Raw genomic sequence first — 57,671 nt, 5'->3', positions numbered from 1 at the left:
TTTTTCTCAAGAAAATATTCCATTTTTAAGTTTCTATCATTTAGCAAGAGCTTCTATTAATAAATTAGAAGAAACGGGGAATCTCCACGATTTCTGTCAAATTCTTGTGCAAGAAGTCCGAAAAGTCACAGGATTTGACCGAGTGATGTTATATAAATTTGATGATGATGGGCATGGTTCTGTCATTGCTGAAGAAAAATTAGAAACTATGGAATCTTATCTGGGTTTACATTATCCAGAGTCGGATATCCCTAGACCAGCAAGAAAATTATTTGCTTCTAATTGGATTAGGATCATTCCAGATACTCATGCTGAGTCTGTAGAAATTTTCCCTGCTATTAATCCCCTGAGTCAGCGTCGCCCAGATTTAACGAATTCTATTCTGAGAAGTCCCTATTCATGCCATATTGAATACTTGCATAATATGGGCGTTGGTGCTTCTTTGACTATTTCTTTAATTAAAGAAGGCAAACTTTGGGGATTAATTGCTTGTCATCACCAAACGCCTAAATACGTCTCTTATGAGATGCGGAAAGCTTGCGAATTCTTGGGAAGAGTGATATTTTCAGAACTTGCAGACCGAGAAGAAACTGAAGATTATGACTACAGGATGCGGCTGACGTATATCCAATCAGCATTGGTTGAATATATGTCCCAAGAAGAAAATTTTATTGATGGATTAGTTAAACATCAACCAAATTTACTAGATTTAACCAATGCCCAAGGTGCAGCAATCTGTTTTGGTGGTAATTATACTTTAATAGGTGAAACTCCCAAAGAAGAAGATTTGAATTTTTTAGTCCAATGGCTAAAAAATAATGTAGAAGAAGAAGTATTCTATACCGATTCTCTGCCACGTCTTTATCCAGATGCCCAAAACTTTAAAAATGTGGCTAGCGGTTTACTAGCAATTCCAATTTCTAAACAGAATTATGTGTTGTGGTTCCGCCCTGAAGTCATTCAAACTGTTAATTGGGGTGGTGATCCAAATCGGGCATTTGAGGTGAATACTTCCGACGGAAATACGCGCTTGTGTCCGCGTAAATCTTTTGAATTGTGGAAAGAAACGGTTCGCTTAACTTCTCTACGTTGGCAAGCTGTGGAAGTGAAAGCAGCATTGGAATTGCGCAAAGCAATCGTCAATATTGTACTGCGCCAAGCTGATGAATTAGCACAGTTGGCACATGATTTAGAACTTTCCAACGCGGAATTGAAAAAGTTTGCCTATGTTGCTTCCCATGATTTGCAAGAACCGCTGAATCAGGTAGCAAACTACGTGCAATTGCTGGAGATGCGCTATGAGCAATTACTCGACGAAGATGCAAAAGAGTTTATTACTTTTGCTGTCGAGGGAGTTAGCTTGATGCAGACGTTAATTGATGATGTGCTAGCATACTCGAAAGTAGATATGCAGGCAATAGAATTTGAACTGACGAATGTAGAAACAGCTTTAGAACGCGCTTTAACTAATTTGCGGAAACGCATCAGCGAAACAGGTGCCGTTATTACCCATGATCAGTTACCAACCATCATGGCTGATGGTACTCAGTTGATGCAATTGTTCCAAAATTTGATTGGGAATGCTATCAAGTTCCGCAGCGACAAAGCGCCAGAAATTCATATCGGTGCTTCTCGCTTAGAGGACGAATGGCTATTTTCAGTACGGGATAACGGTATTGGTATTGATCCACAGTTCCGCGATCGCATTTTTGTTATCTTTCAACGCCTGCATACGCGGGATGAGTACCCAGGTACTGGTATGGGACTAGCTATCTGTAAAAAAATTATCGAGTGTCATCGGGGACGTATCTGGGTAGAATCAAAACTTGGTGAGGGTGCAACATTCTACTTTACTATTCCCGTGGGAGGACGCGATCGTGAGCGCAGAAACGGACGAAAAGCACAGAACCATATTTTTGGTCGAAGATAATAAAGCCGATATCCGTCTCATTCAAGAAGCTTTGAAAAATAGCATGATACCGCACCAGGTAATTACTGTCAGGGATGGTATGGATGCTATGGCTTATTTGCGCCAAGAGGGCGAGTACGCTGATGCACCCCGCCCTGATTTGATCCTCTTAGATTTGAATCTCCCCAAAAAAGATGGTAGAGAAGTTCTGGCTGAAATTAAAACTGATCCCAAGCTGAAACGCATCCCTGTAGTCGTGCTGACAACTTCCCACAACGAGGAAGATATCTTCCATAGCTATGACTTGCATGTGAATTGCTACATCACCAAATCCCGCAACCTCAGTCAACTATTCCAAATCGTCAAAGGTATAGAAGACTTTTGGTTGTCTACTGTCACTTTGCCGTCAGAGTAAAAGAGATCGGGAATTGGAAGAAAGATAAAAGAGAAATTCTTCCTTGTCCCCCTTGTCTCCCATCTCCTTATCCCCTATCCCTTATACCCAATTCCCAAACCACACTATGATTGCAAGCTCAATCAAAATTTTATTGATTGAGGACAATTTGGCGGAAGCTAGATTGTTACAAGAGTTTCTGAAGCAAGCCCAGTCTCATGAATTTACTCTTCTCAACGTCAAGAGATTGGGAGATGCTTTGTCCTTACTCAGTAATTGTAATGAGATAAGCTGTGATTTTGATGTAATTCTGTTGGATTTGACTTTACCAGATAGTGAAGGATTAACCTCACTTCCACCGTTGATTAGCCAAGCTCCTACTGTACCAATTGTAGTATTAACAAATACCAACGATGATGAACTTGCCATAGAAGCAGTACGCCAGGGAGCGCAAGATTATCTAGTCAAGCGACAGGTGAATGTAGAAGTACTGATTCGTGCTTTAAGATATGCGATCGAGCGCAAGCATACTTTAGAATCATTACGCGCAATCAATCATGCCTTAGAAATGCGGGTAGAAGAAAGAACAGCAGAGTTAATCAAAGCCCAACAACTCAATCAGTTTAAATCCGAATTTGTTTCTATGCTTTCCCACGACATCCGCAATCCTTTAAATACCATTTTATTGGCGGCGGGTTTGCTACAAAACAGTGGTGACAAACTATCTACAGAAAAAAAGCTGAATCATTACAAACTTATTCGTTCTGCCATTAAAAATATGACACAACTATTGGATGAGGCTTCCCTATTGGGTAAAGCTGATTCCGGTAGACTTGAGCAGGAATTTACTTTACTGAATTTACAAGATTTTTGTCATCAATTAGTTGAAGATGCCCAATTAATTGCTGTCGATAAACATATTACAGTTGTATTTACAACTACTGGACAACCAACTGAAATATTGAGCGATGAGAATTTATTGCGGCATATTTTAGGAAATTTACTTAGTAATGCTATTAAATATTCGTATCCAGATAGTATTGTTTATTTTGAATTAAGGTTTAAAAATCAAACTGTAATTTTCAATATTAAAGATGAAGGTATTGGTATTCCTTTAGAAGATCAAAAACAACTTTTTCAACCCTTCTATCGTGCTAATAATGTTGGCTCAATTCCTGGTACTGGTTTGGGTTTGGCAATTGTGAAAAAGTGTCTGGAGGCGCATGGAGGCGATATTACAGTTAATAGTGAAGTGGGAGTGGGTACAACGTTTACGGTGACACTACCGTTGATTAAAGGTTAATCAGTACATACCTACTGACTAAAATCAAGTCTAATCGCTAGCATAATATTTTTAAATAACCAATAAGGGATTTCCAATAAATAAAAATAAACCGCAGAGAACACAGAGAAATGAGAAAGAGTTGGTGCGTCCGTCTGATGGAGATTTTTATTTGGAAGTTCCTTAGTTCGTTAACTAATAAATGATTACTGATTACATACTCTTTCAAACACGGCACGATAAACAGGTTCACCTTTTTTTTGAGTAGCTATTTCCCTTTCTGTAGAAACTGGGAGGGGATTTTCTGCTAACCATTCTCCCGAACCTTCTCTTTGAAAACTAGGATGAGCAGCAAAGCGATCGCACATTTCTATCGCGACAAATTCTACATCGGATTGTAAAAATACAATCCCCCCTGGAATTAGATAATCTGATAGTTCTGCAACTAATTCTGGTTGTACCACCCGCCGTTTCGCATGACGATTTTTAAACCAAGGATCGGGAAATTGAATACTGACACGTTGTAATGTTCCTGGGGGAAAAGTTGATAAAAGCGATCGCAAGGAATTATTGACGTTACAAAATAAATAGTACAAATTTTGCAGTTCTAACTCATCCCGAAGTCTATTTGCTTCATCTACTAAAGGTTGGCGAATTTCTAAACCCAGAAAATTCCAATTTGGTTCTATCTGGGCCATTTGCAATAAAAATCGTCCTCTTGCACAACCAATATCTAAGTGCAGTGGTTGGTTTGGCTTTGTATAAACTTTTTCCCAGTCTAGAGGATTAGCTGGTGTTTGATACTTTTGTGCTAGTGGGTTGACGTGCTGACGGACTCGAACGCGTACCAAAAAATGATTCTCCTTATTGGTTGGTGGTTGGCTGTTGGTGGTTGATGGTTATTAATAATATAGTTTTTTGCTTTTGTCGTAATTTGTATCAATCTTGTTTTATTTTAACCATTATAAATATTTATCTTGGCACAAACTCACTCTTTTGTATGATGCATGAACTTAAGATATTAATAATAATACAATCTTTTATAATTTTTTTTGCTTTTTGACTTAATCCTCACTATCTTTTTCCAACCAACAACCAACAATCAACAACCAACAACCAAAAATCAACAACCAAAAATCAACAACCAACAACTTTTAAATGTATACAAATATTAAGCGGGATCATTGCTACACATGTCTATAAATCAGAGGTTATACTCTTTTTAAAAGGATTTTTTAGACGTTGTTTTTAAAATAGTCTTTACTTCAATGATTCCCAATTTTCGCTTTGCCGTAGTCAGCGACTTACATATTGCCCTGCCCCATACAATCTGGAATCACCCCAGCCGTTTTCATTTGGTGGAAGTTAGTGTTTCTGCATTTGAAAGTGTATTAGAGCATTTAACACAACTAGATTTAGATTTTCTTTTACTACCCGGAGATTTAACTCAGCACGGTGAACCAGAAAACCATGCTTGGTTGGCACAACGTTTAGCAAAGTTACCTTTTCCTGCCTACGTCGTTCCTGGTAATCATGATGTTCCTGTATTAAGGGCTAATGAGCAATCAATTGCATTTGCAGATTTCCCTTATTACTATCGTAAATTCGGTTACAAAGATCCAGAAAAATCTTACTATACCTGTCAGATTTTACCAGGAGTTAGATTAATTGGTCTAAATTCTAACTTGTTTAACGACAAGGGAGAGCAAATAGGACGTTTAGATATTAAACAACTGCGATGGTTAGAAGAAGTGCTAGCCTCAACTGGTGATGAATTAGTGCTAGTGATGATACACCACAATGTAGTGGAACACTTGCCTAATCAATCACGCCACCCAATGGCCAACCGCTATATGTTAGAAAATGCTGGGGAATTATTACCCTTATTGCGTCGCTACGGAGTGAGGTTAGTATTCACAGGACATTTGCATGTTCAGGATGTAGCATACTCTCAGGGAATATACGATATTACTACTGGTTCTTTAGTCAGCTATCCCCATCCCTATAGAGTACTGGAGTTTCGCCACGATCATTACGGTAGGCAATGGTTGCAGATGTTATCCTATCGAGTAGAGTCAGTTCCCAATTTCCCTAATTTGCAACACAGTTCACGCAAATGGATGGGCGATCGCAGTTTTCCCTTTATAGTTAGATTTTTGACCCTACCTCCTTTAAGCCTACCGTTAGAGCAGGCTCAAGAACTAGCCCCTACTCTGCGAGACTTTTGGGCTAACGTTGCCAATGGAGATGCATTATTTGACTGTTCCCATTTTCCGCCAGAAGTAGGTCGTTACTTTGAGAAATACGGTGCGATCGCCACTTGTGGCACACCCACGCTAATTGATAATCACAGTACGCTATTGGTTAGTGGTTAGTGGTGAGTCAGCGCGCCCCAAGGGGGATCCCTCCCCCAATCCCCAACGCCAGGTGCTTTATGCCGGGAAACCCGTCCACCGCACTGGCTCCTCCCTGTCGGTCGTGGGGGCCGGTGAGTCCCCCATGAGCGACTGACGAACCCGTAGACACGTAGACGCGTAGCGGCTTAAGGCAGGGTAGTGGCTTAAGGTAAGGGTAGGGTTAGTGGTTAGTGGTCAATGGTCAATTGTCAATTGTCATTAGTCATTCTTTCCCCACACTCCCCACACTTTCCACACTCCTCATACTCTCCCTTGTCTGGTTTGTCCTCCAAGTCGTCCCCCTTGTCCCCGATCCCCGATCCCCATTACCCTACCGCCCGACAAATCCCAAATACAGAAGTGTAACCATGTAAAAACGTACTACCACCAACAGGGCCGATTTCGCCACCACAGAAAAAGCCCCCCAAGGGAATATTATTGAGGTAGCGCTGAAATAGCTGGGAATCAAAATTTGGCTTGCCATATAGTCCCGCACCTCGCCCCAGACAGGAAAACATTAATGCACCAACAGCAGCTGGTTGGGATTGTTGTTCTTTTTGATACCGCTCTAGCAGAAATTCTAAGTCTTCTGCCGAGGCTTCAGCATCTCGTAGATGGAATTGCAGGCGTTGTCCGGGACGAACGTAATCACCAATCGCGATCGCTCCTCCTGCGGGGTCTACTCCCAAAATATCGCGGATTAAAAAGTCTCCTTGTTGCAGACAAGGCTTAAATTCATCCATAGCCAGACCGACAAATAGAGAATTTTGGGCTAGTGTTCGGTCTTCTTCGCTCAGGCTAGCAATTAAATCTCGTAGTACCAACAGTGGTGCTTGCTCGTCTAGTTCCAAAATGATATTGCGATCGCCTCTGGTAACTTGGTATGGCTGACCAATCGGTCGGCATCCTTGAGCTACTATTGTTTCTAAAACAATATTGCCACTCAACGCCACCCCAACCGTTCCTTCTTCATACAAGCGACCATTACAAAAAAGCGCAATTCGGCCACCCATTACACCACTACTGGCTTGACCACCGACTTTCATAGAACCTGGATAAGCATAATCTAATCCCTGTAACAAATCGTTGATACCAGACGAGAAGGAAGCAGACAGCAAAATGAAATGGGGTGTTGGTGAAGATGGCACACCAATCAAATCGATCCAAGCGTTTGGTGGCCCATCTAAGTCAGGTAATTGTTCGGCAACAACATGAAAAGCCTTGACATCAACTCCTGGCAGATGAGCCAAACTCAGGCTTAAGGCAGGTTCTGCTTCCAATTCTTGAGTTTGTCCAGCCAAACTAGTACCAATCACGCCGCCACCACTACAGCCGATCAGCACAGGTACTGAAAGTTTCTCTGCCAGCAGAGGTAACACTCGAGAATATTCACTTGTAAAAGCAGACGAAATGAACACCAGCCCTAAATCCGCAGGTGCTGATAAGGAAGAAGTTGTGCGTTGTACCACATCTGCAACAGCTGCTTCTAAAGAGGGTCGGGTTGACAGGGCATTTGCCCACTGCATTTGGTCTGCCATGAATTTTACGCTTTTCTATAATCCGGCTAGTAGTTTTTTATTTTTTATCTTGGAAAACATGAAATTGCATCCCAAAATCAGGTGAATTTAGCCCTTGATAAAATTTTAGAAACTTAGGGTAGCTATTACCATTACATCTATCTAAAGATAATTGTATAATCTTCAAACTATATGCTTAGTAAAATCTTAAAAGAAAAAGGTTATAACAGACTACGTCCTGTTATTAGCTGTACTTTGGAATCAAGTAACAATCCATGAGTACTAAAGTGACAGCTAAATGGCTAGAATAGTGTGGAATAGTGCAAAAAATGCCCTTTCTGTACTTTTTCTATACTGGTATTAAAAACACACAGCAAGATTAGAACTATGACAGACATCCAAAACAGAATCCAACAAGAAGTAGAAGAAGCCCGCGCTGTTTGTGACACCTCAGGTAGCAATTCTGCTGAATGTGCTGCTGCTTGGGATGCAGTAGAAGAATTACAAGCTGAAGCTTCGCACCAAAAGCAAGCCAAGCAAAAAACTGCTTTTGAGCAATATTGTGATGATAACCCCGAAGCAGCTGAATGTCGTGTTTATGACGACTAACAATCAAGTTACTAAATTTTACTGAACATTGACCAGCAAGTAACTAAAGATCAATTTGCTAATATTTGCACTTTCGCTTTTTTGCTTAGACAAGGTTAGCCTTCCTTGTGTCCTAGTTGAAATAAAATACTTAACACAAGGTGTAAATTACATTTACTTCTTAATGAGAAGTAAGTGTAAAATCATTGAAAGTTTATGCAAAAAAGTTTGAAAGAATCAAACATCTAACCAAGCAGGGGCAGTTTCCAACTCTCCCTTGAGGTATCAGTGTTTGTTGCAAATATTTAGTTTCAGGTCTTTTAGTTACTTGTTTTTTATGTTAATAGCAATCTTTACATCTAATTATCAATAATTGATAATTGTTAACCATTTAGATAAAGGTTACAGAAATTTAATGTAGCATTACTCACAAAAAAAGGCAGAGGACATAAGGTATTAAAAGGTATAAAGGAGAACTTAAATTGTGGGATGGCCGCCCACTTAATATATAAAGAAGATTATACTGAGACTCTTAGAGTGAAGGTATAAAGGCTTAAAAGCATGGGTTCCTTTATCACCTCTGCCTTCTTCCTTCTGCCTTCATGAACCTCAGGCAATTAAGCATAGCATTTAAAAGGCGTATAGAGGGGATAAGATAAGCACCATCAACGCTTTCAACCAATTGTTGGGGGACTTAAACTCAAGCAAAGATGCCCTCTTTACTGATAACTGGTAACTGATCACTGATAACTGTTATATCAGCTATCATTTATAAGATTCTTGGTTAATTATTACTTGTAAATTCTCTGGGTAAAATTATTTGTAACTCGTGGAAATACTATGGAAAAAGAAGTTTGGTTTCGCCCTTTCGTCTGGATGGATTATAGACTGGCAGTACTATTTACAGTGGTTATTCCCCTGATTCTGCTGATTTGGGCATTTGTGCAAAAAGCCGAAGGGATGCAACGCTTGCTGGCTATTTACTGGCGAGTATCAAGTCTTTTAGCTATCACAATTTATTTAATGATTGCCCAATATCCAGTCAGTTTTATCTCAGGATTTATGGCTCGTATCCTAATACCGATTTCGCTGTGGTTCTGGGTGGATCTTAACGATGAAATTGAGTATCATTCCAGCGGCCCCTTAAAGCTGACTTTTACTTCTTGGCGCTGGGCAACAACTTTCTATTGTATTTTAGGTTCGCTTGCCTTTATACCTTTTTTGGGTTGTGCTTTTTCAGAAAATGTTAGCAACAATCCCAATTGTCATGTCTGGTTTGAAGCACCTTTAAGATTTAAAGAATGGTTTCATCCCAACACGAGTACTGGGTTTCTCGGCATTCTTGGCATTATCGCTCTAGTAATTTATGTACTTTACCTAATTTATTTTGTCTTAATTAAGTTGGGTAAACAAGGACGTTCAGCTACACAACAATAATTAGTTTTTGCTTGGTGATTGCTATAGCATTCCTTAAATCATTCGTGAACAACTAGATCCCCGACTTCTTGTAGACACTTGGAGGGTGGCTTCCCAAACAGTAGAAGTCGGGGGTTTTGCTATAGTTGTTCTCTAGCCAATACTTTGAGTAGGGTTTTAATTATTTTATATCCACTTTTGATTAGTCTACACAGTTCATAAAAGTCTAATTTATGAAGTTAGAAGTCTTCAAGTTATAAATATATGGATGAGATTGCTTTATTAGATAATTATGAAAGTATTTTCCCCCTATTGATAGATGTTTATTAAGGATAAACATAAAATACATAACTATAAAAATAATTTACTTATAAATAATAAAATTGTTAAAATTGAATCATTTTTTTCGACAGTTACTCTAACTACAGAATTATTTTTTCTAAGCAAAATCATGTTTTTTATGTAACAAACTCCTCTATTAGAAAGAGGTTGAGAGAATTTTTAATTTGTAAATTAGACACAGAATCGAGGGTATTCAACAAACTCTATAGATTCTTTAAATCTACCTTTTTTGACAAAAATAAAACGAAAACAAAGAGGAGAATTATTATGTCAGATACAAGCAAACGTGGATTTGCATCAATGGATGAAGATAAGCAGCGGGAAATTGCAAGTAAAGGCGGAAAAGCTGCTCACGAAAAAGGAACTGCACACGAATTTACATCAGAAGAAGCTAGAGAAGCTGGTCGTAAAGGTGGAGAAACCACAAGTAAAGACCGAGAGTTTATGGCAGAGATTGGTCGACAAGGTGGTAAGCACTCCCACAGAGGCGATCGCAATGACAAAAATGAGCAAGATGACAACGACGAAGAAGGAAAAGGTACTCAAGGTGGTAGCCGTGAGCAACATGCAAAAGCAGGACGACAAAGCCACAAGAACAAATAAAGTTGAATTTTATAGACTTTTGAACCCACTTGAGTAAGTTTGTAGAGATGCGAAATTTCGCATCTCTATATTTATATTTTTTAATGTTAATTTACTTTGTAAAGTTCATTCTCAAACAGGCGTTCGCAACTTTTTCATACAATTAGCACCACGCTTTTAGGCTGATTTGCTAGCCTGAACAAAAGTAAACTCAAAGTTTGCTTACTTAGGTGTATATTTTTCTATTTAAATATGCGTTTCTTCAGTAAACGCAGATACCCGACTTTGCTAAAAAAGTCGGGTATCTTGTTTTCACGAATCATTTAGAACTGCTATTTAACGTGAATTCGATAAATATGATCAGACTAAAAATATGCGGATGGCGAGACTCGAACTCGCAAGGCAAAGCCACACGCCCCTCAAACGTGCGCGTATACCAATTCCGCCACATCCGCAAGGTTGCACTAATGATTAAATATAGCACAACAAAATCACTATAGTGGAGTCATAATTAAATTTTTCCCAAATTCAAGAGTCTATATGCACAAAATTTTGACCCTTGACCTATTAAACTGGCGGAAATACAGCCTCCACAGGAGCTGACTTTTCACCTCATGTGGAAACCCAACCCCCTAACAGAGTTTCCTCACAGGAAAGGGAAGAAATTTAAAGCCTCTCTCCTACAAGGAGAGAGGTTTTCCTGATCCCCTGAAAAGTCAGCAGCAGGAGGAGGACAAACAAAGGTTATAACCAGAACTTCCTGTAGACTTGGCACTCTTACGGTTTTAAACTGTGCAATTACAATGCGCTCGGGCAAATTAGTAAACCTCAGGTTTGAGCAGATGTTGGTAGTCTGATGAATTAAATCAGTGAACAGTGAACGACTTGCTTTGATAACTGATAACTGATAATTGATAACTGTTAAAAGTTCTATGCTATGTCATCTCCTGTCATAATTTGAAATCAAGCGAAAGCGTTGTTTTAGACTAGCCGGGAGAAAATGTCAACCAAAGGCTGAAGTATGAAGTATGTAAACCTCATTCAGGCGGCTACTCTGCCAGAAGGGCTACGCCCTGGGAGTGCAGGGTAGGATGAAACAACCTCATGAAGTTTTAAACCTCATTCTTCTTTTCATCCTCCATCCTTTACACTTGGTGACTTATTTAGTCAATTTACTTAACTGATATCGACACTATAAAGATGAAGTTTGACAAAATATTAATTGCTAATCGGGGAGAAATCGCGCTTCGCATTCTCCGGGCTTGTGAAGAAATGGGAATCGCAACTGTGGCCGTACACTCCACCGTTGATCGAAATGCACTGCATGTCCAACTAGCTGATGAAGCCGTTTGCATTGGTGAAGCTGCCAGCAGTAAAAGTTATCTCAATATTCCTAATATTATTGCCGCAGCCTTGACACGCAATGCTAGTGCTATTCATCCAGGCTATGGTTTTTTAGCCGAGAATGCCCGGTTTGCGGAAATCTGTGCAGATCATCATATTGCTTTTATTGGCCCTTCTCCAGAGGCCATTCGCTTGATGGGCGATAAATCCACAGCCAAAGAAACCATGCAAAAAGCAGGAGTACCAACAGTACCAGGTAGCGATGGTTTGATAGACTCGGATAAAGAAGGATTAGCGATCGCCAGAAAAATTGGCTACCCCGTGATGATCAAAGCCACTGCTGGTGGTGGTGGTAGAGGTATGCGTCTAGTCCGTTCCGAAAACGAATTCATCAAATGTTTTCAAGCAGCACAAGGCGAAGCAGGAGCAGCATTTGGTAATTCTGGGGTTTACCTAGAAAAATTTATCGAGCGTCCGCGCCACATTGAATTTCAAATTTTGGCCGATAATTACGGAAACGTTATTCATTTGGGTGAACGGGATTGCTCAATTCAGCGTCGTAATCAAAAATTACTTGAAGAAGCCCCCAGCCCAGCTATTGATCCAGAACTGCGTGAGAAAATGGGTCAAGCAGCCGTTAAAGCAGCTCAATTTATCAATTATACCGGCGCAGGAACTATCGAATTTCTCTTAGATAGATCAGGTAATTTTTACTTTATGGAAATGAATACCCGCATCCAAGTTGAACATCCTGTGACAGAAATGATTACAGGGGTAGACTTGGTTGTCGAACAAATCCGTATTGCTCAAGGAGAAAGACTAAAACTTACCCAAGATCAAGTAGTTTTGCGGGGTCATGCGATCGAATGTCGCATTAACGCCGAAGACCCCGATCACGATTTTCGTCCTGCACCTGGTAGGATTAGTGGTTATCTCCCACCCGGAGGCCCTGGTGTCCGTATAGACTCTCACGTCTACACCGATTATCAAATTCCCCCTTATTATGACTCTCTGATCGGTAAGTTAATTGTTTGGGGACAAGACCGTCCTACAGCCATTAACCGGATGAAACGAGCGCTGCAAGAGTGTGCAATTACTGGACTGCCTACTACTATCAGTTTTCATCAAAAAATTATGGAAAACCCACAGTTTTTACAGGGTAATGTTTACACCAGTTTCATACAAGAAATGCAAGGCTAACAGATAAAACAGGTGGGGAAGTGGGAATAAGGGGCAGTGGGGAGTATGAGGAGTATGAGGGGTGTGTAGACGAGGCAGTGCGGTGGTGAGGCAGCGCGCAGAAGGGGGGTTTTCCCCATGAGCGACTGCCGTAGACGCGTAGCGGCTTCTGTAAAGTAAGGGTTTCCCGGCATAAAGTAAAGAGCCGTGCGCTCATAGGCTTCCCGTAAGGGTGGACTAGTAAACCAATAACTACTAACCAATGTACAGACGTGCCATGGCACGTCTGGTACAACTACTAACTAATAACCACCAACCACCAACAATTATTTAGACATCATAATCAGTAGTCCTTGTTGACCAAGAAGCAGTTCTCTCAGCAAACTAAAGATACCAACCCAAATAATTGGCGTAATATCCACCCCACCAATGGGTGGAACTAACTTCCGCATTGGTATCAAAAATGGCTCTGTTGGCCAAGCTATTAAATTAAAAGGCAAACGATTTAGATCTACTTGGGGATACCAAGTTAGAACTATGCGAAAAATAAACAAAAGTGTCATCAATCCCAGTCCTAGACCGAGAATCCAAGCAGTCAGGTTAACACCAGTCATGGTTTGAGTTTCTCACTCTCTGCAATAAACAAAAAACCGAGCGCAAGTTATAAATTTTGAAGCTTTGTAAAGCTTAATCATTATTATTTTAGCTAAATGCTGCCACCCATCTGTAGATAACAGTGGTTAAGCAAAATTAAATTTGGGGGTGAAGGCAAGGAAACGGGAAGGAATAGAGGTCGGGGAACTCACCGGTCCCCCAACCCCACAAAGTGGGGACCCCTAGCCCCCCATTTACAGAAGTCTATGTCCTATTGCTCTAAGGGTGTAATAGACTATTAAAATTAAGGTAAAGTCTGTAAAAAAAGGTTGAAAAGTATGACACCTTCTTTAGCAAATTTTCTTTGGAGCCTAGTTTGGGGTACTGTCATTGTCGTTATCCCTATTACCGTAGGATTGCTTTTTATTAGCCAAAAAGATAAAATCCAACGTTCTTAATAATACCTGTGGGAGTTAGTTTGACTCTCAAAACCAGTGCTTTTTTAGCTCTGAGTAATCATGTAGAGACGCAATGGCAGTCGTACGGTTGCAAACAACACGGCGCTGCCTATAATTTTGCGTCTCTACAATATATTTAGTGCCCTGTTAAAGTAGAGATTTAAATACCAACTCGCTAACATAGATTTGATATTAGGACAAAAACAATGGTAACTTTTTGGCTGAACTCAGCCAGTGTTCTGGCTCAAGTCAATTTTGGGGCCAACTCAGCCAGTCTTCTAGGAATTTTCCTGGCTATAGCTGGGGCTGCTCTGTATTTTCTCCGCACAGTGCGTCCAGAACTCTCGCGAGATCAAGATATCTTTTTTGCTGCTGTAGGCTTGCTCTGCGGCTTTATTCTTATTTTCCAAGGATGGCGCCTAGACCCGATTTTACAATTTGGTCAGTTACTTTTAGTTGGTTCAACTGTATTTTTCGCGGTAGAAAGCATTCGTCTGCGGGGCATTGCAACTCAACAAGCTAAACGTAACACTCCCATAGTGGATGATGAGCGAGAAGTTAGTAGTCGCTATCAGTATCGGAGAAAGTCTCCTTACAAAGCTGAGGTGGACGCAGAATTAGATTCCCTACCTTACGATGATGAGTATGAAGATGAACGTCCGCGTCCTCGGATTCCAGGTAGTAGAGAAAGCCGTTCATCCCGTGGAGATTACTATGAAGATGAACCCCGGCGTATAGAACGTCGCAGTAATGGTGAGAGATCAGAAGCCAGCGACAGAACAACTCGTCGGCGTAGTAGTTCGCGTCCAAGCAGTCGTAGTAGCGATCGCTTAGAAGATGATTGGGGTACTACAACTTCTAAAACTGTTGATGATTGGGATAGCCCAACTACTAAAGAAAGAAGACCTTCTCGGCGTGGAACTAACAGTTCTTTTCGTCCAGAAAACCCTGCTGATGATCTTACTGACACCACACCCAAACCACCAAGAAGACGCCGTCCGCCCAATAATTCCGAATCTCGAACTGAACGTCAAGATGACGACGTCATCCCTACTGATTATGTAGAGTATAAACCGATTAATCGTTCAGAAGGCGAATCAGATAATTCAGTAGATTTTGATGATGTTTAAATAAACTAATGTGGAGGTTGTAAAAGAGAGAACAAAAAATAGTTAAGGTGAAAAAATTTACACCTGGATTTTGGCTCCAACGAAATTGTCTTTGGAGTCTGATTTTTGGTTTTGCAAGTTTACTTGTAGCTTGTAGTCCAGAAAATATTCCTATTGGACCGACTTCTCTTAATAGTCGCTACACTGAAGAGCAACCGACCTTAAGTGGCAATGGTCGTATTTTAGCGTTTGTATCAACCCGTAATGGCACTCACCAGATACTGCTATACGACTTACAGCAGCAAACTTTTTTGCGTACACCACGCTTAAATCGCCCTGGGACGATAGTTGAAAGTCCCAGCCTCAGCTATACCGGACGCTACATAGCCTATATTACCAGCGACCAAGGGAGGCCCGTGGTGGCACTTTACGATCGCGCTACGCAACAGTCACAGATCGTTACCCCCACATATCGCGGTTGGGTAAGAAATCCTAGTATTAGTCCTGATGGACGTTATGTAGTTTTTGAAACCGCCAGCCGTGGTCAATGGGATGTAGAAGTCTTAGATCGAGGGCCAGAGATTGAGTTGGATATCCCTAACGGTGCGGCTGTGGCTCCTGTGCCGTAGTCTGGAGGGGATGGTGGGGAGATGGGGTGGTGGGGAGATGGGGTGATGGGGTGATGGGGTGATGGGGAGAAAACAATTCAAAATTCAAAATTTAGGAAGAGGGTGTGAGGAGTGTGTAGATGCGCTCATAGGCTTCCCGTAAGGGTGGGGTGTGAGGAGTGTGTAGACGCGTAGCGGTGAGGGGGTCGCAGTCTTGGACGCCACGTGCTACAACTCTTGGAACCCCCAAGGGCGCAGTGGCTCCGTTTCCCGTCACGATTGCGAACTCCCGTAGACGGGCGAAGCCCGGCTTCAAGGTAGAGTACCCGAAGGGCTTCCCGTAAAGGTGGAGTAGTAAACCACTAACTACTAACTACTAACTACTAACTACTAACTACTAACTACTAACTACTAACTACTAACAAATGACCAAATATATTTTTCTTCCTATACTTACCTTAACAACTTTATTAACTGGCTGTGTTGGCTATCCCCGCCTTTTGAGTTACCCTTTCGACCCTGGCGGTAGGAGTCTCAATAGTCCTGCTTCGGAATTAAATCCACAAATTTCTGGCAGATATATTGTTTTTACTTCTGACCGTCGCGGCAGCCAGGATGTATATATGTTTGATATGGTGACTCGCAATTTGATTGATATACCTGGTTTAAATGCCTTTGATGCGATCGCCTCTCATCCGAGTGTTTCCGATGATGGTCGTAGTATTGTTTTTGCTGCTTCTCGCCAAGGTCGCACAGGCATATTTTTATATAACAGAGAAACAAGACAATCACGTAATTTGACTGCTAACTTGCAAGCAGAAGTCCGCAACCCCACAATTAGTGCTGATGGTACGAGAATTGCCTTTGAGTACAGTAACAATGGACAGTGGGATATTTTAGTCTATAACCGTTCTGGGCAACCTTTGACTATACCGCAAGATCCACGTTAGCGAAGGGATTGGGGAGGTGGGGGGCTAGGGGTCCCCACTTTGTGGGGTTGGGGGGCAATGGGGAACTCACCGGCCCCTGGTGGGGATTAGCGGCGATGGGGAGAGTATGAGGAGTGTGGGGAGTAACAACACTTTCTATATTGTCCTCCTTGTCTCCCTTGTCTGGTTTGTCCTCCTCTCCCCTTTCCCCGATTCCTATTCCCTACTCCCTTCTTCCTGTATCGCTTCAATTAGCGATCGCACCTGTTGAGTTCCTTCGGAAGGTTCAAATGAAAGGGGAAATTTGCCCTTAACAAGCATCCGCAAACCCAGGGGTACAATACCAAGCAATCCTCTCAAATCCCGAAAATAGTTACCGACTACTTGTAAACCGAATTGTCTCTCATCAATCCAACCACCTGCTTTGACTAACTCTACTAACACTTTGCGATGGCGAATTGAACGACTATCGCTTTTTTGTTTGTGGGCAATAATTTCTTGTTTAATTTTAGTGATTTGATCCAATGGAGCAACATCCATTGGACATACACTGTTGCAGTAAAAGCAACGAGTACAACCCCAAACTCCTTGAGTACCTTCGTTGTATTTTTCCAAGCGGTTTTCTGTTTCACTATCGCGGTTATCTGCCACCATTCGGTAAGCTTTTGCTAGTGCATGGGGACCAACAAATTTGGAATTGACTTCAAAGCCATTGCATTCAGAGAAGCAAGCTCCACACATAATACAATTACCAGTTTGATCAAGCCGCGATCGCTCTTCTGGTGTTTGTAAAAACTCTCTTTCTGGTACGTTGCGGCTAGCTGTACTTACATAAGGTGCGATCGCCTCAAGATTATTCCAAAAATCGTTCATATCTACCACTAAATCTTTAATTACAGGCATATTGCCCAGTGGCGCGATCGTAATTTCTGGAATAGCATTTGTCTTGCTTGTGTGTGCTGCTAACTGTTGTAATCTAGAAATTTCACTGCCAACATTTTCTTTACAAGCAAGAGCAGAACGCCCATTAATTCGCATAGCACAGCTACCACAAATTGTATTGCGGCAATTTTTGCGAAATGCTAAAGTTCCATCTTGTTCCCACTTAATCCGATTGAGGCAATCAAGAATTGTATTACCTGGTTCTACCTCCAAAAGGTAAGTTTGTACCTTAGCAGAAGAATTATGTTGCTGTCGAATAACCTTAAATAGTACTTCCATTATTACCAACCTAAATATTGAAATTCTCGCATTTACATTAGAAAACAGACTTTTGCAGAAGTTAGGGAAGGGTAGGTTCATGCCTAACCGCACAAGAGGTGGCACAAATCTAAAATCTTCAAGCTGCATCCCACAATTAGCGTGTAGTCAATCCGTCTTGAAAAGCTTTGAGGTTTCCTCCAGGACGCTACCTTGAAGACGACCTACGGGCGTCTTCAAGGTAGAGTACGCCGGAAGCCGACGCACCCTTCGTGAAGCCTATGAGCGCGTCTACAAACTTTTTGCAAAATTGCAAATCTAAAATCCAAAATTGATTGACCCTTATCTTTTATAATTCCCTTTTACCTTTTAACTTTTACCCTTAACTCAATGACATTGCTTACCCAACGAGCTATGCTCTAGCTACTCTTATTTCAAAGCTAGCTGTTAATATGCTGATCATTAAAGAGTGCGAGGATAAGCATAAAAATTCTAGTTGTAGAAGCTTTGTATGGGTTTAGCGACAGTTTTGTCAACTGCTACACCCTATTACCTTATTACCAAGGTTGGGTGATGTGAAAACCCTACTTTTAAAGGTGAATGGATGAAACAGCACATCACCCGGTAATAGGTAATTGGTAATTGGTGATTTCTTATTACCCATTACCCATTACCTATTAGCCATTACCAGGACAACCCCGCTACCAAAATATGGACGAATCCCCCAAAATTTATTCGGGGGTGTCCCCTCAACTATAGAATATAACTTTATGTTGATGTTAACAGAAGTCAATCAAACTCTTGTTAAAGTCACTTTTGCAAGAGTTCGGTAAAGGGAAGGGTTAAAGATTAAAGGGTTTTTATTTTCCTTTACCCCAACCCCAATAACCTTTTCCCCGACTAATGCCACAAAGTCTAATAAAGACTGTACAAATTCCTCCTTTAGTCGCAAAGTGCTATTTTTTGGTTATATAGAATTGTTATAGCTGCTGATGAACATGTGGAGGTAATTAATAGACAGCATAATACTCAGAAATATTTTATCTGGTCTCAATCAATAAACTTGATCATGTAGATCATGTAACTCTGTACTCAAAACTCCTCATCTATATTAGATGAATTTTTATAAAATCCATGCCTCAATACTCACAACGGTAATAAAGCGGGAGGAAAATCCTCACCGCTTTTTGCCTTTCCAAGGTAAATGATATAAGATTTAAAGTCTAGCAATAAGTTTAATTCAAACTTAAACAATTATTTTGCTATTATGATTGCATGTTAGTATTTAATATAAAATTACGAAGAAACAAAACCAGTCTAAATAGCCGATAAGTGCGGCTGATACTGCTTTGTTTATTCGTGATGACCAGAGGTGAAATTTATTCATCTCTATGAGCAAGATAAAAGAGTGTATGCTCAACAACCTTATGACAATACTATGCTGTTCTAAGCTTGAGGTAAGCATAAGGAAATTCTTGCAAATTCTTGAGTCTACGGCTTATTAAGTAGTGGAACTCGTTTCGTTTGTAAAGATGGCTTAAAATTACACCGTCGCAATAGCGTCAAAAAAGAAAATATTTCATTTTCGATGGCAAATGATGGTTAAATGTGCCGTAAAATTACCGAAATAAATACCTGCGACAACCGCGATCTCTAACAAATTATGGGTAGCCATAAAAGATGATTTTGGTTTGTTAGAATCAGGACTTTACCCTTTTTTTGGGTTTGTCAGCAACTTTAGTGTAAATCACAAAAAGCTAAAAGCTGGCAGAGAACTACACCTTTGAATAGTTTGGAGAGAGTAAGGAAATTTTGAGCGTAATGACTGAAACTGCAACTGCACCATTAACCGGAAAAGCACTGCTTGCGAAAGTCAAAGAACTTTCTAATCTACCACGTCGAGAAAGAGCAAAACAGTGTGGCTATTATACTGTTACGAAAAATAATCAGGTGCGTGTGAATCTCACCGATTTTTATGATGCTTTGCTATCTGCTAGGGGAATTCCCTTAAGTCCAGAAGCACCAAAAGATGGTCGTGGTCGTGAACCGACTTATCGGGTTAGTGTTCATCAAAACGGCCAAATAGTCATCGGTGCGACATACACTAAAGCAATGGGCTTAAAGCCTGGTGATGAATTTGAAATTAAGCTGGGATACAAGCACATTCACCTCATTCAAGTTGATAGCGACAAAAAAGAACTCCAGTCAGATGTAGACATTGATGAAGAGGAAGATGAGATTGAAGAAGAAGAGTAAATTTTTCTCATGGTAAGGATAAAGTTATAAGTCAAGACTTAGTAACTTATCTCCTTAGCAAGGAAAAAATGGTTGCTACCGTTTAAAGATTTTTCAGGTAGAAAATAACGATTAGACCTCTTGCAGAAGTTACCGAATTTGTTAGAAGCTTGATGAAGTAGAGAGAAAAGCACAAAAAAGCAAGTCATACTAAGGGGTAAAAAAGCGATCGCGCATCGCTACTCCTGGTGGCAAATTGCTCGAAAAGGTAAAAGCTTTTCTCTCTACAAGCTATAAATTTAGGATTGCGAGAAGTCTGTCGTGTTTTTTTATCCCATTTTGCTAGCCGCATGGAAGTCATCACTCTATAATTTGCAATCATTTTGGGAAAATGCACCAAGTTTGATTGTAGTGATGGCTTTTTTTATTGCCTGGAGTGGATGTTGGTTCCCAATAGCAGCTTTTTCAGCTGTTTTCTTAAATTGGCAACCTAACAAACCCTTAAAATCAGAGCAAAAGATACCTTTATTATTGTCACTTTATTTATTAGTACCTTTAATTTTTTGGATCATCACTTGGCTGACTAAAACGCCTTTATCAGATTACGGCTTTGTTACCAACATTTCTATCCTTAGTTCCGTTACCCTGGGTTTTAGTTTAGGTTTATTCAGCCTAGCTGTGGTTTTTACATGTCAACTTTGGCTGGGATGGTGCAAGTTAGAATACACAAACATCAAGCAATTACCATCTATTTTGCTACCTACTTTGTTAATAGCTTTATTTGTAGGTGGGATTGAAGAATTAGTTTTTCGTGGATTTTTGTTTACAGAATTAGAGCAAGATTATTCAGTTTGGATAGCAGCAACTATATCTAGCTTGATATTTGCTGTATTACACTTAATTTGGGAACAACAACAAACCATACCGCAGCTTCCCGGGCTATGGTTAATGGGGTTGGTATTGGTGCTGGCACGGTTTGTTGGTCACGGTAATTTGGGTTTAGCTTGGGGACTGCATAGCGGCTGGATATGGGCGATCGCTTGTATAGATACAGCCCAACTAATCGATTACACCGATCAAATCTCAGATTGGGTGACAGGTAAGAACAAAAAACCCCTAGCCGGAGTCGCAGGGATAGTATGTTTAGTGCTAACTGCGGTAACGCTTTGGTTTGGTTATCAACTTAATTTTGTCTAACTGTTCTTAACACATACATACTCAGCAACAGTAGACGTAGGATAACTGACTTCTTTAATTTCAAATCCTGCTCGCGTCAGCATACCCTCAATTATCCATGCAAAGGTGCTATATTCTTCTCGCACATGCATTTCAAAGTCTTTGACTGTCCAACCCTCACCCTCTGGCTTAGCTGAATGCTCAATCCAATGATTAATCGAGGTTTGATACTCACTAGCCAGGAATGAGAAGATAACATCACGCAGGTAAAAAACACCGCCAAGTTTCAGCATCGCAGCCATTCGCATCAAAGCCACCATTTTCCAGAAATCTGGCAGAATGTGTAGGGCAGCTTTCGTAATCACAAAATCAGCCAGAGTGTCATTATGTTCATAAGTTAAGAAACTAGCCTGATGAAATTTGATATTCGTAGCTCCTATTTTTTGAGCTTTTGAGTGAGCGTAAGCTAGCATACTTTGGGAAACATCGACAGCATCTACCGAAGCTCCATAGAGCGCCGCCTGAATTGCAAAGGTTCCTGTACCCGCTCCCAGATCAATGACAGTATGTCCTGAAGAAATTCCTAATCGTTGAACCAAAGCTTGCTCTTTTGCTGGAGTACTGGATAGTTGGTTACGGTCAAAGGCTGCTACTTGAGCAGTATCTTCAAAGTCAACACCAGCCATTTTATATTCGTTGAAGTACCATCTAGGGAAAGAGGTCATATTCTCTTCATTTTTATGGGGTATTTATTGAAAACTTGTGGAATTTAAATAGCTCTGTAGAAAGATTTTTCAGGAGTGGAGATTATGGTACTGTTCTCGATATGAGAGTAGCTTATTTTCTACTTAAACGAATATATTAGTATAAATTTAAGCAATATTTTTATTTTTAAACCCATGAGTTTTAGCGTCTGGATTAAAAGATTGCTAATAATTTCTTTGATGCTTATCTCTTTAACTATTGTTCTTGTACTTGGGAGAGCGAAGTTACAGCAAAATAGTAGCATCCCATCAAATTCAGATATAGACCCTGCTGCTTGGAGTCCAGCCAATGTCCAATTACAAGCAGCACAAGAGCAACAAGAGGAAGTTCAAGATTTTTCCAAATCATTAACAAATACTAGTCCAACTCCCAAAGTTGAATCAAAGAAAAAACAAGCAGACAAACTTTACAGTTCTCCTAAACCATCAGTGACTACGGCTGTTCCTGACAAAGTTGCATCAACAAATAACCAAGTAGACAAACCGCAAAATATCCCTCAATATTCGTTCAAAGTTACTGAAGCTTTTAAACAATATACCCCCAATTATGAAATTGCCTTAGCTAACCCAAGCAATTATGGAGAACGTTTTGCTACAGATATTAATGGTGTACCAGTTAACAATCAGGCAATCATAGTACTTCATGAAACTGCTGATTCTGCATCTAGTGCGATTAATACCTTTCAAACAGCCCATAGTGATCAAGATAAGCAAGTAAGTTACCATAGCTTGATTACTTTAGATGGAACAATTATTTATATAGTCCCACCGGATAAACGCGCTTTTGGTGCTGGGAACTCAGTTTTTGATGGGCCGAATGGGTCAGAAACTGTACAAACTAATCCCGGTTTAGAACCATCTGTGAATAATTTTGCTTACCATGTCTCTTTAGAGACACCTCCAGAAGGTCGCAATAAAGAACCATATCATATCGGTTACACCGATGCTCAATACTATTCTCTTGCTTGGTTAATTGCTCAAAGTAGTGTTCCCGATGAGCGCATTACTACTCATCGAGATGTGGATCGTTCGGGTACAAGAATTGATCCCCGCAGCTTTGATTTTGATAAGTTTTTTAAGTTACTTCACTCTTTTCGGCAGCCAATTTCGTGAAAATGAGGGATCGGGGATCAGGGACAAGGGAGATGGGGGGCAATGGGGTGATGGGGTGTAAGGAGTGTATAGACGCACCCATCAGCTTCTTGTAAGGGTGGGGTGTGAGCGGTGTGTAGACGTGCTTGGCGCGACTTAAGGTAAGGGTGGAGTAGTAAACAACTAACTACTAACTACTAACTACTAACAACCAACCACTAACAACTAACAACTAACAACTAACAACTAACAACTAACTAAAACTATATATTTTCTGTGTTTCCAACTGTTCACAACAAATTGATGAAGGTAAAGTATCCGCCGAGAAAGTCTGGCGATCTAATTGCACTTGCAGATTACTCAGGGGATCAACACCAGGAGAAATCAAAAATTCCAACTTTTGTACATAAGGTAGACTGACAAGATAATCAAGAATTTGTCCGATCGCTTGCACATAAGGATGATTTTTTTGTTTGTACCAGTCATGGGTTGCTAGTCGTGGTTGATCAAATCCTAAATGTACTGTTAAAGATGGTTTGTCAAAGAGGGCGATCGCTAAAGGACGAGCTTCTTCTTGTAACAATAAATCATGACTTTTCGCTAAATGGCGCAGTTTTTCCAAGCGTTCGTAGCGTTCCGTAGCTGCTTGCGGGTCATCTTCCCAGTGGATTGCCATTGTCACTAAATATGTCTGCAACAGCATGTGACCCAGCTTTTTGGCTTTTGTCGTCAAGTAATAGGAGTTATAATCATTGGCTTCGATTAATAATGGCACGCGATCAACTACTTCTAAGCTATAACCTTTTAACCCCGCAATTTTCCGGGGATTATTGGTAATCAAACGTATTTTATGTACACCCAAATCCATCAGGATTTGTGCGCCCATGCCATAGTCACGCAAATCGGCGGGGAATCCTAAGCGTTCGTTGGCTTCAACGGTATCTAGCCCCATATCCTGCAACGAGTAGGCTTTTAATTTATTAATCAGTCCAATTCCCCGTCCCTCTTGCCGTAGGTATACTACAACACCTTGACCCGCATTTTCAATCATTTTCAGGGCTGCTTGTAGTTGCATCCGACAGTCGCAACGCAGGGAACCTAATGCATCCCCTGTTAAACATTCAGAATGCATCCGTACCATCACAGGGTGATCATCGAATTGGGAGGGATCTCCCTTGACAATGGCAACGTGTTCGGTATTGTCTAAAGTATGGCGATAAGCGTAGATTTGGAAAAGACCAAACTGGGTGGGTAAATCGGCAACGGTTTCTCGAATCACAATGCGATCATGTTGGAGGCGGTAGCTGATTAAATCCGCAATACTAATAATTTTCAGCTTATGATGTTTAGCATATTGGATTAACTGAGGTAACCGCGCCATTGAACCATCAGGGTTTTGAATCTCACAAATCACCCCAGCCGGATACAAACCAGCAAGTCTGGATAAATCGACTGCTGCTTCTGTATGTCCTGCTCGTTTCAGTACACCACCTTCCCTAGCACGAATCGGAAAAATATGACCGGGACGACGCAAATCTGAAGCTTTAGTACTTGGATTAATGGCAACTTGAATTGTCCGGGCGCGGTCTTCTGCTGATATACCAGTTGTTACCCCTAAATGAGGCCCAGCATCAATACTGACAGTGAAAGCAGTCTGGTTGGGATCAGTAATATTACTTACCATCAAAGGCAAGTCTAATTCATCAAGGCGATCGCCCATCATCGCCAGACAAATCAACCCCCGCGCTTCTACCGCCATGAAATTGATTGTATCTGGAGTTGCAAATTGGGCGGCACAAATCAAATCGCCTTCATTTTCTCGGTTTTCGTCATCTACTACCACGATCACACGGCCAGCTTTTAAATCTGCCAAAGCGGCGTCAATCGAATCAAATTCAAAGGCTTGGGTTGAAGTTGTCTTGATCTGAGACACAGATTTTAGCTACCAAAAGTAAATTTTTTTAACAAATCCTGTTTTTCAGATTGTACCCCCTTTAGAAGGGTAGAAGCTAAGATAAGCAAGGATTTGTTGACACTGTTACTAAATTCAAGAATGAGAGAGTGCAAGAGGAAGCTTTAACTATTGCTCTGGTAAGATATAGATTTTTTGCAAATAAAATAATTTATGAATACACAAGTAGTATCCATAATAATGATTCTAGCTTTATTCGCTTGTGGACTACTAGAGCGAAACTTTTATGCCTACCAGGATATGTCAACCACATATGCTGTAGACAGGTATCATAGCAATGCTACTGCTAGCTGACTGTACAGAAGACAGTTACAGATGAATAAAATTCATCTAGCTTTTTATTTTTTCACATAACATTGCGAAAAAGTCTACCGCTAAAATTAGGTTTTAGTACTTAAATTTCAGTAACAGTTCAAAAATCATCAGGGTTAGCATTCAACCTTCAACCGTCATATGCTAAGAGCTAATAGCTTTGAGCTAAAGTGTGGATTGTTGAGAGCTGACAACAGGTTAACCAAAAGCGGATAAGGATCTTATAATCATGGGCAATTTTAGACGCGTACCCGTTGGGATTGTAGGCGCGTCAGGTTATGGCGGAGTTCAGTTGGTGCGTCTACTGATGGATCATCCAGAAGTAGAGCTTGTTTATTTAGGTGGCGATAGCACTGCTGGTAAGCCATTTGCGGATATATATCCACATTTGGCTCATACAGTCAATTTATCGATAGAAGCGGTAGATACGGAAATTATTGCTCACCGTTGTGAAGTAGTTTTTCTGTCTGTGCCGAATGGTCTGGCTTGCCAAATTGCTCCAAAATTGCTAGAGAAAGGATGTAAGGTACTCGATTTGAGTGCTGACTATCGGTTTAGTAACTTGGCGACTTATACTGCTTGGTACGGTAAACAACGGCAAGATACTGATACTGCGGCAACAGCAGTGTATGGATTACCAGAACTATATCGCGATCGCATTGCCGAAGCCCAGTTAGTAGGGTGTCCTGGTTGCTATCCTACTGCCAGTCTCCTCGCACTATCTCCACTCCTCAAACAGGGGTTAATCATCCCCGAAACAGCCATTATTGATGCTAAATCTGGTACGTCCGGTGGTGGACGGGAAGCCAAAATCAATATGTTATTAGCCGAAGCAGACAACTCTCTGGCAGCCTATGGTGTCGCCCGTCACCGCCATACACCGGAAATTGAGCAGATTTGCAGTGAACTCGCAGGTCACGAACTCACCATACAATTCACTCCCCATCTTATCCCAATGGTACGCGGCATCCTATCTACAGTGTATGCATCCTTACGCGATCCTGGCTTGGTCAGAGATGACTTAATTACTATTTACAGAGCCTTTTACCGTAACTCTGCTTGGGTAAAAATTTGCGATCCTGGCATTTACCCCCAAACTAAATGGGCGTGTGGTAGTAATCTTTGTTACATAGGCATAGAAGTTGACCCGCGTACAGGTAGAGCGATCGTGATGTCAGCAATTGACAACCTGATCAAAGGGCAGGCGGGTCAAGCAATTCAGTGTATGAACATTATGATGGGTTGGGATGAAACCTTGGGATTACCGAAGTTAGGTTTTTATCCATAATCAGAGTTAATGGTTAGTGGTTAGTGGTGAGTCAGCGCGCAGAACAGGGGGTTCCCTCCCCCAACCCCAAAGGGGGCCCCTAGCCCCCAATCCCCACGACCGACAGGGAGTGGGGGCCGGTGAGTCCCCTATGAGCGACTGACGAACCCGTAGACACGTAGACGCGTAGCGGCTTAAGGCAGGGTAGTGGCTTAAGGTAAGGGTAGGGTTAGTAATAAAAACCAACAACTAACAACTAACAACCAACAACTAACAACTAACAACCAACAACTAACAACCAACAACTAACAACTAACTACTTCGGTCCCATACCCACCATACCTGCGTATACCGCGCGATCGCCTAATTCATCTTCAATTCGCAGCAAGCGGTTGTATTTTGCCACCCGTTCGCTGCGACACAGAGAGCCAGTTTTGATTTGACCGGCACGAGTGGCGACAGCGAGATCAGCAATGGTTGTGTCTTCTGTTTCCCCTGAACGATGGCTAATCACCGACCGGAAACCGTTGCGAGTCCCCAAGTCGATTGTTTCCAAAGTTTCGGTTAGGGAACCAATTTGATTGAGTTTAATCAGAATTGCATTACCAGCTTTCAAATCAATGCCCTTTTGCAGGCGAGTAGCATTTGTAACAAACAAATCATCTCCTACCAACTGGACGCGATCGCCCAACTTTTGGGTGAGTAACTGCCAATTTTGCCAGTCTTCTTCGTGTAAACCATCTTCAATTGAGACAATCGGATACTGGTCAACTAGTTGGGCGAGATAGTCAATAAACTCAGCTGGTGAGTGGGGCTTCCCATCGTAGACATATTGTCCATCTTTGTAAAACTCACTAGCAGCCACATCCAATGCCAAAGCTACTTGTTCCCCTGGTTTGTAACCAGCTTTTTCAATCGCAGCAACCAGCAATTCTAAAGCCACTTGATTGGACTCCAAATTAGGTGCAAAACCACCTTCATCCCCCACACCAGTAAGTAAACCCTTCTCATCTAAAACCTGGCTGAGGGTGGAGAACACCTCCGCACCACATCGCAACGCTTCTCGGAAAGAAAACGCCCCGATTGGAACAATCATAAACTCTTGAAAATCGACATTATTTGCTGCATGGGCGCCACCATTAATTACATTCATCAATGGCACAGGCAATAAATTCGCCAAAGGACCACCCAAATAACGATACAAAGGAATATCTAAAGATTCAGCCCCTGCTTTGGCTGCTGCTAGGGAAACTGCCAAAATCGCATTAGCACCCAGATGAGATTTGTTAGGAGAACCATCGAGAGTGATCATTGTGCGGTCAAGGAGTTCCTGATTCAGGGCATCCATGTGTAGTAATTTGGGGACAATTATATCCTTGACATTTTGCACTGCCTGGAGTACTCCCTTACCCCCATAACGGCTTTTGTCTCCATCCCGTAACTCATGGGCTTCAAAAGTGCCAGTTGACGCACCACTCGGAACCTGTGCCAATCCCACAGCACCATTAACCAAATGTACTTCTGCTTCTACTGTTGGTCTACCCCGCGAGTCAAGAATTTCGCGAGCCACAATTGCTTCAATGGCAGTATCAATCATTTATATCTTTGTCCTTTTTTCAATAAGTTCTTACCGCTGAACACAAACACTCACAGTGGCTGGCCCGACTATCTAGCATAGGCTGTTGGGGGATGCATAAGGCAGAGATTAACGAAGATTTTAGGGGCTAGGAATTGGGCATGAAGTATCACGTACTCAGGAAGAATCTATCGTCGCTCAGTTTCTGTGTATCAAACCACAGTTAAACACAGATACACATCGATAAATTAAGAATGGTTAGTGGTTGGTTGTTAGTGGTTAGTAGGTAAAGACGCGAGGAACATCGCCTCTGTACAATAGTTGTTAGTTGTTAATAATTATTTCTCTACTCCTCACACTCCTCACACTCCCAGACGCTTCAAACAGCGCGTCTCTACATTACTCCCCATTGCCCCATTGCCCCTAATCCCCACTCCCTTGGGGGAGTGGGGGCCGCTGAGTTCCCCACTTTTCTCACAAGTTCCTCATCTTTTACCTCTAGCCTGCAAATAGTACTTTGTCAACCGCAGTTGAGAGTTGAGAAAGACTCAGCGTAGTTTCTGAAATATCAATTTGAACTACATTTTTCCTACACTCTTACACCCCTATACCCTTATCCCCAATCCCCGATCCCTATTTTTCAAGTTACAGAGAAAAACTATGACTCAAAATAAAACCGACTCATACATGGCACTGATGCAGATTCCCGCCGGATATCTCAACATTATGGGTTATGTGGATGAATCTGAAGTGAATGGTCCTGGATGTCGTGCTGTAATTTGGGTACAAGGATGTTTGCGGGAATGTCCAGGTTGCTTTAATACAGAATCTTGGTCATTTGAAATCAATCAACTTGTGTCTGTAGATAGTCTGGCGGAAAAAATTCTCAGTAATCCTCGTAATCAAGGTGTAACATTTTCTGGTGGTGAACCATTCTGGCAAGCAGCCGCACTAGCAAGTCTAGCGCGCAAAGTTAAAGCGGCTGGATTGAATGTGATGTCATTTAGTGGTTTTACTTTGGAGAAATTACAATCTGATTATGCTCCAGCTGGCTCTCAAGAACTATTAGACCAGTTAGATATTCTCATTGATGGTCCCTACATTCAATCACTAGCGTTAAACTCACCCGACTCTCCTGTTTCATCTAGTAATCAACGGGTTCACGTCTTTAACCCAGCTTTGAAAGATAACATTTCTTGGGCAAGCGATCAGATCGAAATTCATATTTTTAAAGATGGTAGCCGACTTGTAACTGGCTACCGGGGAAAGTTGGAACTGGCAGAGTAGAGAAGTGGGGAGATGGGGAGATGGGGAGGTGGGGAGTGTGACGGGTAATAAACCACTAACTACTAACCACTAACAACCAACAACTAACAATCAACAACTAACAATCAACAACCAACAACTAACCACTGTACAGACGTGCCATGGCACGTCTGGTACAACCAACAACCAACAACCAACAACCAACAACCCTACCCTTACCTTAAGCCACTACGTGTCTACGGGTTCGCCAGTCCCCCTACCCTTACCTTAAGCCACTTCGTGTCTACGTGACGGAGACCGCCTTTTTGGGGGGCTGGTCTCACCAACAACCAACAATCAACAATCAACAACCAACAATCAACAACCAACAATCAACAACCAACAACTAACAACCAACAATCAACAACCAACAACTAACCACTAATTTGCTTCAACTCCAACACTTTTACTTGAAAATCTCCTGCTGGTAAGGGAACGTGAGAGGTGAGAATTAGGGCGTTTCCTTGCTGGGTAAAGTTTATGAGAACATTCAACATTAAGGATAAGGAATTTGGATCTTGTCCAACCATTATTTCGTCTAGAAGGCAGATTTTCGGTTGTCTTGCTAAAACAGCACCTAGTGCTAAACGCCTTTTTTGCCCCTGAGAAAGAGATTGCGGATGTTTCTGTGCTAATTCGCTTAAATTTAATTGTGATAGCAGAGAGTTAGCAACTTCTGGTGCTACTCCTGGTTGGAGAATTTCTGCACGCACGCTGTCGGCAAATAGCTGGTGATTAGGGTTTTGAAGTACAAAACCAACATATTTGGCAATCTGAACAACGCTACGTTTGCTCATATCTCTACCCAGAATTTCTAGTTTTCCTGTGTCTGGTTTGAGTAATCCACTAATTAGCTTGAGTAGTGTTGTCTTACCAGAACCATTTTCTCCTTTCAGCAATACAATTTCTTCTGCTGCAACTGTCAAATCGGGAAAATTGGGATACCCACCCCAACTGAGTTGGTGAGTCTGAAGAAGAATCGGGGTGATGGGGTGATGGGGTGCTGGGGTGATGGGGAGTTGTTTGTCTAATTTCCACTCTTGTAGCTTGCCATCTTGGAAGTAATAAGAGCGATCGCATATCTTTTTTACTAGGTCTAACCGATGCTCAACTATAATTATTGACTGACCTCTGTCTGCCCTGGTCCTGAGTAGTTGCAGTAACATATCCACACCTTTGGCATCGATGTAAGCCAGAGGTTCATCTAACAGCATCACTGGTTGCCCAATTGTTAACAAACAAGCAATGAGTAGGCGTTGCTTCTGTCCTGCTGAGAGTTGTTTTATTAACCAATTTCTTTGTGCTTCTATACCGAATTCTCTTAGTGCGGCATCTGCCAAAAGCGGTATTTTGTCTGGATGAACGTTCCAGTTTTCTAAACCGAAGACAATTTCTTCCCAGACTTGTTCTGTAAAGATTTGCGTCTCGACATTTTGTAGTACTGTGCAAAAATATTGCGATCGCCCTCTGACTGACCACTCGTTTAATTCTGTTCCCTGATACAAAATTTTCCCTTTTAACTCTCCCCCTGTATGATTCGGTGCAATTCCTGCTAGGCAATTTAACAAAGTACTTTTACCACTGCCAGTTGCCCCGGCAATCAAGACAATTTCACCAGGGTATAGGTTAAGATTAACACCTTGAATAGTGGGTTCTGATCTGCCTGGATGCCTGAAAAAAAGGTCTATGACTTCAACGAGGGGTGGTTCAGATGCCATGATTTTTTATACAAACAATTCAATATATCCCACAACCGCTAGCATCACAGTTGTACTGAGAGTAAAGATGGTGTCTTGCAATTGCCATCTTAGAGGTTTGCTGTTACTGCGCGGAGCTTGTGGATCGTAACCTCTAGTTTCTAAACCTACTGTAACATCGTCTGCGTAGGCAACTATCCTAAACATTAGGGGTATAAATAAACCTGAAAACCATTGCTGCGGTTGAAATTTCAAATCCACTCCTCGCAACTGATTTGCTTCTAGAATGCGTTGAGTTTCTTGCTGGATGATTGGTAGAAATCTCCAAATTAGCATTAAGCTGAGTGTTAAAAAGCTGGGTAAACGTGTAGCTTGTAGCGCTCTAATTAAATCAGATGGTGAAGTTGTACTGGCTAGCAGTGGTGTTGGTAACATAATTGCGACGAGACGCAGGGTACTAAAAACAGATGTGTCAAAGTCTCTCAGCCATGTAGAAACAACCATGAATAAAAACAGGCTGATGCTTACATACCCTAGAATTTTGAGGTTAATTCGCACGGAAATCAGCACTAGTAGCAGTAGTGGCAGCACCAATACAGTAATTGCCCAGATATTATCCAAAATTAAAGCAATGCTTAGGATAGTAATACTGGTAATAATTTTGAGTAGGGGATTAATTTGAGTTAGGAAAGTATGCTGCATTGGCAAAATGTGGGGTTTTCTTTGTCCTCCTTGTCACCCCGTTAAATGTATCAAACTTATAGTGAAACGGTATTAGTATTAGGTTTTGCACGACAACAAATTGTGTTGTTACGACAACAAGTTGTGTCATAACGACAGCATGTTGTGATCTAACAACAATAAGTTGTGTCGTAACGACAGGATGTTTTGATCTAACGACAACAAGTTGTGTCGTAACGACAGGATGTTTTGATCTAAGCTTAAGTGCGATCGCACCTACGAAAAATGAAAATCGGTAAAGTAGGGCTAAAGATACCAAAAAAATTATGTTTTAGAAATCGACCACCGTGCAAGGCGATGTAGACGCGCCCAAGCGCGGCTTCCCGTAGGGTACACAGATGGATTTTTTGTAGGTATTAGAGGTCTACGTCCATCTTGCCAGCTTTCTGTAGTTGCTTAATGCCCAGTTCTCCCAGCCACCAACCAATTGCACCTGCCACTCCTGCAAGTATTGTCAACAGTAATAAAAGCCAATTTTGGGTAACTATTTTTACAAACGGGTCTGCTCTAGAAGTTTTGATGAGAAAAGCAGCAAGTAGTAAACCGCCTAAATTGGCACTACTGAAAAACAGGATGTTCCCGAGTAAACGGTTGATTTTGCGTCGATAGTTCCCCACGAAAAACATCACCAATTCTGTCACTAGGACAGTGGCAGCTAAGTAAAGTGAAATAATTGGCGATATCAACCCTAGTAGCAGTGCAAGAGGCAGAATCATCAACGCCACACTACCACGGCGTTGCAAACGTGCCATTCCTAGAGTCAGGAAAATTCCTCCTAGTGGCGCCCAAGCTAATAACTGAAAGCCAGGTGGTGCAAACGGACCGACTATAATCACAGCAACCACCATGCCTATCGTCATGAAGGCAGCAAATACATAATCTCTCAGACGCCAAGGAGTTCTCATGGAGAATGCTGCGATATAAAGAGAACAGAAAGCGATCGCACTGACTATTATATTTGGATTTTAGATAATTTATTACCTCAATACTATCTCTGTGACATACTCCTACACTGATGCTTGCATCAGTGTAGGCTTCTCATCCAATCCAGCTATTGCTTCGGAGGCGATGAGCTTTGTTTTAAGTCCACGGAATGCCCTACCGCAGACTATGCAATTTCTTAGCTTGTACCCTACAAATTTTACTGCCCTCGATGAGATGCTGGCTTATTCGCACTATAGGACAAACCCGAAGGTAATTTGTATTTATCAAGATCTGCCTACTTACTTTCATGACTGTGCAACGGAGTCGCTTACCAATGATCGCACTGCCACTGGACAGAGGCTTATCAGACACCAATGGGGGTGAAGCAAACCACAACTATTCTAGCAAACAACACACAAATTGGCGATTCGTCGCCCACCCCCGAACTCAACGAGTGACCTTCGATTCAATGAACTTAAAAATGGGGAACCCTTTTTATATATTGAGCAAGCCCTCGCATTGTCCCCTCCAAGATTGGGCAGGCTTTGAGGTCTTATCGCTTAGTCCTATTGGCATGTCGCTGGGTATATTTAAGCCCACGAGGCGAATCGAAGAACAAGTCAGGCTTTAATAGCCCCTGCGATAAGCCCAATAGTCAACTCGACAATACAGTGAAGCCTGACTTGTTCTATAGCCAAAATGCGATGCCCAATCTTGGTACGTGGAAGACCCTCGACCCCGTGAGAGACCAACACGTGAAAAATCAGGCAGGCTTGAAACCCCCCTGATTGATCTGTGGGCCTGCATGAGATATCTCAAAGAAGCCTGCCTGATTTTTAGGGGTCAAGTGAGACGATTTATCGCGGTGGTGGCAAAGCCGCTTAGGCGGCTTTGCGAGGGTTCCCCATTTTTAAGAGGAGAAAGCTGTGACACTCGTTATTGGTTGGGGCTGGGACTCCTTAGCGCCCAAAAATTCATCTCATCACCTCCCTATCGGGTAGGTGAGAGGCTTCTTTTCGTTCCAGCTAAAGAAAGACGCAGCTGCGTTTATCTCTAGTTCTCTTAACAATACGCAAACGCTTGGCAGTTTACAATATCTAGGGAACTATCACAACTAATTACCACAACTGGAGATAGTTATGCGACTCCTACACACAATGTTGCGTGTTGGCAATTTGGAAGAATCGCTAAAGTTCTACTGTGATGTTTTGGGAATGAAACTGCTGCGGCAAAAAGATTATCCAGGGGGAGAGTTTACTCTGGCTTTTATTGGTTATGGTGAGGAAAGTGATCACACAGTTATTGAACTAACTTATAACTGGGGTGTGGATAAGTATGATTTGGGCAATGGTTACGGTCACATTGCCATTGGAGTCGATGATATTTATGCTACCTGTGAAGAAATTAAAAAACGTGGTGGGAAGGTAGTACGAGAACCAGGGCCAATGAAACATGGTTCTACGGTAATTGCTTTTGTGGAAGACCCAGATGGGTATAAAGTAGAACTTATTCAACTGGGTACTCAAGGTTCTGCTGTTAAACAGGAAGAACAAAAACTTGTAACTCAGTAATTCTGAGGCACAATTGCAGGAGATAGAATTGAGCGTCAAGCAATGCCGACAACGGAGGATTCATTCGCCCAAATTCTTAGCGGGGGGTTTAGTCGGTTGGGGCGTCCTTAGCCACATGTGCTTACCTGCAAAGGCGGATTCTCTGCTACTTCAACCGTCGCCAGAAACTCAAAGCTCTGACTCTAGTTTACAAGCAGCTATCCCCGAGGTTAGTACCCCTACACATAATGCGGAGGTATTAACTCCAGAAATTGATATTAGTGTTGGGCAGACAGAGTTTTCAACCATAGCAAATTCTGAGTCGTCAGTAAAAAATGAAGTGTTTGGTAATCTTGACGTTGATTCTGATTTACGAACACAGCAAACTTCAATCTCACAATTATCTGATGTTCAGCCAACAGACTGGGCTTATCAGGCATTAAAATCACTCGTGGAAAAATATGGTGTCATTTCTGGTTACTCAGATGGTACCTTTCGTGGTAATCGTCCCATGAGCCGTTATGAGTTTGCTGTTGCTCTTGCGGCTACTTTATCTAAGGTTGAAGATATCATTGCTGATAGGATGAGCGATCGCTTTATCCAAGAAGACATGATTGTCTTACGGCGGTTGCAAAAAGAATTCCGTTCGGCTTTGGATGACTTACAGCAACGGGTTGATAATTTAGAAGCACGCAACAGCGAATTACAAGCACACCAATTTTCTACGACTACGAAACTACACGGTGAAGCAATTATTGCTTTGACTGATGGTACTGATGCTAACAAAACTGTAGTTTCCCGTTCCCGCTTAACCCTCTCCACTAGCTTCAATCAACAAGATGTACTTGTGACTCAACTAGAAGCTGGTAACAATGGTGGAGATGCAATGAGTTTGGCACAACAAGAGGAAGAGAATTTGCTGGGAACCACTGGTTTTATTGCCAATGGTGGTGGACTTGATTATGTGGAAGTAGACTCTGACCTCAGGTTGAGACGCTTACACTATACCTTTCGTCCTTCCGAAGATGTGGCGGTGACAGTGGGTGCAAAAATGTCACCACGAGATTTTATTGATCGTAATAACTATGCCAATAACGAGGCGGTTGATTTTAGTTCTAGCTTTTTCCTGAATAATCCTCTGATTGTCCAAAATCAAATTGATCGCAATGGGGGTGCAGGTGCTGCTGTGCAGTGGAACCCTGGCAATGGTCAATTGACGGTGCGATCGCTCTACATTGCTGCCGATGCTGACCAACCAAATTTTACCAGCACAGAAGGGGGTTTATTTGGCGATCGCTATCAAGCTAGTGTGGAAGTTGAATATTCACCCAGCGATCAGCTAGCCTTGAGACTGCAATACACAAATGCCCTGATTAACAATACAGACATTAACGCCTTTGGTGTCAATGCCGAGTATAGCCTCAATCGGAATGCAGGCATTTTTGGACGCTTCGGATTTGGTAATTACAATGGATATAATACCGCCATCGATGAGGATTTAGATCTACATCCGGTGACATGGGCTGTAGGTGTGGGATTCCGTAACCTTTTGCTTCCCGGTACTGTTGCGGGTGTAGCGATCGGTCAGCCTTTTGTCAGCGAAGATTTAGGAAATGCCACTCAGACAAATTTTGAAGCCTTCTATAATCTCCAACTCAGTGACAATCTGAGTATCACCCCCACATTTTCATTAGTAACAAACGCCGACAACGACAGTTCTAACGGCACTATTTGGCAAACCACCCTCAGAAGTGTATTTTCGTTTTAAATTGTTGATAGTTGGTTGTTGGTTGTTGATTGGTGGTTCCAAACAACAAACAACAAACAACCACTAACCAATATAAAATCTGCAACCGTAGATACAAGCGGCTGCAAGCAATTCATGCTGGGATAATAGTCTAAGACAAATACGTCCGTAGTTTAAAATCTAAAATCTAAAATTGTAAAGATGCAGCCTACAGATCCAGATAAATTTACAGATAAAGCTTGGGAAGGGATTGTCAAATCTCAGGATATAGTACGTGCTTATCAACAACAGCAATTAGATGTAGAACATTTAATAATTGCTCTATTACAACAAGAAAATGGGTTAGCAGCACGAATTTTTAACCGTGCTGGTGTAGATGCCAACCGTTTGCTACAGCAACTAGAAGATTTTATCCGGCGTCAGCCCAAAGTTGGTAGAAGTGATCAGCTTTACTTGGGGCGTTCTTTAGATATTCTATTGGACTTAGCCGAAGAAGCAAGAGTCCGGATGAAGGATTCTTACATATCCGTAGAACATATCCTGCTGGCTTTTGTCGAAGATGAACGTGTCGGGCGGCGGATAGTTAAAAGCTTTAATCTAGATACTGTGAAGTTAGAAGCTACGATTAAAGTAGTTCGTGGTAGCCAAAAAGTCACAGACCAAAATCCCGAATCCCGCTATGAAGCTTTGCAAAAATTCGGTAGAGACTTGACAGAACAGGCAAAATTTGGAAAACTCGACCCCGTAATTGGGCGGGATGACGAAATTCGGCGGGTGATTCAGGTATTGTCCCGGCGTAGTAAAAATAACCCCGTCTTGATTGGTGAACCAGGAGTTGGTAAAACTGCGATCGCCGAAGCTTTAGCACAGCGTATCATCAATGGTGATGTCCCGGAATCTTTGAAAAATCGCCAACTCATTGCCTTGGATATGGGTAGTTTGATTGCTGGGGCAAAATACCGGGGTGAATTTGAAGACCGCCTCAAATCAGTTCTCCGGGAAGTTACGGAATCCAACGGTCAAATTGTCTTATTCATTGATGAGTTACACACCGTTGTCGGTGCGGGTTCCGGGCAACAAGGTTCAATGGACGCCGGTAATTTACTCAAACCAATGTTGGCACGGGGAGAACTGCGGTGTATAGGTGCTACTACGTTGGATGAGTACCGTAAATACATTGAAAAAGACGCAGCCTTAGAACGGCGTTTTCAACAAGTCTTTGTAGATCAGCCCAGCGTCGAAAATACAATTTCGATTCTGCGGGGACTGAAAGAACGTTACGAAGTCCATCACAACGTCAAAATATCAGACTCGGCGTTGGTGGCAGCTGCTACTCTCTCAGCTAGATACATTAATGACCGCTTTTTGCCAGATAAAGCGATCGATTTGGTAGATGAAGCCGCCGCCCAGTTGAAAATGGAGATTACCTCCAAACCAGCAGAGTTGGAAGCGATCGATCGTCGGCTGATGCAGCTAGAGATGGAAAAGCTGTCCTTAGCCGGGGAAGAGAAGGCTGTACCCCAAACAAAAGAGCGTTTAGCGCGAATTGAGCTAGAAATTAGCAATTTAACCGCCAAACAGCAGGATTTGAACGGGCAATGGCAAGGTGAAAAGCAGCTATTAGAGGCGATTAGTGCCTTAAAGCAAGAAGAAGAAAAGCTGCGAGTACAAATAGAACAAGCAGAAAGGGCTTACGATTTAAATAAAGCTGCCCAGTTGAAGTATGGCAAATTGGAGGGGGTGCAACGCGATCGCGAAGCCAAAGAAACCGAACTCCTGAAAATTCAAAGTCAAGGTAAAACCCTGCTGCGGGAACAAGTCACTGAAGCGGATATTGCTGAAATCGTGGCCAAATGGACAGGAATTCCCGTCAATAGTTTATTGGAGTCGGAACGGCAGAAGTTACTCAAACTCGAGAACCACCTACACGAACGAGTAATTGGACAACAGGAAGCTGTCTCTGCCGTTGCCGCCGCCATTCGTCGCGCCCGCGCTGGGATGAAAGATCCTAGCCGTCCCATCGGTTCATTTTTATTCATGGGACCGACGGGAGTTGGCAAAACGGAACTCGCCCGTGCTTTAGCCCAGTTTTTATTTGATTCTGATGACGCCTTAGTACGTTTGGATATGTCTGAGTATATGGAGAAACATTCAGTTTCTCGGTTAGTGGGTGCGCCTCCAGGATACGTCGGCTACGAAGAAGGGGGGCAACTGTCGGAAGCAATTCGTCGTCGTCCCTATTCGGTGGTGCTGCTAGATGAAGTTGAGAAAGCCCACCCGGATGTGTTTAATATCTTACTGCAAGTTCTGGATGACGGTAGAATTACGGATAGCCAGGGGCGAACCGTTGATTTTCGCAACACCGTTATTGTCATGACTAGTAATATTGGTAGCGAACACATCTTGGATGTTTCTAGCGATGACTCCCAGTATGAGAAAATGCGGAATCGGGTGATGGATGCTTTGCGATCGCACTTCCGCCCGGAGTTTCTTAACCGGGTTGACGATTTAATTATCTTCCATGCCCTTAACCGCAGTGAGATGCGGCAAATCGTGCGTATTCAACTCAAACGGGTGGAATATCTACTTAGAGAGCAAAAAATCTCTTTGGAAATATCTCCTGCTGCCTGTGATTATCTGGTGGAGGTGGGGTACGATCCAGTTTACGGCGCTCGTCCGATAAAACGGGCAATTCAAAGAGAAGTAGAGAATGCGATCGCTACCAAAATTCTGGAAAATACGTTTATTGCTGGGGACACGATTGTCATTGACAAGGGAGATCACCAGCTAACCTTTAGTAAAAAAAAGGTAGTGCAAATACCCATGCCAGATAGTACAAGTTCTTACATACTGGAAGCATCGCGCGAAGCATAGATTTGGAGAGACACAGAGAATGTGATTTTATGTTTTTTCTTTGTGTCTCTATTGTTTTTAAAGTTTTTTAAACCGCAGAGGCGCAGAGTACACAGAGGTAAGATGCTGCTGAATCTTAAAGTTTTATTTTCTTTGGCAAGACTACCAGTGTCCATACTGGAATGATTAAGTTCGAGGTGTTGATTGTTTGGTTGTAAAACAGTAGTTAAGCTTTAAGCACCTCAAATTACATCATAGTTTTTCCTGTCACAGCCTGAATGAATAGTGATGACTACTAAGCCCTTTTTTAAGGGTTAGAAGAAAAAGTGTTAATCTTTCCTGTCTTGGTCTGTAAAATATTTAGCTCTTCTTTGGATGAAGTACAACTTTATCGGTGTGCATCTGTGTTCATCTGTGTTCGTTTTTTTCCCTGTACCAAACCCAACTGAAACCGCTATATTTAGCAATTTCGTTTCAGAAAAATAAGGCTATTAAGATTAATGGAAAGGAAGCAAAAATATATATTATAACCGCACTAAATTAATAAACATTATTATCCTCTTGTTAATGTGGTAGCGTGACCGGACTAATTTTGTACAAAAATCTCTTATTCTATCTCTGCGTTCTCTCTCTTGGAAAGCTTTGAGGTTGTCTCCGGGACACTGCACACAGACGCAAAGTGTTTACAAACTTTTCGCTGCTTCCTGTGCGGTTTCTTAATCCACTATATTTAACCCGATCACGCTAGTAGGTGTTTATAAATTACACAATTTCCCTGATGTCTGTTACGGTACTAAACCGTTACTATTAGTAAATATTACTAAATAAAATAATTGTACAAGGCTTATGGTCTTTACTTTTAATATTTATTTTTTGTTTTTGCTTAACTGGATTTTTAGGCAAAAATATATTTGCAATTCATCTATTTTTTATAAAAAGTATTGATGTAGATACTAATAAGTATATTTTTGATTTTTATAAATACGTAGGTGCAATTTATGTATAATGTAATCAAAAGATTAATACCTCAGAATTTGAAGAGTGTATTGAAGCCTAAAATTGAATATTTACTTGATGTAATTGTCACTGAGTACTATTTCCATTTTAGAAGGTCTGAAACTCAGCAAGAATTAAAATTGATTCGTAATCTTCCCAGAAATCTCCATATTGAAGGCACGAACATTTGTAATGCAAAATGTACTTTCTGTGCTTATCCACAAATGGAAAGAGGAAAGGAAATAATGCCTATGGAAGAATTTCGACGAATATTAGATGAGTATGTAGCAATGGGTGGTCAATATGTGTCTTTGACACCAATAGTTGGTGATCCTTTTGTAGATCGTTACCTTTTTGAGAGACTTGACAATCTTAATAGTCGACCACACATTAAAGGATTTTACTTCTATACAAATGCGATTTTGATGAAGCCAGAAGTGAGTGAAAAGCTTCTTACTTACGGAGAAAAACTAAATATTTATGTTTCTTGGGGTGGATTTGACCGGGAGACTTACAAAGCAATCATGGGCGTTGATCGATTTGATATTGTCCGCCGAAACATAAAAGCATTCATTGAGGCAAAGTTGAAATTACATTCCTCTACTGGTTTAACTATCGCACTACGTTGTCCACCTACAAAATGGTCTGGTGATCTGTGGGAAAAGTTTAATCAGTGGAAAAATGAGAAAATAATTAATATTCAATTTATCAATGCTTATGATAGCTGGGCTGGTAAGGTAAAAGATGAGGAACTAAAGCGGGTAGGTCTAGAACCAGTCATTCAACCATACAAGCGAGGCGCTTGTGAATTGCTATACATGAAGCCAATTATTCTTGCTAATAGTAAAGTGAATGCCTGTGCCTGTCGTGATGTCGAAGCAGAACTGATTATAGGTGATCTCAAAGAATCTACACTACCAGAAATTTGGTCGGGACAGGGAATTGAAGAACTGATTAATCGTCAGGAAAATGGTGATTTTCCTGATGTTTGTAAGCGTTGTACTTGGTATATCAGTGTTTATAACTACCGTAAAAGAAACTCCCGTATTTCTACTATGCAGCATTGGAGTGAAGATTAGACTGGTGGTTTCATGATCTCTTCAGTACGGCAGTTATATTAATTAGTTTTTTTACTTACAATGACACTTAAAGTCAAGAACATTTGATATTCCTGTCAATATCATACAATTTCACAAATCTTCTTCAGCGAGTAGGGAAATCCGAATTATCGTTTGGGGGCAAACAGTGCTGAAAAAAGAAGCGATCGCCTTAGGTATAGCTTTAAAATTCTACTTGGTATAATGTCCTATTGCTTTCGGCTTTACCCTGGAAGCTGAGGACTAGGGTATGTTTGCCAGATTCAATATTCAAACATTTGCACTGAAGATCACCAATCATGCTAGAACAAGGAACCATCAGTATTCATACTGAAAATATTTTCCCGATTATCAAGAAGTCTCTTTACTCAGATCACCAAATCTTCTTGCGGGAGTTAATATCCAACGCCGTCGATGCCATCCAGAAGCTAAACATGGTATCTCGTGCTGGAGAATACTCTGGCGATATCGCTGAACCAGAAATTCAAATTGCTATAGACAAAAACAATAAAACCCTCTCCATCACCGATAACGGTATCGGGATGACAGCAGATGAGGTGAAAAAGTATATTAACCAGGTTGCTTTCTCTAGCGCCGAAGAATTTATTCAGAAATATAAAAGCACATCTGACCAGCCTATTATCGGTCACTTTGGTCTAGGCTTTTACTCTTCCTTTATGGTGGCGCAAAAAGTCGAGATTGATACCCTATCTTACAAAGAAGGAGCGCAGGCTGTTCACTGGACTTGTGATGGTTCGCCAGAGTTCACCCTAGAAGAATCACCTCGTACGACTCGTGGTACGACAATTACTCTCCATTTGATGGAGGAAGAACTAGATTATTTAGAATCAGCACGCATCAAAAATCTTGTCAAGACTTACTGCGATTTCATGCCAGTGCCAATTAAACTGGATGGCGAGGTGTTAAATCGGCAAAAAGCACCCTGGCGTGAGTCTCCCAGTAATTTAAGTAAGGAAGACTATATAGAGTTTTATCGCTACCTCTATCCTTTCCAAGAAGAACCCCTGTTATGGGTGCATTTGAATACAGATTATCCTTTTATCATCAATGGGATTCTGTATTTTCCGAAACTAAGACCGGATGTTGATGTCACCAAAGGACAGATTAAGTTATTCTGCAATCAAGTTTTTGTCAGCGATCACTGCGAAGAAATTATTCCCCAATTTCTTTTGCCGATGCGGGGTGTAATTGATAGCAGTGATATTCCTCTAAATGTATCACGCAGTGCTTTGCAGACCGATCGCACTGTCAAGAAAATCGGTGATTACATCGCCAAAAAAGTAGGCGATCGCCTCAAAGAACTCTACCGCGACAACCGCGATCAATATATTAGCGCTTGGAAAGACCTCGGCACATTCGTTAAATTCGGGGTCATGAACGATGAAAAGTTCAAAAAGCAAGTCGAAGACATTCTGATTTTCCGCACTACAGCCAAGCTATCAAACCAAACCGCTTCTGAAACTCCAGCCGTACAAGTACAATCCGAAGGCGAAGACGCTTGGCAAGATGTCACTCCCCCTTCTCCACCAGCAGAGGGAACTGAGGGGGGATCATACACAACCCTCAAAGAATATTTAGAACGTAACAAAGAACGCCATCAAAACCGCGTTTTCTATTGTACCGATGAAGCAGCACAAGCCACCTACGTTGAACTTCACAAAAAACAAGGGTTAGAAGTCCTGTTTATGGACTCCTTCATCGACACCCACTTTATCAATTTCCTCGAACGCGAATTCCAAGATGTCAAATTTACACGGGTAGACTCTGATTTAGATCAGACTCTCCTAGATAAAGATCAAGCTACAGAGATAGTAGATCCCAAGACAAATAAAACCCGTGGCGAGGTGATTAAGGAGTTATTCGAGAAAGCCCTCAACAAACCTAAATTAAATATCCGTACCGAAGCCTTAAAATCAGATAATCCCCAAAGCACACCTCCGGCAATGGTGTTGTTACCAGAGATTTTGCGTCGCTTCCGGGAAATGAATGCACTTATGCAGCAGCAAATGGTAGAGTTTCCTGAAGAGCATATTTTACTGGTAAATACTAGCCACCCCCTGATTCAGAACTTAGCGACCCTTAATCAAGGTAGTATTATTCAGGGTGGAGGTGAATCACCCACAGGTCAGTTAGTCAATATGATTTGCCAACATATTTATGATTTGGCGCTCATGTCTCAAAAAGGGTTTGATGCTGAAGGAATGAAAGGCTTTGTTGAACGTTCTAATGAAGTTTTAACGAAGTTGACAGAACAAGCAACTAAGTAACCCCCATATTTAAAGATGGGGAAAGGGTAAAGGGGAAAGGTGAAAGGAAAAAATACTCACAAATACCTTTACCTTATCTCCACTACCCGCAAGCAGATATACAATAAAAGATCGTGTTCAAAATAAATCGGAGATTCTCCTATGTCTCGTCGCTGTGATTTAACTGGCAAAAAGGCCAATAACGCCTTTGCAATTTCCCACTCCCACCGCCGCACTAAGCGTATTCAGAATGCCAACCTGCAAAGCAAGCGCGTTTGGTGGCCTGAAGGTAATCGTTGGGTGAGACTCAAATTGTCTACCAAAGCTATCAAAACCTTAGAAAAAAAAGGTTTAGCAGCTATGGCTAAAGAAGCAGGGATTAATCTCAATCATTACTAACAGTGAGTGTTATTTCCCAGTCTGCGGCTGGGAATTTCATAAGTGAGGTTATACCTCACTTCATTCAAAAAGTGAAAGTGTATAATATCAAAAAATCAGTATATTTTCGTACAACCTTCCTAAAACAGGGAGGTTTTTAAGTATTTAATATTATTTTTTATTAGCTGATAAGTTTTCAAGAAAAAGTGGGTAGTATAAGCTTACTTTGCTTACAACATCTTTTATGAAGTGACTGAAATTTGAAAAATATTCCTACAAACCGAATGTGAAGTTATGGCTTTATTATTCTTTGTAGGCTATAAAATAGTTGTTTCAATAGCCATTTGTTATGTGTAGAAAAGCTGCAAAAAGTTCTAATGACATTAATTTAATACATTCTTATTGCTACTACTAGAATTATCATCAGCCTAAGATTTCCAGAAGTAGTTGCATAAAAAAACTTGCTTTTGCTAACACTATTAAGAGCAAGGCAGAATCTGCAATTTTAGGAACTTTTCATAATCAAAAATTTAATTCTTGACAGGGGAGTGGGCTATGTCTCCAAATCGCGAGTTAGTCAAGGCAATAAAAAATTTATACCAAAAAATTTTTCAAGGTTCTTCATCTGTAATTAAAGAGCAAATTTTATGGTTACTGCGAGCTTATTTAATTAGTAGGAAACAATCAAACTGGTTAAATGCTGGCTTTGTTTTACCAACTGTAGCAATGGTATCGCTAGTAGTTGTTTTATTAACAACTGCGATTTTATTTCGGTCTTTTGAACGCTCGAAAAATGCCAGTAATGTCCGTGTGAATGAGGCTGTTCTTAATGCTGCAACACCAGCAATTGATCGTGCGAGAGCGAAATTAGATGCTCTATTAGAAGATCCAACATTGCCACGAGGAACTCCATCCGATAGCGCTTTATATGATGCTCTAAAAAAAGATAAATATAGGCTGGGTGATGAAACTCGTTTAAAGCTAGCTTATGATTTTATTAATGGTACTCCAAATATACAGCAAAACACTTCTATTTTAGAGAATGATGAAACACTCAAATCAGCTTGGAAATATGCTGTAGATACAGATAATAACGGCAAAAAAGATACTTTTACTCTCTATGGCATCTACTTCCGTTCACCAAGTAGAGACTCTACCACAGGGCAGTTTAATCGTAAACGAAACCCCTTGGAAGCTAGAACTCCACCAATGGATAGTGATTCAACAAGCCAGTGTATAAATGCTGCTGGTTTTTCTAGCTTAGTGGGCAATTCCAGTTGGTATAAGTTGCAAAGTGGTAATCTGGGTAAAAGCTTTTTTGTTTATACAGTTAATGTACCTATTACTAATCTAGGTAGCCTAAGTTCAACAGAGTACGAAACCTATAAAGGAAATAAAGGATTTGTTGCGTTAGAGTTTCAACAAGATCGCAGTCGCATACCCCTACCAAATAATGCTGTTTGGTTTGAGAATGATTTGGAAATTATTGTCGGTTCTACAAAATTATTACTCAATGGAAGAATTCACACTAATGGCAATTTACTTGTAGGTGAAACTAATTCTGGTGGTGAGATAAAGTTACGACAAGTTAGTAGTAAATACTCCTGTTTCTATAACCAAGAAAATGGACAAGTTAGTGTTGGTGGTAATGTAGGAACTGGAAACGTTAGTCATACCACTAATCAAGGATCTATAGTTGTTGACCTTTATAACGGTTTCGAGAATGACCCTAATGAAGGTCAATCCATTAGCAGCACTAACAGATCTACAAACAGTTCTGGTGGTTCACAAATCGGATTCAACGATGCGGCATACAATCAACGCATTGCTGCGATGAAGACTACTGCTCTTGGTTTATGCTCATCATGTCAAAGCGCAACCACTACAAGTACTTTCAAAACTAATGTTGCTGCTAGTGGTTATCCAGAGGATGTTAAAAAGAATGTTGCTGCCAAAGTAGATAGTGCTGATGACATTGCTACAGCTAAAAAAGTACTGGCAGATGAAATAGAAATTTATCTGCGAAATCGTACACGAAGAGTACCTTTTGCTGAAGTATCAGATCCTACAGGAGCCGGAGCAACAACTGGCTATACCGCTATTACTGCCAACTTAGAACCTCAGCAAACATGGAGAGAACCAGTCAACAGTAGTAACCAGTTCTATGGCGCAACAAGTATTACGCTGACTACATCTCAATTGCAGGCAACATACCCAACTTTACAAAAGCAACAAGGGATTCAAAGCTATTTGGGCGATCGCATACTTGTTGGTAATAATCTACCTGCTCTGTGGTTAAAAGATGGCAAGTTTGTTGGCTCAGATGCTAACCAGTTAATTACCAACAGTAGTGGTGGTGCTGTTAACTGGACTAACCCAACTACTCAGCAGAGATGGCGTAATACTCAAATTCAAGCTCTTGCAGACTTGGGTATATCAGATCGGAATGGCTTTTGGGAAGAAAAAGCAGCAGAGAATCCTGCAAATGATTTGGATAGTGTGGGTGGAGTACGAATAGTTACTGGTGCTGGGATCTATGTTGATGGTTCTGGTAATACCGTAAATACAACGACTGGCCCTTTTTATCCTCGCGATCTGAATTCTTTTTTACCAGCTCCATCTCCAGCTTCAAATGTTACTCCTGGTGCAAGTGATATATTTGTATGGCCTGACACTATGCCCATGTCAAGCCCAGATCCCAGCAAAGCCAATCTCAAAGGCGATCTACTAATGCGCGCCACAGCTGTGTATCACTACAAAGACAACTATGGCACTGCTCAGACTCCTATTGCTTGTGTAAGTACCTACTACGACCCTACTGATGCAACCACAAGTAAGAATAAAACTGGAATTGGTGGTTCCACCAATTTACCTTGGAATGCTGCTGCTGGTGGCAAGTCTAATAACGGCATTGTTTATGCCTACCCTACGGATGGGAGAAGCACTTTTTTTAACAATAACAAAGTTCGTCTAGAGCAACAGGCAAAGTTAAGGTTTCCCAATGGGCGTTGGGTTAATAAACCTTTACAAGATGCTCTGCAAAAGATGAAAGCTGCTAATAGTGGCACACTACCCAGTTCAGTCCCTACTACTGGCTTGCAACTGGCTGATTATTCTGCAATTGATACGGCACTGTGTGCTATTTCAATTCTGAATGATGAAACCGCTTTCGCCACTACTCTAACTAACAAGCCTGAACATGGTGCAATCAAAGAAGCATCTTTCCTAGATGGTAGAGAAGCAAAGCAGATTAGTGCATCAAGCTCATCAACTAACTACGACCTAGACCTTGAACAGCGTCAACCCTTAGAAATTCGAGTCACTGACATTGATTTGGGTTCACTTGCCGGCAAACCATTTACTTCTAGTGGCTCAACTGTTGAGTATTTATTACCTTATAGTGGCATTATTTATGCTACACGGGATGATGGACTACGCGACTCTAGTGATACAACTGCTGAATCAGAGCTACTTAGTCCAACTGATTTTAAGCTTGACCCGACTCGTCGTCCTAATGGCATTCGTTTGTGGAATGGTGAAAGTTTGGCAAGAGGCCTTAGCACTAACAATAATGCTTTCAACGCCAGAGAAAAGGGTCTCATTCTAGTTTCTAATTTGCCAGCATATATCAAAGGTAAGTTCAATTTGCACCAAACAAGCATAGGTGCTTCTACTGAGATTGAAGAATTTACTGAATTGGTAGCAGATGCGAGTTCAGGTAATAACACAGTTTCTACTTCTAACTTTTATTCTCGTGGTAGTGGTAGTGCAACCTCCCAACCTGATACCAGATTTGCTTGTCGTATAAACAGAACTGGCTGTTCTAGCACTAATGGTAATGGTGACTATTGGCGACCAGCGACAATCATTGCCGATGCTATGACCTTGCTGTCCGGCACTTTTGCAGATGGTGTTCGTAGTGAAGGTGATTATGACCTGAACAATAACACTGGCATTGCAGTTGATACTACTGATGCCAGAAGAACAACTCGTCTAAAAAATGGTTTTTGGGAAAATTATTTCGCCACTAATGCAAATTGGTGGCAGCCAAATGGAGATACTACGAATTTTCCTAATCCAAATTTCCCTAGAACCACTTTAGGTAGTTACTCCCTCAACGGTATTACACCAATCCAGCGACGGGTTAATAGCATACCTACTTATGTTATGGAAATTTGTCGTAAGGAGTTGGTTTCAGAATGCCAAGCAGGTGATTGGGTGGTCGGCTTTGATATTAATGGGGACAATGACTTAGATGATCCAGTTTCCTTTGATGTTAATGGGGATGGAACAGTAGATAGCAACGATCTAGAGAAAAATATTAAGACATATCAGCTGGGGAGAGCCATAGTTGCTGCGAGAGGTTCTAATCCAGCTGGTGCTGACAACATACTCACTCATAGTGAATTGAATTGGACGTCTGTTTTCACGAGTTCTGGTAATAGTAAGAGCATTAGAGACAGACTTGGGGCAGGTGATACAGGTGGTGATAAACCAGCTTTGGTAGCAGCAGATCGGCGTTATCCTCGTCGGGTTGCCTTTGCACGTAACGGCAACAACTTGGTTGAAACCAGTTCTGGTATCTACAAACCTATGGGAATAGGTTGTCCTGTGGATGTTACTGGTAATACTCCTGCCAATAATGGATGTACCTACGCCAGTAGTCCAGCACAGTACACCAATTACGGTAGACAGATAAGCAACAGTAGTTCCCTCTGGTTTAGATCGACAGATAGCTCAACTAATCCCGGAGATATAACGCAAGTGTCATACGCAAATAACAAATCTCTTTTCTATTACCCTCCTATTGATACTGATGGTGATGGTAATCCCGATTTGGATGGACAGCCACGCTTAGTACCTGTTTTGCAGATTCATGACGCAAAGAATAGCTCTGCTATTAGGCAAGATGGAACAACACAAGAAACACAAACAGAGTTTAAGGATAGATGGCTATTACAGGCTAATGCCAACACTACATTCAATGCAACGTTTGTAGTAGGAAATAGTCCTAGCAGGCCTGATGAAGAACCAGCAGGTTTGCAAAATCTGGTGCGGTTCTTAGAAAACTGGGACGGTTACACAGCCAAAATTAGTGGTAGCTTTATTCAATTACAACGGAGTACCTACGCTACAGCACCGTTCACACCAATTTTTAAAGCTAGAAATGCAAATAACGGTGCTAGTGTTACTACTCTGGGTGATCTTAGCCTTTTTGATTACCAATTAGACACTTACCCAGCCCAAAATAATGGTGGTACATCACCTTTCTATGAACCGCCAACTCGTAAATGGGGGTTTGATGTCGGAATATTATCAGAGCAACCAGACTTATTTGCCCAAAGATTTACCTCGCCTCCGATAGGTCGTCCGAATGAGTTCTTTAGGGAAGTCGGTCGCGATGATCCTTGGGTAAAAACATTACTCTGTGCTGGTGAGCCTGGTTCGGGTACTACTTACGTAAATGCTGTTCCTAATGAATATCGCCCCAGTGGCTGTCCATCCATACCAAATGATTAAAAAATTGCTTTAAATATTGGTAATTGTCATGATATTTGGCAAAAAAGCTAGTATACGAAGATTACAGGCTGATGACTCGTACCCTAATCAAGAGGGTTTCACAATTGTTGAATCTTTAGTGGCAATAATTGTGGTTGGTATCTTGCTAGCAGCGATCGCTCCCGTGCTTTCTCTATCTGTGGCAACTCGCGTACAATCGCGAAGGGTGGAATTGGCAACCCAAGCTGCTAGATCATACATTGATGGGGTGAGGACTCAGCGAATTTCAGCTCCAGCAGGATCAGCCACTACTACCACCCTATCAGCATTTGATGCCCCCACAACTGGGTCTAGCTTTAACTGTACGGCAAACTCTTACTGCACAACTACATCGACCTCAACCACACCACCAACCAATTTGTATTGCGTAGATTTTGATAGTACTGGTAGCTGCGAAAGTACAAGTATTACAGATATGGTTGTGCAGGCTTTTCGCCCTAATAATAACAATGCCACCACAGGATACGCTTTAGGAGTGAGAGTGTATAGAGCCGACGCTTTTAAAGGAAACACAACTCTACTAAAGAATACTTCCACAACCAAGACTGCACAAAATCCTTTCACAGGAGGAGCTGGTCAACGTACAGCACCTTTAGTGGAAATGACAGCAGATATCAGTGATATTGTCCCTAAATACAGTGACCTTTGCGCCCGTTTTCCTGGTGGTTGCAATTGAATGTTGATTGTTAAGTATCTATTAACAAAAGTAAAACAGCAGCATGATGAGATTATTAAAATTTATTTTGAGTCTTCAATTAAAAAGCTCTGGAATAAACAATCAAACAAACGGCTTTACGCTCATAGAACTGCTGGTAGCTATGGTGCTAGCTGTGTTAGTCATAACACCTTTAATGGCATTTATGATTAACATAATGGATAGCGATCGCAAAGAACAAGCAAAGACGAATTCTGAGCAAGAAATTCAAGCTGCACTTGATTATATAGCACGGGACTTGCAACAGGCAGTCTACATTTATGATGCTGATGGGGTGACTAGAGACCAAAGTAATACAAATAAGACCCTTTGGGGTATCAGAGATCAAATACCACCTGTCAAGTCTGCACCTAATTGTAGTTCTACCAGCGCTAGCAATCCGAGTGTTTGCACACCAATACTTGTCTTTTGGAAGCGGGAGTTTATAGCTAATAGTGTTGGGATTACCTCTGAGACTCAAACTAGTGAGGCTCAAACAGATGATGGCTATGCTTATTCATTAGTGGCATATTACTTAATCACTAATCCAAATAATTCCAACTCTACTTGGTCGAAAGAAGCACGAATTGGAAGATTTCAAATTCGGGGTAAAGTAAACGCCCTCTATGCTAATGACAAGGGAAATGACCCTGACACTGGGTTTAATCCACCGCCACTTTCAGACAATGTTAGCGGTGCTACCCTCAAGGAAAGAATGAACCAATGGCAGACTTCATTAGGTGCATCTGAAAATTACGGGAGTGATACTCCTGTAGTTACTTTAGTTGATTTCATTAGCACTACTGGCCCTAGTATTACCACCAATACTGCTGGTGTTTGTCCTGGTACAAACGCTAGCCCAAAACTTGTAGGAAGTCTAAGCGGTGGATTTTTTGCTTGTGTTGATGCCGAGCAAGTATTAGCACAAGTTTACTTAAGAGGTAATGCACTTGCTCGTATACAAAACAATAATTTAGCCTACAACGATAGCCGAAAAAATTATTTTCCAACTGCGAGTATTCGGGCTCAAGGACGCGGATTTTTATTTACTAAATAATCTTTTTTACTCCTCTAGCTAATTATTCATACAGATAATATGCACAGTGCAGCTTTATTGATGATAAAAAAAGTGAATAACAAATATATCTTAGAAACATCAAAGCACCGAAGTTTAGTAAAGAGACTCCGCTACGCATCTAATCCCACCCATCAAGATGCTGGCTTTAGCCTCGTGGAATTAATTGCGGTGATTATGATGGTAGGAATATTAGCAGCGATCGCAGTTCCTAGCTGGCTTGCTTTTATTAACCGACAGCGTGTAAACAAGGCTAATGATGCTGTGTTAACCGCATTACAGGAAGCACAGCGAGAAGCGAAAAAGAAAAAACTTAGCTACAGTGTCAGCTTTAAAGTTGAGAACCAGATTCCTAAAATTGTTATTCATCCTGATTCTGAAACTGCTTCTTCTGTAGCTAATAACCGTTGGCAACCATTAGGTGGAGATTTAGGAATACAATCTCAGCAAATCATACTATTGACAAATTTAACTAGTAAAAATACTGTTGGTACTTCTGTTAACTCAAATCCCAACTATTTAAACACACCACAAACAATAACCTTTGACTATATGGGTACTCTAGCAAATGCAAACTTAGGAACACCACCAACAGGTTCGACAGAAACACCAGGTTTGAAAGTTGTTGTAGCTGCTAGTAATGTCAAGAGATGTGTCATTGTGAAAACTCTGTTAGGAACAATGCTTACTGAGAAAGATGGTAATTGTAATTAAATTTGAAATTATATGTGTACAAAATTTTATATTTAATTACATAAAAAGACTGAACATAAAACTGCTCATTAATAGCAAAATTGAAACATGAATGGCAAATTTTTTGCTACTAGTCAATGATTAGCCATATAGTATGCCCTGTTAAATTTACAATATCAGTGGTTTAAAGTAACAAAATTACCTCACTAAATATAAATTTACCGTTATGAATAAGAGTATAGACTTCACTGTAGCTATCCCAACTTACAACGGTGCTAGTCGTTTACCTGAACTCTTAGAACGACTTAGAAATCAACTTTATACTGAACATTTTTATTGGGAAATTATTGTTGTAGATAATAACAGCACTGATGATACAGCTAAACTTGTTCAAAACTATCAAAAAAATTGGCAATGTCCTTATCCTTTAAAGTACTGTTTTGAACCTCAACAGGGAGCAGCTTACGCACGTAAAAAAGCAGTTACAGAAGCAAAAGGTACGTTAATAGGGTTTTTAGATGATGACAATTATCCATTATCTAGCTGGGTAGCCGCAGCTTATAGTTTTGGTCAAAAATATCCTAAAGTAGGAGCTTATGGCAGTCAAATTCATCCTGACTGGGAAGTAAAACCACCTGAAAACTTTCAAAGAATAGCCCCATTTCTAGCAATTACAGAGCGAGGAAATTTACCGCTACTGTATGAACCAAAGAAAAAATTACTACCTCCTTCTGCTGGACTTGTTATCCGCCGACAAGCTTGGTTAGAGAGTGTACCAAATAAACCTATTTTAACTGGTAGAATTACTGACAATATGCTTACCAGTGAAGATTTAGAAATGTTGTTATATATCCAAAAAAAAGGATGGGAAATTTGGTATAACCCAGAGATGGAAATTTATCACAAAATAACAAGTAACCGATTACAAAAAGACTATTTAATACCATTTTTTCGAGGAATTGGACTTAGTCGTTATGTGACAAGAATGTTGAATGTCAAACCTTGGTATAAACCAATTGTTTTTTTTGCTTACATTATCAATGACTTGCGTAAAATTTTCTTACACCTACTTCTACATAGAAATAAATTACAAAGTGATTTAGTTGCCGCCTGTGAAATGCAATTACTTTTAAGCAGTTTGCTTAGCCCACTTTATCTATATAAAAATGGCTATTTAAAAGCAAAGAAATAAAAAACATAAATTTATATGAATGCATTATTAACTAATAAAGTAGATTTTACCGTAGCTATTCCTACACTTAATGGTGAGAAACGTTTACCCAATGTTTTAGAGCATCTCCTAAACCAGACAGGAGTAGAATGCCTCAACTGGGAAATTATTATTGTAGATAACAATAGTTCTGATCAAACAGCCGAGGTTATCAGTCATTATCAAAAAAATTACAAAGAAAAGCTTACCATAAAGTATTTTTTAGAAAAACAACAGGGAATAGCTTTTGCACGACAGAGGGCTGTAACTGAAGCTAAAGGAGATTTTATTGGTTTTTTAGATGATGATAATCTACCTGCAAATGATTGGGTTTTACAGTCTTATAGTTTTGGTCAAAAGAATCCTCGTGCAGGCGCTTGGAGTGGTCAAATTCACGGTGATTTTGAAGTAAATCCACCAGCAAATTTTAAAAGAATCCAGGCTTTTCTAGCTATTAGAGAACATGGAGAAGAAACATATTTATTTGATGCAACAACTTTAAGACTTCCTCCCGGTGCTGCACTTGTGGTTCGTAAACAAGCTTGGTGTGAGAGTGTCCCTAAACGGTTTATTTTTCAAGGAAGACTAGGGAAGTTAATGGTTAGCGGTGATGACACAGAAGTACTTTTGTACATACATAAAGCAGGCTGGCAAATTTGGTATAACCCTGCAATGCATGTTGTTCATCAAATACCATATTGGCGACTCGAAAGAGATTACTTATTAAATCTGGCTTTTGGTTGTGGATTATGTATTTTTCAGTTACGTTTAATAAATAGTAAAAATTGGCAAATTCCAATAGTCTTTATTAAAAGTATTTTAGGTAATTTGCGTAGAATATTACACCATATATTTATATATAGAGAAAAATTTAAAAGTGATCTAATAGCTATTTTTGAAATACAGTTTTACTTGGCTAGTATGATAAGTCCCTTTTATTATTTAAAATGCTCCTTTGACAAAATATACAAAAAATAAAGATATAAAATGAATCAACAAAGTTATGTTTACCCAGTAATTTCTGTTATCATACCAACTTACAATAGTGAAAAAACAATTAGGCATACGATAGAATCTGTTTTACAACAAAATTTTTCTGATTTTGAATTAATTATTATTAACGATGGTTCTACTGACTCAACATTAGAAGTTATTTCACATTTTCAAGACTCTAGAATTAAAGTATTTTCCTTTGATAATGCTGGTGGAAACGTTAGCCGTAATCGTGGGCTTAAGCAGGCGATTGGAGAATTTGTAAGTTTTTTGGATGCAGATGATCTTTGGACGCCTGATAAGCTGGAAAGTCAGTTGAATGCCTTGAAAGCAAATCCTCAAGTCGCAGTGGCTTATAGTTGGACTGATTATATAGATGAACAAGGAAAATTTTTACTTTCAGGTACACATATTACTGCTAATGGAAATGTTTATGAACAGCTATTAGTAAGTAATTTTTTGGAAAATGGCTCTAATCCATTAATTCGTAGAGAAGCATTAGTTGAATTAGGTGGATTTGATGAAAGTTTAACTGCTGCTCAGGATTGGGATATGTGGCTCAGATTAGCGCAAAACTTTAATTTTATAGCTGTGCCACGTGTACAAATCTTATACAGAATTAGTGCTAATTCCTTATCTACAAATCTTGCCAGACAAGAAAAAGCAAGTTTACAATTACTTGATAAAGCTTGCAGTACAAATACACAAGACCTAAATCATCTGAGAAAAAAGAGTCTGACAAATCTTTATAAATATCTTACGTGTAAAGCTCTGCAACAACCTTTCAATAGAAAAAAAGGTTTAGCAGCAGCTAGATTTTTATGGAAATATATCTTTAATGACTCTTCAAGATTTCATCATACTAATTTAAAATTAAAACTTTTATTTAAGATAGCTTTAATTATTATTTTCCCTTCTAGTGTATCCACAGCTTTATTAACACATATAAAGACAAAACTATAGAAATAAAAAATGTGTATTCCGGAAGATCTAAAAAATACTAGAAAATAAAAATATATAATACTAGTGTTTTTCTCTGTCTAAATTAATGCACAATAAATTTTTTAAAAATCATTCTAGTAGTGGCTTCACACTATTGGAAAATTTAATTATTGTTATTGTAATTGGTATATTGGGTGCGATCGCATTACCAAGCTGGCTAGCTTTTGTAGATATTCAACGCTTAAATGCAGCTCAAGCAGAAGTTTACGACGCTATGCGCCAAGCCCAACGGGAAGCGAAAAGAGAAAAATTGACTTGGCAAGTCAGCTTTCAAGAGCAAAATAGTATTGTTCAGTGGGCAATTCACCGTGCTAGTGTCAATGCAGCTAATGCAACATGGAATAACCTCAATGCCAATATCCGCTTAGATAATGAGACTACACTACAACAAGCAAATGGTGTTCGGCAAATTCAATTTGATTATGAAGGAAATGTTAATAAGCCGCCACTAGGACGAATAACATTATCTAGTAAATATGGCGGGAAAGCAAAACGTTGCGTTATCGTTTCGACAATTTTAGGAGCTATACGAATAGCCAAAGAACATACTCGAGCAGACGAAAATGGTAAGTATTGCTATTAAGATATTCTTGGTTGAATTCAAATATATATTGCGTGGTGAAATCACCAAAAATTGCCAAGCAGCACTTAATAATTTTTACTCGCTATCCAGAGCCAGGTTTGACAAAAACCCGACTGATACCTGCTTTGGGGGCTGGAGGTGCTGCAAATCTTCAGCGCCAGATGACTGAGTATACCCTATCTAAGGTTCGAGAATTGCAAAAAGCGATCGCTATCTCGGTTGAAGTGCGTTTTAGTGGCGGTGATTTGGAATTAATGCAAAATTGGCTTGGAACTGATTTGATTTACCAGTCTCAAGGTGAGGGAGATTTAGGTAAGCGGATGACGCGATCGCTTTTAGATGCTTTTGATGCAGGTGCGCGACAAGCAGTTATAATCGGCACTGATTGCCCCAGTGTCAATGCCCAAATTCTTACTCAAGCTTTCGCAGAACTCCAGCAGTGCGACATAGTGCTGGGGCCAGCAATAGATGGTGGTTATTATTTAATCGGTTTGCAGCGTCTTTTTTTAGAATTATTCGTTGATATAGACTGGGGAACTTGCCAAGTCTTGCAACAAACTGTGGCTATTTGCCATCAACTTAATTTATCAGTAGCTTATTTACCAAGTTTAGCTGATGTTGACCGTCCAGAGGATTTGTCTATTTGGGAACAAATTTTTGTTGGTTAGTTAGCAGTTAGTGGTTAGTAGTTGGTGGTTATTTGGTATTTGTTGCTTATTGCCAATGCCAACTCCCCCATCTCCCCATCACCCTATCTCCCTTGTCCTCCTTGTCTTCCCGATCCCCGTTGCCCCTTAGGGGAGTGGGGGCCGGTAAGTTCCCCGATCCCCAATTCCCTAGTTATCACCCAATTCTCTGTATTATTGATCACTATAATTTATCTGAGGACAGGCTCAATCGTAAGTGTTACCTTGGTGTATTGACAAAGACATGAAAAAATAACTACCAAGCTAAAAAATACTCCAGGTTTTCAATAGTTGCTCAAGTATAGGGGAACAATATTTAGGTAACTTGACATAAAATAGTCACTCATTCTTATCGATTCGAGATGAATTATGAATAATAATTTTGCTGCTGTCACTGCTGCTCGTACACTTAAGGTGGTTGGGATAATTTTAATTTTGTCTTTTTTGCTGGATTTTGTAATTCTGTTGTTTCCCTTCCAACCTACAAATCGCATATGGCAAATTGATTTGGCAACAGCGTTGGTTGACCGAGGGATTGTACCCTTAGTGGGATTAGCTATGCTGTTTGCTGGATACTGGGCTGATATTACGGAAGATGGCCGCCCGTCTGGTATAGACCTGAGATTCCCTGCATTGGTACTATCTAGTATCTTAGGCTTAATGTTCTTGCTGATTTTTCCCTTGCACCTCAATAATGTACGCCAAGCTAGTGTGCAACAGGTAGACCAAATCAACAAACAAGCAGATCAGGCAGAAAATCAACTGGACAATCAACTATCACAGGTACAAGCTCAGTTGAGCAATGACCAAGTCAAAACTGAGTTAGAAAAGCAGAAAGTCCAAGTTAAAGCTCAATTAACCGAAATACTCAAAGATGAGCAGAAGTACAAACAAGCACTTGAGAGTCCCAATGTTCCACCACCTGTGAAAGAGGTACTCAAAAAAGCTAAACAAAATCCTCAAGAACTTGACAAGTTTATAGCTCAGCAAAGCGATCCACAGCAGGTTGCAAATCAACGACGCAACCAAATTCGTCAAAGCAAGGAAGAAGCTGAAAAACAAGCTAAAGAAAGAGCTTGGAAATCTGGAATGCGAATTGGTATGAGCAGTCTATTGCTGTCTATTGGCTACATTATTATCGGCTGGACAGGTTTAAGAGGCATGGGTGCTGCCCAAGGTGGTTCAGTACGTAAAGCTACAGCACGCTAGTAACTTAGAGGGTGGGGAGGTGGGGAGATGGGGAGATGGGGAACTCACCGGACCCCACGACCGACAGGGAGGAGCCAGTGCGGTGGACGGGTTTCCCGGCATAAAGCACCTGGCGTTGGGGATTAGGGGCAATGGGGAGATGGGGAGATGGGGAAGGCGGGGGTCCCCTCT

Annotated in this window: 46 protein-coding genes and 1 tRNA gene (1 of these 47 running past the window's edge); 35 read left to right on the top strand and 12 right to left on the bottom strand. The window is 40.9% G+C overall.

Going from position 1 to position 57,671, the window contains the following annotated elements; translation table 11 throughout:
• The 3 genes from UYI_RS0125945 to UYI_RS0125935 form a co-directional block, all read left to right on the top strand.
• Positions 1-1,930, top strand: partial view of a sensor histidine kinase gene (locus UYI_RS0125945; protein WP_016869601.1) — the 3' portion only. It extends 374 nt beyond the left edge of the window; the window shows 1,930 of its 2,304 coding nt (coding positions 375-2,304); its start codon lies off the left edge, out of view; the stop codon is at positions 1,928-1,930.
• Entirely contained in the window at positions 1,878-2,324 is a 447-nt protein-coding gene (locus tag UYI_RS0125940; RefSeq protein ID WP_026086174.1) for a response regulator, read from the top strand. The genes UYI_RS0125945 and UYI_RS0125940 overlap by 53 nt, the downstream gene beginning before the upstream one ends.
• Positions 2,325-2,430: 106 nt before the next feature.
• Entirely contained in the window at positions 2,431-3,606 is a 1,176-nt protein-coding gene (locus UYI_RS0125935; protein ID WP_016869599.1) for an ATP-binding response regulator, read from the top strand.
• A gap of 185 nt (positions 3,607-3,791) precedes the next feature.
• On the opposite strand, the gene trmB is transcribed toward UYI_RS0125935, so the two are convergent.
• Positions 3,792-4,436, bottom strand: a complete 645-nt coding sequence (gene trmB / locus UYI_RS0125930) for a tRNA (guanosine(46)-N7)-methyltransferase TrmB (RefSeq protein WP_016869598.1) — start codon at positions 4,434-4,436, stop codon at positions 3,792-3,794.
• 417 nt (positions 4,437-4,853) lie between these two features.
• Between trmB and UYI_RS0125920 the strand changes: the two genes are divergently transcribed.
• Complete coding sequence (locus UYI_RS0125920; protein WP_016869597.1) at positions 4,854-5,960, top strand: metallophosphoesterase family protein; 1,107 nt, start codon at positions 4,854-4,856, stop codon at positions 5,958-5,960.
• Between the two features lie 347 nt (positions 5,961-6,307).
• Here the strand turns inward: UYI_RS0125920 and UYI_RS0125915 are convergent, their stop codons facing one another.
• Positions 6,308-7,519 (bottom strand): FIST signal transduction protein, encoded by a 1,212-nt coding sequence (locus tag UYI_RS0125915; RefSeq protein ID WP_016869596.1) that lies wholly within the window; start codon positions 7,517-7,519, stop codon positions 6,308-6,310.
• A 366-nt stretch (positions 7,520-7,885) separates the two neighbouring features.
• On the opposite strand from UYI_RS0125915, the gene UYI_RS0125910 reads away from it, so the two are divergent.
• The 3 genes from UYI_RS0125910 to UYI_RS0125900 all read left to right on the top strand — a co-directional run bounded on the left by UYI_RS0125910 (position 7,886) and on the right by UYI_RS0125900 (position 10,447).
• Positions 7,886-8,107: a Calvin cycle protein CP12 gene (locus tag UYI_RS0125910; protein WP_009454249.1), complete on the top strand. Its 222-nt coding sequence runs from the start codon at positions 7,886-7,888 to the stop codon at positions 8,105-8,107.
• 819 nt (positions 8,108-8,926) lie between these two features.
• Positions 8,927-9,523, top strand: coding sequence for a DUF3177 family protein (locus UYI_RS0125905; RefSeq protein ID WP_016869595.1), 597 nt, complete (start codon positions 8,927-8,929; stop codon positions 9,521-9,523).
• Positions 9,524-10,111: 588 nt separating this feature from the next.
• Positions 10,112-10,447, top strand: a complete 336-nt coding sequence (locus UYI_RS0125900) for a KGG domain-containing protein (protein ID WP_016869594.1) — start codon at positions 10,112-10,114, stop codon at positions 10,445-10,447.
• 353 nt (positions 10,448-10,800) lie between these two features.
• Here UYI_RS0125900 and UYI_RS0125895 read toward each other — a convergent pair.
• Positions 10,801-10,881 (bottom strand) — tRNA-Leu (locus tag UYI_RS0125895).
• A 745-nt stretch (positions 10,882-11,626) separates the two neighbouring features.
• Between UYI_RS0125895 and accC the strand changes: the two genes are divergently transcribed.
• Entirely contained in the window at positions 11,627-12,970 is a 1,344-nt protein-coding gene (gene accC, locus UYI_RS0125890) for an acetyl-CoA carboxylase biotin carboxylase subunit (RefSeq protein ID WP_016869593.1), read from the top strand.
• 305 nt (positions 12,971-13,275) lie between these two features.
• Here the strand turns inward: accC and UYI_RS0125885 are convergent, their stop codons facing one another.
• Positions 13,276-13,563, bottom strand: coding sequence for a YggT family protein (locus tag UYI_RS0125885; RefSeq protein WP_016869592.1), 288 nt, complete (start codon positions 13,561-13,563; stop codon positions 13,276-13,278).
• Positions 13,564-13,881: 318 nt separating this feature from the next.
• On the opposite strand from UYI_RS0125885, the gene psbX reads away from it, so the two are divergent.
• The 3 genes from psbX (at position 13,882) to UYI_RS0125870 (ending at position 15,739) form a co-directional block, all read left to right on the top strand.
• Positions 13,882-14,001: a photosystem II reaction center X protein gene (gene psbX, locus UYI_RS0125880; RefSeq protein WP_016869591.1), complete on the top strand. Its 120-nt coding sequence runs from the start codon at positions 13,882-13,884 to the stop codon at positions 13,999-14,001.
• A 206-nt stretch (positions 14,002-14,207) separates the two neighbouring features.
• Complete coding sequence (locus tag UYI_RS0125875) at positions 14,208-15,131, top strand: Ycf66 family protein (RefSeq protein ID WP_016869590.1); 924 nt, start codon at positions 14,208-14,210, stop codon at positions 15,129-15,131.
• Positions 15,132-15,178: 47 nt separating this feature from the next.
• Positions 15,179-15,739, top strand: a complete 561-nt coding sequence (locus UYI_RS0125870) for a TolB-like translocation protein (protein ID WP_016869589.1) — start codon at positions 15,179-15,181, stop codon at positions 15,737-15,739.
• A 91-nt stretch (positions 15,740-15,830) separates the two neighbouring features.
• Here the strand turns inward: UYI_RS0125870 and UYI_RS37220 are convergent, their stop codons facing one another.
• Entirely contained in the window at positions 15,831-15,995 is a 165-nt protein-coding gene (locus tag UYI_RS37220) for a hypothetical protein (RefSeq protein WP_157226396.1), read from the bottom strand.
• Positions 15,996-16,143: 148 nt separating this feature from the next.
• On the opposite strand from UYI_RS37220, the gene UYI_RS0125865 reads away from it, so the two are divergent.
• Positions 16,144-16,668 carry a TolB family protein gene (locus tag UYI_RS0125865; protein WP_016869588.1) on the top strand — a complete coding sequence of 175 codons (525 nt, stop codon included), beginning with the start codon at positions 16,144-16,146 and terminating at the stop codon, positions 16,666-16,668.
• 195 nt (positions 16,669-16,863) lie between these two features.
• On the opposite strand, the gene UYI_RS0125860 is transcribed toward UYI_RS0125865, so the two are convergent.
• A complete protein-coding gene (locus tag UYI_RS0125860) occupies positions 16,864-17,868 on the bottom strand; it encodes a succinate dehydrogenase/fumarate reductase iron-sulfur subunit (protein ID WP_016869587.1) in 1,005 nt (334 codons plus the stop codon).
• Between the two features lie 1,800 nt (positions 17,869-19,668).
• Between UYI_RS0125860 and UYI_RS0125855 the strand changes: the two genes are divergently transcribed.
• Complete coding sequence (locus UYI_RS0125855) at positions 19,669-20,103, top strand: AbrB family transcriptional regulator (RefSeq protein WP_009454272.1); 435 nt, start codon at positions 19,669-19,671, stop codon at positions 20,101-20,103.
• 300 nt (positions 20,104-20,403) lie between these two features.
• Entirely contained in the window at positions 20,404-21,279 is an 876-nt protein-coding gene (locus UYI_RS0125850; RefSeq protein ID WP_016869586.1) for a CPBP family intramembrane glutamic endopeptidase, read from the top strand.
• Here UYI_RS0125850 and UYI_RS0125845 read toward each other — a convergent pair.
• Entirely contained in the window at positions 21,276-21,983 is a 708-nt protein-coding gene (locus UYI_RS0125845; protein WP_026086173.1) for a class I SAM-dependent methyltransferase, read from the bottom strand. The genes UYI_RS0125850 and UYI_RS0125845 overlap by 4 nt on opposite strands.
• Before the next feature lie 174 nt (positions 21,984-22,157).
• On the opposite strand from UYI_RS0125845, the gene UYI_RS0125840 reads away from it, so the two are divergent.
• Entirely contained in the window at positions 22,158-23,135 is a 978-nt protein-coding gene (locus UYI_RS0125840) for an N-acetylmuramoyl-L-alanine amidase (protein ID WP_016869584.1), read from the top strand.
• A 232-nt stretch (positions 23,136-23,367) separates the two neighbouring features.
• Here UYI_RS0125840 and ribBA read toward each other — a convergent pair whose 3' ends face one another.
• Positions 23,368-25,047: a bifunctional 3,4-dihydroxy-2-butanone-4-phosphate synthase/GTP cyclohydrolase II gene (gene ribBA / locus UYI_RS0125835; protein WP_016869583.1), complete on the bottom strand. Its 1,680-nt coding sequence runs from the start codon at positions 25,045-25,047 to the stop codon at positions 23,368-23,370.
• Positions 25,048-25,627: 580 nt separating this feature from the next.
• Between ribBA and argC the strand changes: the two genes are divergently transcribed.
• On the top strand, positions 25,628-26,686 hold the full coding sequence (gene argC / locus UYI_RS0125830; RefSeq protein WP_016869582.1) for an N-acetyl-gamma-glutamyl-phosphate reductase: 1,059 nt from the start codon (positions 25,628-25,630) through the stop codon (positions 26,684-26,686).
• A 295-nt stretch (positions 26,687-26,981) separates the two neighbouring features.
• Here the strand turns inward: argC and eno are convergent, their stop codons facing one another.
• Entirely contained in the window at positions 26,982-28,262 is a 1,281-nt protein-coding gene (eno, locus tag UYI_RS0125825; RefSeq protein WP_016869581.1) for a phosphopyruvate hydratase, read from the bottom strand.
• Positions 28,263-28,901: 639 nt separating this feature from the next.
• Between eno and UYI_RS0125820 the strand changes: the two genes are divergently transcribed.
• Entirely contained in the window at positions 28,902-29,528 is a 627-nt protein-coding gene (locus UYI_RS0125820; protein ID WP_016869580.1) for a 4Fe-4S single cluster domain-containing protein, read from the top strand.
• Positions 29,529-29,663: 135 nt separating this feature from the next.
• Positions 29,664-29,798 carry a hypothetical protein gene (locus UYI_RS39825; RefSeq protein WP_268742330.1) on the top strand — a complete coding sequence of 45 codons (135 nt, stop codon included), beginning with the start codon at positions 29,664-29,666 and terminating at the stop codon, positions 29,796-29,798.
• Positions 29,799-29,920: 122 nt separating this feature from the next.
• Here the strand turns inward: UYI_RS39825 and UYI_RS0125815 are convergent, their stop codons facing one another.
• The 3 genes from UYI_RS0125815 to UYI_RS0125805 form a co-directional block, all read right to left on the bottom strand.
• On the bottom strand, positions 29,921-31,264 hold the full coding sequence (locus UYI_RS0125815) for an ABC transporter ATP-binding protein (protein ID WP_016869579.1): 1,344 nt from the start codon (positions 31,262-31,264) through the stop codon (positions 29,921-29,923).
• A 6-nt stretch (positions 31,265-31,270) separates the two neighbouring features.
• Positions 31,271-31,945, bottom strand: coding sequence for an energy-coupling factor transporter transmembrane component T family protein (locus UYI_RS0125810; RefSeq protein ID WP_016869578.1), 675 nt, complete (start codon positions 31,943-31,945; stop codon positions 31,271-31,273).
• Between the two features lie 395 nt (positions 31,946-32,340).
• Positions 32,341-32,889 (bottom strand): hypothetical protein, encoded by a 549-nt coding sequence (locus UYI_RS0125805; RefSeq protein WP_016869577.1) that lies wholly within the window; start codon positions 32,887-32,889, stop codon positions 32,341-32,343.
• A 1,158-nt stretch (positions 32,890-34,047) separates the two neighbouring features.
• Here UYI_RS0125805 and gloA point away from each other — a divergent pair.
• From gloA to UYI_RS37215, 17 genes are all read left to right on the top strand, one after another.
• Complete coding sequence (gene gloA / locus UYI_RS0125800; protein WP_026086172.1) at positions 34,048-34,479, top strand: lactoylglutathione lyase; 432 nt, start codon at positions 34,048-34,050, stop codon at positions 34,477-34,479.
• A 28-nt stretch (positions 34,480-34,507) separates the two neighbouring features.
• Positions 34,508-36,226, top strand: coding sequence for an iron uptake porin (locus tag UYI_RS0125795; protein WP_026086171.1), 1,719 nt, complete (start codon positions 34,508-34,510; stop codon positions 36,224-36,226).
• Positions 36,227-36,406: 180 nt separating this feature from the next.
• Positions 36,407-39,079: an ATP-dependent chaperone ClpB gene (clpB, locus tag UYI_RS0125790; protein ID WP_016869574.1), complete on the top strand. Its 2,673-nt coding sequence runs from the start codon at positions 36,407-36,409 to the stop codon at positions 39,077-39,079.
• Between the two features lie 977 nt (positions 39,080-40,056).
• Complete coding sequence (locus tag UYI_RS0125785; RefSeq protein ID WP_016869573.1) at positions 40,057-41,133, top strand: radical SAM/SPASM domain-containing protein; 1,077 nt, start codon at positions 40,057-40,059, stop codon at positions 41,131-41,133.
• 317 nt (positions 41,134-41,450) lie between these two features.
• Complete coding sequence (htpG, locus tag UYI_RS0125780; protein ID WP_026086170.1) at positions 41,451-43,439, top strand: molecular chaperone HtpG; 1,989 nt, start codon at positions 41,451-41,453, stop codon at positions 43,437-43,439.
• Between the two features lie 141 nt (positions 43,440-43,580).
• Positions 43,581-43,817 carry a 50S ribosomal protein L28 gene (rpmB, locus tag UYI_RS0125775; protein WP_009459782.1) on the top strand — a complete coding sequence of 79 codons (237 nt, stop codon included), beginning with the start codon at positions 43,581-43,583 and terminating at the stop codon, positions 43,815-43,817.
• A 534-nt stretch (positions 43,818-44,351) separates the two neighbouring features.
• Positions 44,352-49,316: a hormogonium polysaccharide biosynthesis protein HpsA gene (gene hpsA, locus UYI_RS0125770; protein ID WP_016869571.1), complete on the top strand. Its 4,965-nt coding sequence runs from the start codon at positions 44,352-44,354 to the stop codon at positions 49,314-49,316.
• Positions 49,317-49,344: 28 nt separating this feature from the next.
• The gene (gene hpsB, locus UYI_RS0125765) at positions 49,345-50,031 is read left to right on the top strand and encodes a hormogonium polysaccharide secretion pseudopilin HpsB (protein ID WP_016869570.1); all 687 of its coding nucleotides are present in this window, start codon (positions 49,345-49,347) and stop codon (positions 50,029-50,031) included.
• 46 nt (positions 50,032-50,077) lie between these two features.
• A complete protein-coding gene (gene hpsC / locus UYI_RS0125760; RefSeq protein WP_016869569.1) occupies positions 50,078-51,106 on the top strand; it encodes a hormogonium polysaccharide secretion pseudopilin HpsC in 1,029 nt (342 codons plus the stop codon).
• A 39-nt stretch (positions 51,107-51,145) separates the two neighbouring features.
• Complete coding sequence (locus tag UYI_RS0125755; RefSeq protein ID WP_016869568.1) at positions 51,146-51,838, top strand: pilus assembly FimT family protein; 693 nt, start codon at positions 51,146-51,148, stop codon at positions 51,836-51,838.
• Positions 51,839-52,043: 205 nt separating this feature from the next.
• Complete coding sequence (gene hpsE / locus UYI_RS0125750) at positions 52,044-53,009, top strand: hormogonium polysaccharide biosynthesis glycosyltransferase HpsE (protein ID WP_016869567.1); 966 nt, start codon at positions 52,044-52,046, stop codon at positions 53,007-53,009.
• 15 nt (positions 53,010-53,024) lie between these two features.
• On the top strand, positions 53,025-54,005 hold the full coding sequence (gene hpsE, locus UYI_RS0125745; RefSeq protein ID WP_016869566.1) for a hormogonium polysaccharide biosynthesis glycosyltransferase HpsE: 981 nt from the start codon (positions 53,025-53,027) through the stop codon (positions 54,003-54,005).
• 9 nt (positions 54,006-54,014) lie between these two features.
• Positions 54,015-54,983: a glycosyltransferase gene (locus UYI_RS0125740; protein ID WP_016869565.1), complete on the top strand. Its 969-nt coding sequence runs from the start codon at positions 54,015-54,017 to the stop codon at positions 54,981-54,983.
• Between the two features lie 85 nt (positions 54,984-55,068).
• On the top strand, positions 55,069-55,605 hold the full coding sequence (locus UYI_RS0125735) for a pilus assembly FimT family protein (protein ID WP_016869564.1): 537 nt from the start codon (positions 55,069-55,071) through the stop codon (positions 55,603-55,605).
• 32 nt (positions 55,606-55,637) lie between these two features.
• Complete coding sequence (locus UYI_RS0125730) at positions 55,638-56,273, top strand: TIGR04282 family arsenosugar biosynthesis glycosyltransferase (protein WP_016869563.1); 636 nt, start codon at positions 55,638-55,640, stop codon at positions 56,271-56,273.
• 387 nt (positions 56,274-56,660) lie between these two features.
• Entirely contained in the window at positions 56,661-57,500 is an 840-nt protein-coding gene (hpsJ-B, locus tag UYI_RS0125725; RefSeq protein ID WP_016869562.1) for a hormogonium polysaccharide biosynthesis protein HpsJ, read from the top strand.
• Positions 57,469-57,671: hypothetical protein (locus tag UYI_RS37215; protein WP_157226395.1), on the top strand; the 203-nt coding region annotated here is incomplete at its 3' end. The genes hpsJ-B and UYI_RS37215, both read left to right, overlap by 32 nt.

This window comes from Fischerella muscicola PCC 7414, from assembly GCF_000317205.1.
Classification (GTDB): Bacteria; Cyanobacteriota; Cyanobacteriia; order Cyanobacteriales; family Nostocaceae; genus Fischerella; species Fischerella muscicola.
Note: the sequence above shows the minus strand (reverse complement) of the source record. Positions and strands in the feature narration are given on the sequence as shown.

Excerpts from the sequence above, each read along its gene's own strand:
- UYI_RS0125935 (WP_016869599.1), top strand. The coding sequence starts at position 2,431 with ATGATTGCAAGCTCAATCAAAATTTTATTGATTGAGGACAATTTGGCG.
- UYI_RS0125920 (WP_016869597.1), top strand. The coding sequence starts at position 4,854 with ATGATTCCCAATTTTCGCTTTGCCGTAGTCAGCGACTTACATATTGCC.
- UYI_RS0125915 (WP_016869596.1), bottom strand. The coding sequence starts at position 7,519 with ATGGCAGACCAAATGCAGTGGGCAAATGCCCTGTCAACCCGACCCTCT.
- UYI_RS0125910 (WP_009454249.1), top strand. The coding sequence starts at position 7,886 with ATGACAGACATCCAAAACAGAATCCAACAAGAAGTAGAAGAAGCCCGC.
- UYI_RS0125905 (WP_016869595.1), top strand. The coding sequence starts at position 8,927 with ATGGAAAAAGAAGTTTGGTTTCGCCCTTTCGTCTGGATGGATTATAGA.
- UYI_RS0125900 (WP_016869594.1), top strand. The coding sequence starts at position 10,112 with ATGTCAGATACAAGCAAACGTGGATTTGCATCAATGGATGAAGATAAG.
- accC (WP_016869593.1), top strand. The coding sequence starts at position 11,627 with ATGAAGTTTGACAAAATATTAATTGCTAATCGGGGAGAAATCGCGCTT.
- UYI_RS0125885 (WP_016869592.1), bottom strand. The coding sequence starts at position 13,563 with ATGACTGGTGTTAACCTGACTGCTTGGATTCTCGGTCTAGGACTGGGA.
- psbX (WP_016869591.1), top strand. The coding sequence starts at position 13,882 with ATGACACCTTCTTTAGCAAATTTTCTTTGGAGCCTAGTTTGGGGTACT.
- UYI_RS0125875 (WP_016869590.1), top strand. The coding sequence starts at position 14,208 with ATGGTAACTTTTTGGCTGAACTCAGCCAGTGTTCTGGCTCAAGTCAAT.
- UYI_RS0125865 (WP_016869588.1), top strand. The coding sequence starts at position 16,144 with ATGACCAAATATATTTTTCTTCCTATACTTACCTTAACAACTTTATTA.
- UYI_RS0125860 (WP_016869587.1), bottom strand. The coding sequence starts at position 17,868 with ATGGAAGTACTATTTAAGGTTATTCGACAGCAACATAATTCTTCTGCT.
- UYI_RS0125855 (WP_009454272.1), top strand. The coding sequence starts at position 19,669 with ATGACTGAAACTGCAACTGCACCATTAACCGGAAAAGCACTGCTTGCG.
- UYI_RS0125845 (WP_026086173.1), bottom strand. The coding sequence starts at position 21,983 with ATGACCTCTTTCCCTAGATGGTACTTCAACGAATATAAAATGGCTGGT.
- UYI_RS0125840 (WP_016869584.1), top strand. The coding sequence starts at position 22,158 with ATGAGTTTTAGCGTCTGGATTAAAAGATTGCTAATAATTTCTTTGATG.
- argC (WP_016869582.1), top strand. The coding sequence starts at position 25,628 with ATGGGCAATTTTAGACGCGTACCCGTTGGGATTGTAGGCGCGTCAGGT.
- eno (WP_016869581.1), bottom strand. The coding sequence starts at position 28,262 with ATGATTGATACTGCCATTGAAGCAATTGTGGCTCGCGAAATTCTTGAC.
- UYI_RS0125820 (WP_016869580.1), top strand. The coding sequence starts at position 28,902 with ATGACTCAAAATAAAACCGACTCATACATGGCACTGATGCAGATTCCC.
- UYI_RS0125815 (WP_016869579.1), bottom strand. The coding sequence starts at position 31,264 with ATGGCATCTGAACCACCCCTCGTTGAAGTCATAGACCTTTTTTTCAGG.
- UYI_RS0125810 (WP_016869578.1), bottom strand. The coding sequence starts at position 31,945 with ATGCAGCATACTTTCCTAACTCAAATTAATCCCCTACTCAAAATTATT.
- UYI_RS0125805 (WP_016869577.1), bottom strand. The coding sequence starts at position 32,889 with ATGAGAACTCCTTGGCGTCTGAGAGATTATGTATTTGCTGCCTTCATG.
- gloA (WP_026086172.1), top strand. The coding sequence starts at position 34,048 with ATGCGACTCCTACACACAATGTTGCGTGTTGGCAATTTGGAAGAATCG.
- clpB (WP_016869574.1), top strand. The coding sequence starts at position 36,407 with ATGCAGCCTACAGATCCAGATAAATTTACAGATAAAGCTTGGGAAGGG.
- UYI_RS0125785 (WP_016869573.1), top strand. The coding sequence starts at position 40,057 with ATGTATAATGTAATCAAAAGATTAATACCTCAGAATTTGAAGAGTGTA.
- htpG (WP_026086170.1), top strand. The coding sequence starts at position 41,451 with ATGCTAGAACAAGGAACCATCAGTATTCATACTGAAAATATTTTCCCG.
- rpmB (WP_009459782.1), top strand. The coding sequence starts at position 43,581 with ATGTCTCGTCGCTGTGATTTAACTGGCAAAAAGGCCAATAACGCCTTT.
- hpsA (WP_016869571.1), top strand. The coding sequence starts at position 44,352 with ATGTCTCCAAATCGCGAGTTAGTCAAGGCAATAAAAAATTTATACCAA.
- hpsB (WP_016869570.1), top strand. The coding sequence starts at position 49,345 with ATGATATTTGGCAAAAAAGCTAGTATACGAAGATTACAGGCTGATGAC.
- hpsC (WP_016869569.1), top strand. The coding sequence starts at position 50,078 with ATGAGATTATTAAAATTTATTTTGAGTCTTCAATTAAAAAGCTCTGGA.
- UYI_RS0125755 (WP_016869568.1), top strand. The coding sequence starts at position 51,146 with ATGCACAGTGCAGCTTTATTGATGATAAAAAAAGTGAATAACAAATAT.
- hpsE (WP_016869567.1), top strand. The coding sequence starts at position 52,044 with ATGAATAAGAGTATAGACTTCACTGTAGCTATCCCAACTTACAACGGT.
- hpsE (WP_016869566.1), top strand. The coding sequence starts at position 53,025 with ATGAATGCATTATTAACTAATAAAGTAGATTTTACCGTAGCTATTCCT.
- UYI_RS0125740 (WP_016869565.1), top strand. The coding sequence starts at position 54,015 with ATGAATCAACAAAGTTATGTTTACCCAGTAATTTCTGTTATCATACCA.
- UYI_RS0125735 (WP_016869564.1), top strand. The coding sequence starts at position 55,069 with ATGCACAATAAATTTTTTAAAAATCATTCTAGTAGTGGCTTCACACTA.
- hpsJ-B (WP_016869562.1), top strand. The coding sequence starts at position 56,661 with ATGAATAATAATTTTGCTGCTGTCACTGCTGCTCGTACACTTAAGGTG.